The 57,671-nt window shown below is 46.0% G+C and carries 56 protein-coding genes, 1 rRNA gene and 4 pseudogenes (1 of these 61 cut by a window edge); 10 read left to right on the top strand and 51 right to left on the bottom strand.

Features of this window, described 5'->3' with window-relative positions; translation table 11 throughout:
• From GCU45_RS00605 to GCU45_RS00655, 12 genes and pseudogenes are all read right to left on the bottom strand, one after another.
• Positions 1-69: the start of a hypothetical protein gene (locus tag GCU45_RS00605; protein ID WP_152397650.1), read on the bottom strand. It extends 267 nt beyond the left edge of the window; 69 of the gene's 336 nt are visible here — the first part of the coding sequence; its start codon is at positions 67-69; the stop codon falls past the left edge of the window.
• Positions 70-199: 130 nt separating this feature from the next.
• The gene (locus GCU45_RS00610) at positions 200-826 is read right to left on the bottom strand and encodes a DUF5643 domain-containing protein (RefSeq protein ID WP_152397651.1); all 627 of its coding nucleotides are present in this window, start codon (positions 824-826) and stop codon (positions 200-202) included.
• 5 nt (positions 827-831) lie between these two features.
• The gene (locus GCU45_RS00615) at positions 832-1,854 is read right to left on the bottom strand and encodes a zinc-dependent alcohol dehydrogenase family protein (protein ID WP_208837091.1); all 1,023 of its coding nucleotides are present in this window, start codon (positions 1,852-1,854) and stop codon (positions 832-834) included.
• Positions 1,855-1,872: 18 nt separating this feature from the next.
• Complete coding sequence (locus GCU45_RS00620) at positions 1,873-2,256, bottom strand: nuclear transport factor 2 family protein (protein ID WP_152397652.1); 384 nt, start codon at positions 2,254-2,256, stop codon at positions 1,873-1,875.
• A 796-nt stretch (positions 2,257-3,052) separates the two neighbouring features.
• Positions 3,053-3,167 (bottom strand): 5S ribosomal RNA (gene rrf, locus GCU45_RS34505).
• Positions 3,168-3,454: 287 nt separating this feature from the next.
• Positions 3,455-3,790 carry an EthD domain-containing protein gene (locus GCU45_RS00625; protein ID WP_152397653.1) on the bottom strand — a complete coding sequence of 112 codons (336 nt, stop codon included), beginning with the start codon at positions 3,788-3,790 and terminating at the stop codon, positions 3,455-3,457.
• A 319-nt stretch (positions 3,791-4,109) separates the two neighbouring features.
• Positions 4,110-4,388: pseudogene (locus tag GCU45_RS00630) on the bottom strand (ArsR/SmtB family transcription factor).
• A gap of 375 nt (positions 4,389-4,763) precedes the next feature.
• Complete coding sequence (locus tag GCU45_RS00635) at positions 4,764-7,304, bottom strand: DUF4855 domain-containing protein (protein WP_244364363.1); 2,541 nt, start codon at positions 7,302-7,304, stop codon at positions 4,764-4,766.
• Between the two features lie 177 nt (positions 7,305-7,481).
• Positions 7,482-9,032: an extracellular solute-binding protein gene (locus tag GCU45_RS00640; RefSeq protein WP_152397654.1), complete on the bottom strand. Its 1,551-nt coding sequence runs from the start codon at positions 9,030-9,032 to the stop codon at positions 7,482-7,484.
• Between the two features lie 108 nt (positions 9,033-9,140).
• Positions 9,141-10,007 (bottom strand): carbohydrate ABC transporter permease, encoded by an 867-nt coding sequence (locus GCU45_RS00645; RefSeq protein WP_152397655.1) that lies wholly within the window; start codon positions 10,005-10,007, stop codon positions 9,141-9,143.
• 72 nt (positions 10,008-10,079) lie between these two features.
• On the bottom strand, positions 10,080-11,015 hold the full coding sequence (locus tag GCU45_RS00650; RefSeq protein WP_152397656.1) for an ABC transporter permease: 936 nt from the start codon (positions 11,013-11,015) through the stop codon (positions 10,080-10,082).
• A 173-nt stretch (positions 11,016-11,188) separates the two neighbouring features.
• Complete coding sequence (locus GCU45_RS00655) at positions 11,189-13,414, bottom strand: AraC family transcriptional regulator (RefSeq protein ID WP_152397657.1); 2,226 nt, start codon at positions 13,412-13,414, stop codon at positions 11,189-11,191.
• 868 nt (positions 13,415-14,282) lie between these two features.
• Here GCU45_RS00655 and GCU45_RS00665 point away from each other — a divergent pair.
• Positions 14,283-14,841, top strand: a pseudogene (locus tag GCU45_RS00665) (RBBP9/YdeN family alpha/beta hydrolase).
• Positions 14,842-15,012: 171 nt separating this feature from the next.
• Here the strand turns inward: GCU45_RS00665 and GCU45_RS00670 are convergent.
• The 7 genes from GCU45_RS00670 to GCU45_RS00700 form a co-directional block, all read right to left on the bottom strand.
• Positions 15,013-15,819, bottom strand: coding sequence for a nucleotidyltransferase domain-containing protein (locus GCU45_RS00670; protein WP_152397660.1), 807 nt, complete (start codon positions 15,817-15,819; stop codon positions 15,013-15,015).
• Between the two features lie 244 nt (positions 15,820-16,063).
• The gene (locus tag GCU45_RS00675; protein ID WP_152397661.1) at positions 16,064-16,570 is read right to left on the bottom strand and encodes a P-loop nucleotide/nucleoside kinase family protein; all 507 of its coding nucleotides are present in this window, start codon (positions 16,568-16,570) and stop codon (positions 16,064-16,066) included.
• Positions 16,571-16,976: 406 nt separating this feature from the next.
• Positions 16,977-17,747 carry an ABC transporter ATP-binding protein gene (locus GCU45_RS00680; protein WP_167527043.1) on the bottom strand — a complete coding sequence of 257 codons (771 nt, stop codon included), beginning with the start codon at positions 17,745-17,747 and terminating at the stop codon, positions 16,977-16,979.
• The gene (locus tag GCU45_RS00685; protein ID WP_152397663.1) at positions 17,740-18,543 is read right to left on the bottom strand and encodes an ABC transporter ATP-binding protein; all 804 of its coding nucleotides are present in this window, start codon (positions 18,541-18,543) and stop codon (positions 17,740-17,742) included. The genes GCU45_RS00680 and GCU45_RS00685 overlap by 8 nt, the downstream gene beginning before the upstream one ends.
• Entirely contained in the window at positions 18,544-19,347 is an 804-nt protein-coding gene (locus GCU45_RS00690) for an ABC transporter permease (protein ID WP_167527044.1), read from the bottom strand.
• A complete protein-coding gene (locus GCU45_RS00695; protein ID WP_152397665.1) occupies positions 19,344-20,321 on the bottom strand; it encodes an ABC transporter permease in 978 nt (325 codons plus the stop codon). Before GCU45_RS00695 ends, GCU45_RS00690 begins: the two co-directional genes overlap by 4 nt.
• Positions 20,291-21,886: an ABC transporter substrate-binding protein gene (locus tag GCU45_RS00700; protein WP_152397666.1), complete on the bottom strand. Its 1,596-nt coding sequence runs from the start codon at positions 21,884-21,886 to the stop codon at positions 20,291-20,293. Before GCU45_RS00700 ends, GCU45_RS00695 begins: the two co-directional genes overlap by 31 nt.
• A 150-nt stretch (positions 21,887-22,036) precedes the next feature.
• Between GCU45_RS00700 and GCU45_RS00705 the strand changes: the two genes are divergently transcribed.
• Positions 22,037-22,792, top strand: a complete 756-nt coding sequence (locus GCU45_RS00705; RefSeq protein WP_167527045.1) for a class I SAM-dependent methyltransferase — start codon at positions 22,037-22,039, stop codon at positions 22,790-22,792.
• A gap of 222 nt (positions 22,793-23,014) precedes the next feature.
• Here GCU45_RS00705 and GCU45_RS00710 read toward each other — a convergent pair whose 3' ends face one another.
• From GCU45_RS00710 to GCU45_RS00720, 3 genes are all read right to left on the bottom strand, one after another.
• Positions 23,015-23,716, bottom strand: a complete 702-nt coding sequence (locus GCU45_RS00710) for a hypothetical protein (RefSeq protein ID WP_244364364.1) — start codon at positions 23,714-23,716, stop codon at positions 23,015-23,017.
• A gap of 112 nt (positions 23,717-23,828) precedes the next feature.
• Entirely contained in the window at positions 23,829-25,181 is a 1,353-nt protein-coding gene (locus tag GCU45_RS00715) for a sensor histidine kinase (RefSeq protein ID WP_244364366.1), read from the bottom strand.
• Positions 25,182-25,252: 71 nt separating this feature from the next.
• Positions 25,253-25,960, bottom strand: a complete 708-nt coding sequence (locus GCU45_RS00720) for a response regulator transcription factor (RefSeq protein ID WP_152397669.1) — start codon at positions 25,958-25,960, stop codon at positions 25,253-25,255.
• Between the two features lie 340 nt (positions 25,961-26,300).
• Here GCU45_RS00720 and GCU45_RS33680 point away from each other — a divergent pair, with 340 nt between their 5' ends.
• Both GCU45_RS33680 and GCU45_RS00725 read left to right on the top strand, forming a co-directional pair.
• Positions 26,301-26,645, top strand: coding sequence for a hypothetical protein (locus GCU45_RS33680; RefSeq protein WP_167527046.1), 345 nt, complete (start codon positions 26,301-26,303; stop codon positions 26,643-26,645).
• Entirely contained in the window at positions 26,602-27,165 is a 564-nt protein-coding gene (locus tag GCU45_RS00725) for an RBBP9/YdeN family alpha/beta hydrolase (RefSeq protein WP_167527047.1), read from the top strand. The genes GCU45_RS33680 and GCU45_RS00725 overlap by 44 nt, the downstream gene beginning before the upstream one ends.
• A gap of 246 nt (positions 27,166-27,411) precedes the next feature.
• Here the strand turns inward: GCU45_RS00725 and GCU45_RS00730 are convergent, their stop codons facing one another.
• Both GCU45_RS00730 and GCU45_RS00735 read right to left on the bottom strand, forming a co-directional pair.
• A complete protein-coding gene (locus tag GCU45_RS00730) occupies positions 27,412-27,612 on the bottom strand; it encodes a hypothetical protein (protein WP_152397671.1) in 201 nt (66 codons plus the stop codon).
• 252 nt (positions 27,613-27,864) lie between these two features.
• Positions 27,865-28,719, bottom strand: a complete 855-nt coding sequence (locus GCU45_RS00735; RefSeq protein WP_152397672.1) for a LysR family transcriptional regulator — start codon at positions 28,717-28,719, stop codon at positions 27,865-27,867.
• A 312-nt stretch (positions 28,720-29,031) separates the two neighbouring features.
• Here GCU45_RS00735 and GCU45_RS00740 point away from each other — a divergent pair, with 312 nt between their 5' ends.
• The gene (locus GCU45_RS00740) at positions 29,032-29,517 is read left to right on the top strand and encodes a flavodoxin family protein (RefSeq protein ID WP_208837092.1); all 486 of its coding nucleotides are present in this window, start codon (positions 29,032-29,034) and stop codon (positions 29,515-29,517) included.
• A gap of 487 nt (positions 29,518-30,004) precedes the next feature.
• On the opposite strand, the gene GCU45_RS00745 is transcribed toward GCU45_RS00740, so the two are convergent.
• The 3 genes from GCU45_RS00745 to GCU45_RS00755 all read right to left on the bottom strand — a co-directional run bounded on the left by GCU45_RS00745 (position 30,005) and on the right by GCU45_RS00755 (position 32,283).
• A complete protein-coding gene (locus tag GCU45_RS00745; protein WP_152397673.1) occupies positions 30,005-30,445 on the bottom strand; it encodes an NUDIX hydrolase in 441 nt (146 codons plus the stop codon).
• 347 nt (positions 30,446-30,792) lie between these two features.
• The gene (locus GCU45_RS00750; RefSeq protein WP_152397674.1) at positions 30,793-31,560 is read right to left on the bottom strand and encodes an isocitrate lyase/PEP mutase family protein; all 768 of its coding nucleotides are present in this window, start codon (positions 31,558-31,560) and stop codon (positions 30,793-30,795) included.
• 198 nt (positions 31,561-31,758) lie between these two features.
• The gene (locus tag GCU45_RS00755; RefSeq protein WP_152402675.1) at positions 31,759-32,283 is read right to left on the bottom strand and encodes a DinB family protein; all 525 of its coding nucleotides are present in this window, start codon (positions 32,281-32,283) and stop codon (positions 31,759-31,761) included.
• A 204-nt stretch (positions 32,284-32,487) separates the two neighbouring features.
• Here GCU45_RS00755 and GCU45_RS00760 point away from each other — a divergent pair.
• Positions 32,488-32,745: pseudogene (locus GCU45_RS00760) on the top strand (NAD(P)/FAD-dependent oxidoreductase); the annotation flags it as partial.
• Positions 32,746-32,751: 6 nt separating this feature from the next.
• On the opposite strand, the gene GCU45_RS00765 reads toward GCU45_RS00760, so the two are convergent.
• From GCU45_RS00765 to GCU45_RS33980, 3 genes are all read right to left on the bottom strand, one after another.
• On the bottom strand, positions 32,752-33,501 hold the full coding sequence (locus tag GCU45_RS00765; protein ID WP_152397675.1) for a LysE family transporter: 750 nt from the start codon (positions 33,499-33,501) through the stop codon (positions 32,752-32,754).
• Positions 33,502-33,657: 156 nt separating this feature from the next.
• Entirely contained in the window at positions 33,658-33,954 is a 297-nt protein-coding gene (locus GCU45_RS34510) for an MFS transporter (protein WP_152397676.1), read from the bottom strand.
• A 415-nt stretch (positions 33,955-34,369) separates the two neighbouring features.
• Positions 34,370-34,597, bottom strand: coding sequence for a hypothetical protein (locus GCU45_RS33980; protein WP_208837093.1), 228 nt, complete (start codon positions 34,595-34,597; stop codon positions 34,370-34,372).
• Positions 34,598-35,167: 570 nt separating this feature from the next.
• Between GCU45_RS33980 and GCU45_RS00785 the strand changes: the two genes are divergently transcribed.
• The gene (locus GCU45_RS00785; RefSeq protein ID WP_152397677.1) at positions 35,168-36,181 is read left to right on the top strand and encodes a LacI family DNA-binding transcriptional regulator; all 1,014 of its coding nucleotides are present in this window, start codon (positions 35,168-35,170) and stop codon (positions 36,179-36,181) included.
• 283 nt (positions 36,182-36,464) lie between these two features.
• On the opposite strand, the gene GCU45_RS00790 is transcribed toward GCU45_RS00785, so the two are convergent.
• The 4 genes from GCU45_RS00790 to GCU45_RS00805 all read right to left on the bottom strand — a co-directional run bounded on the left by GCU45_RS00790 (position 36,465) and on the right by GCU45_RS00805 (position 39,405).
• Positions 36,465-37,181 (bottom strand): HAD family hydrolase, encoded by a 717-nt coding sequence (locus tag GCU45_RS00790; RefSeq protein ID WP_152397678.1) that lies wholly within the window; start codon positions 37,179-37,181, stop codon positions 36,465-36,467.
• Positions 37,174-38,112 carry an alpha/beta fold hydrolase gene (locus GCU45_RS00795; protein ID WP_152397679.1) on the bottom strand — a complete coding sequence of 313 codons (939 nt, stop codon included), beginning with the start codon at positions 38,110-38,112 and terminating at the stop codon, positions 37,174-37,176. The genes GCU45_RS00790 and GCU45_RS00795 overlap by 8 nt, the downstream gene beginning before the upstream one ends.
• 784 nt (positions 38,113-38,896) lie before the next feature.
• Positions 38,897-39,094 carry a hypothetical protein gene (locus GCU45_RS00800; RefSeq protein ID WP_152397680.1) on the bottom strand — a complete coding sequence of 66 codons (198 nt, stop codon included), beginning with the start codon at positions 39,092-39,094 and terminating at the stop codon, positions 38,897-38,899.
• A 59-nt stretch (positions 39,095-39,153) separates the two neighbouring features.
• Positions 39,154-39,405, bottom strand: coding sequence for a YolD-like family protein (locus GCU45_RS00805; RefSeq protein WP_076165200.1), 252 nt, complete (start codon positions 39,403-39,405; stop codon positions 39,154-39,156).
• 252 nt (positions 39,406-39,657) lie between these two features.
• Between GCU45_RS00805 and GCU45_RS00810 the strand changes: the two are divergent.
• Positions 39,658-39,870 (top strand): annotated as a pseudogene (locus GCU45_RS00810) (LysR substrate-binding domain-containing protein); the annotation flags it as partial.
• Positions 39,871-40,053: 183 nt separating this feature from the next.
• On the opposite strand, the gene GCU45_RS34515 reads toward GCU45_RS00810, so the two are convergent.
• The 8 genes from GCU45_RS34515 to GCU45_RS00850 form a co-directional block, all read right to left on the bottom strand.
• On the bottom strand, positions 40,054-40,227 hold the full coding sequence (locus GCU45_RS34515) for a glycosyl hydrolase 115 family protein (protein WP_152397682.1): 174 nt from the start codon (positions 40,225-40,227) through the stop codon (positions 40,054-40,056).
• A gap of 46 nt (positions 40,228-40,273) precedes the next feature.
• On the bottom strand, positions 40,274-40,468 hold the full coding sequence (locus tag GCU45_RS00820; RefSeq protein WP_152397683.1) for a hypothetical protein: 195 nt from the start codon (positions 40,466-40,468) through the stop codon (positions 40,274-40,276).
• Positions 40,469-40,689: 221 nt separating this feature from the next.
• The gene (locus GCU45_RS00825; protein WP_152397684.1) at positions 40,690-41,448 is read right to left on the bottom strand and encodes a YheC/YheD family protein; all 759 of its coding nucleotides are present in this window, start codon (positions 41,446-41,448) and stop codon (positions 40,690-40,692) included.
• A complete protein-coding gene (locus GCU45_RS00830; protein ID WP_152397685.1) occupies positions 41,426-42,574 on the bottom strand; it encodes a 2-aminoethylphosphonate aminotransferase in 1,149 nt (382 codons plus the stop codon). Before GCU45_RS00830 ends, GCU45_RS00825 begins: the two co-directional genes overlap by 23 nt.
• Positions 42,571-43,731 carry a phosphonopyruvate decarboxylase gene (aepY, locus tag GCU45_RS00835; RefSeq protein ID WP_152397686.1) on the bottom strand — a complete coding sequence of 387 codons (1,161 nt, stop codon included), beginning with the start codon at positions 43,729-43,731 and terminating at the stop codon, positions 42,571-42,573. The genes GCU45_RS00830 and aepY overlap by 4 nt, the downstream gene beginning before the upstream one ends.
• Positions 43,731-44,630 carry a phosphoenolpyruvate mutase gene (gene aepX / locus GCU45_RS00840; protein WP_145133283.1) on the bottom strand — a complete coding sequence of 300 codons (900 nt, stop codon included), beginning with the start codon at positions 44,628-44,630 and terminating at the stop codon, positions 43,731-43,733. Before aepX ends, aepY begins: the two co-directional genes overlap by 1 nt.
• Before the next feature lie 34 nt (positions 44,631-44,664).
• Positions 44,665-45,393, bottom strand: coding sequence for a YheC/YheD family protein (locus GCU45_RS00845; protein ID WP_152397687.1), 729 nt, complete (start codon positions 45,391-45,393; stop codon positions 44,665-44,667).
• Positions 45,394-45,845: 452 nt separating this feature from the next.
• Positions 45,846-46,403, bottom strand: a complete 558-nt coding sequence (locus GCU45_RS00850; protein ID WP_152397688.1) for a C40 family peptidase — start codon at positions 46,401-46,403, stop codon at positions 45,846-45,848.
• Positions 46,404-46,791: 388 nt separating this feature from the next.
• Here GCU45_RS00850 and GCU45_RS34355 point away from each other — a divergent pair, with 388 nt between their 5' ends.
• Positions 46,792-46,917 (top strand): dihydrofolate reductase family protein, encoded by a 126-nt coding sequence (locus GCU45_RS34355; protein ID WP_280117484.1) that lies wholly within the window; start codon positions 46,792-46,794, stop codon positions 46,915-46,917.
• Between the two features lie 235 nt (positions 46,918-47,152).
• Here the strand turns inward: GCU45_RS34355 and GCU45_RS00860 are convergent, their stop codons facing one another.
• From GCU45_RS00860 to GCU45_RS00870, 3 genes are all read right to left on the bottom strand, one after another.
• Entirely contained in the window at positions 47,153-48,172 is a 1,020-nt protein-coding gene (locus GCU45_RS00860; protein ID WP_152397689.1) for a phosphotransferase, read from the bottom strand.
• 1 nt (position 48,173) lies between these two features.
• Positions 48,174-49,307: a glycosyltransferase family 4 protein gene (locus GCU45_RS00865; protein WP_152397690.1), complete on the bottom strand. Its 1,134-nt coding sequence runs from the start codon at positions 49,305-49,307 to the stop codon at positions 48,174-48,176.
• 303 nt (positions 49,308-49,610) lie between these two features.
• Positions 49,611-50,294, bottom strand: a complete 684-nt coding sequence (locus GCU45_RS00870; RefSeq protein ID WP_152397691.1) for a M14 family metallopeptidase — start codon at positions 50,292-50,294, stop codon at positions 49,611-49,613.
• 458 nt (positions 50,295-50,752) lie between these two features.
• On the opposite strand from GCU45_RS00870, the gene GCU45_RS00875 reads away from it, so the two are divergent.
• Complete coding sequence (locus GCU45_RS00875) at positions 50,753-51,856, top strand: glycosyltransferase (RefSeq protein WP_152397692.1); 1,104 nt, start codon at positions 50,753-50,755, stop codon at positions 51,854-51,856.
• Positions 51,857-52,249: 393 nt separating this feature from the next.
• Here the strand turns inward: GCU45_RS00875 and GCU45_RS34360 are convergent, their stop codons facing one another.
• The 6 genes from GCU45_RS34360 to GCU45_RS00900 all read right to left on the bottom strand — a co-directional run bounded on the left by GCU45_RS34360 (position 52,250) and on the right by GCU45_RS00900 (position 57,535).
• Entirely contained in the window at positions 52,250-52,378 is a 129-nt protein-coding gene (locus GCU45_RS34360; RefSeq protein ID WP_280117486.1) for a hypothetical protein, read from the bottom strand.
• 49 nt (positions 52,379-52,427) lie between these two features.
• Positions 52,428-53,171: an ATP-binding cassette domain-containing protein gene (locus GCU45_RS00880; RefSeq protein WP_145163973.1), complete on the bottom strand. Its 744-nt coding sequence runs from the start codon at positions 53,169-53,171 to the stop codon at positions 52,428-52,430.
• Positions 53,172-53,211: 40 nt separating this feature from the next.
• On the bottom strand, positions 53,212-54,006 hold the full coding sequence (locus tag GCU45_RS00885; RefSeq protein ID WP_145163915.1) for an ABC transporter permease subunit: 795 nt from the start codon (positions 54,004-54,006) through the stop codon (positions 53,212-53,214).
• A gap of 81 nt (positions 54,007-54,087) precedes the next feature.
• Positions 54,088-55,116, bottom strand: coding sequence for an ABC transporter substrate-binding protein (locus GCU45_RS00890; RefSeq protein WP_244364367.1), 1,029 nt, complete (start codon positions 55,114-55,116; stop codon positions 54,088-54,090).
• A gap of 24 nt (positions 55,117-55,140) precedes the next feature.
• On the bottom strand, positions 55,141-56,247 hold the full coding sequence (locus tag GCU45_RS00895; protein WP_167527051.1) for an iron-containing alcohol dehydrogenase family protein: 1,107 nt from the start codon (positions 56,245-56,247) through the stop codon (positions 55,141-55,143).
• Between the two features lie 94 nt (positions 56,248-56,341).
• Positions 56,342-57,535: an aminotransferase-like domain-containing protein gene (locus tag GCU45_RS00900; protein WP_167527052.1), complete on the bottom strand. Its 1,194-nt coding sequence runs from the start codon at positions 57,533-57,535 to the stop codon at positions 56,342-56,344.
• Between the last annotated feature and the right edge of the window lie 136 nt (positions 57,536-57,671).

Here is a 57,671-nt window from a genome sequence, read left to right on the forward strand (position 1 = left end):
ATTTTCTCCATATTCAATCTCTTTGATAATGGCGAGCTTCTCATTTGGGGTATATGGAATGCCTGACATGAAAAATGCTCCCCTCACAGTAGCAGGTTTTATTATTTCACCTGTCTACTATTTGGGGAGCATATCAAGAGGATGGCCTTAATGCTTGTCGCAAGATTATCTATTTATACAAGTTCGCCGGTCCAACGAATTATGAAGCGGGTGAAAGCTCGATCCTCGTTTCCAGTCCTTTCAGGAACTGCTCTTCCTCCACTTCCTCCGCAAAGTCATCCCGAATCAGGAAGGGCTTCACCGTCAAAAATGTACTCGTCCCCGAAGTCGAGGCGTATCGGCGATCGAAGACGAGGCGGTTCCCGTCAATCTTGCCTTCCCCGTTGAGTGCAGGCAGTCTGCGTCCTTGATCGTCGTACACAGCAATCCCGATTCGGGTTAACCGCTTCTCCTCATCCCACGTTAGCGTCTCCGCACCCGCCAGGGTGACCGCGGTCTTCAATCGGGCCGTGATCGGCGTGACCGATACGTCAGAAACCTCGAAGGTAAGGTCTCCCGCACTCGCGCTAGTATCGGGCTTCGCCTCGATTGCTTGGACGGCGGCCTTCCGGAATGGAATCTCCACGACGAATTCGTGGTCGATGCCGTCCATTTTGATCGTAACCGCTCCATTGAAAGAATCCGGAGCCTCGCCCGGTTTCATCACATGCTCAAAGACGAGCGTATTCGGGGATGCCTCGCCGGCACTCCCGAAATTCAAACCTTCGTCCTGTGCCTCGCCATCCACTGTAAAGAACACATTCTCGATTGCGCTGGAAAGCTTCATCGCACTCAGCCAACGCGGACTACGACTTTGCCGAATGGCGATTTTTCGCGATAATATGTCAGGGCTTCCTTGGCTTTGTCGAAAGGGAAGACTCGGTCGAGAACCGGCTTGATCCGGTGCTTTGAGATTACGGTGTTCATCGCTTCGAACTGCGTTCGGTTGCCAACGGCTATCGAACGCAATCCGTATACATTGGAGACTAGCGCGTTGAAGTCGATCGTCTGCGTCCGATCACTCAAGCCTCCAATCAAACTGATATGCCCTTCAAAGGCCGTCGACATGATGGATTGTATAAGCGTGCCCGCGCCCCCGACCTCTATGACGCGGTCAACGCCCCGTCCGTCGGTCAATTCGCGTACCGCCTTATGCCAGTCCGGCGTTACCCGGTAATTAATTACTTCGTCTGCACCAAGCGCCTTGAGTCGCTGTGCTTTGGCTTCGGATGACGTAGTAGCGATGACCCGCGCGCCGAGCGAATGAGCTAATTGCAACGCAAACAGGGAGACGCTTCCCGAGCCGAGCGTAAGGATGGTATCCCCGGCAACCATATTCGGGCCGCAAGTGAGCGCATGCCAGGCAGTAACGCCTGCGCAGGGCAACGCCGCGGCTTCCTCGAAGGAAAGATGCTCCGGGATTGGGACTAACGCCTCTTCACGCAGGACAACATACTCCGACAGCATGCCGTTTAGCGAACCTCCGAGCTGCGCGGCATTGGCCAGACTGAACGGGCCATGCGTCCAATCTGGGAAAATGGAGGCTACGACTGGATCGCCTGGCTTCACGCGAGTAGTCCCTTCTCCGACCTCCACGACTTCACCGGCTCCGTCAGATAGCGGAATGACGTCAGACCGAACCGGCAGTGGATAAACCCCCTGGAAAATAATCATGATTTCCCGATAATTCAGCGAACATGCCTTTACCCGAACAAGCGCTTCTCCCGGTCCTGGGACGGGAATGGCGTGCTCCCTAAAGGAGATTCCATTCAGCCCTTTTCCCATTTCCACATGATAACTTCTCATCTTTTGCATCTGTAAGTTCTCCCTCGTCTATACCTCATCGGTAAACTGATAGTCCCTTGCGATCCTGCCGTCTTCCCCTAACAAAATAAATACCGTGCCCGCACCTAGCGTCTTGCCGCCCCCAGACGGCACCATGACCCAACCGAGCCTGATGGCGCCGTGATGATGACTGACGTTGTTCAAAGGCTTAAATGTATAAGAGCCTTGATCGACGAATTTGTCGAACGCCTCGACGATTCTGGCTTCGATGGCATCGTGTCCCTTTTCTTCGCGCGTGTCCGTGCAATGAATCGCTCCTTCCGTCCACAGCTCCTCGATGGCCTTCCTCCGCAAGCCTGCATCCGGTTCGTTCCAGACGGCGTTGTACGCCGCCGCTAGCGCAGCTATTTCCTCGCTCACTACATGCATCATATCCGTTCATCTCTCCTTTTTTTGAATGATTTCTCTTACTCAATGTATCACTTAAACAAGACAATTCCCGTCTTGTTTAGAAAGTCGATTTTTGATGGGGGATTGAGATCCGGATGAGCAATTACTTTGAATCGAGAGACTAGAATCAACTGTTTTATGGAAAAGATCATTCAATATATGAAAGTACAGTCAGTGCGGAGATCCCATCCATAAATGACAAGGTGAGGTTATTATTAAAAGCAGCGGCAGTCTAGTCTAGGTCTCATATGCTCCCCTTTCGAGTTCCTAGTACGTCACTGCTTTTTTACGAGTCAGTCTAATTCTGTTTGTCGGGTGATCATGTCGTTTGAGCTTAGAGTAAGGAGAAACGCCAAGTCGGACGCACTTCAGGGCTTAGCGTATATTTTCGTTAAAAAGTTGGCGGTACCCAAGAAAGGATAATTGAAAGCATAAAAGCACAGGCTCCCTTTTGTACTTGCTTATGCTTATTTATTGGTATATTTCGAATTCATTTTTCAATCGTTTAGACATCAATCTAATCGGCAATCGGAATATGTTCTTGTCCATTCCGGCAATCGGTACAAGTTCTTGTCCTTGGCTCGGGACAAGAACTTGTACCGATAAAACAAAAAAGCCGCTAAAATAGCGACTTTCAATGGGACTATGTTCTTGTCCTTCCACAGGTAGCAATCACAATCCCAATCCATGCGCTGCGGCTCCTCCAGACAATCATGTTCTTGTCCCTCGACAACAAAAAAGCCGCTATAATAGCGACTCTCAATGGGACTATTTCGTTGCTTGGCTGCGTCCTACTCTACCAGGACCTTTCGGTCCAAGTACGATCGCGCTAGAGGCTTAACTGTCGTGTTCGGGATGGGTATGCCCGGGACACCTCTAACATCACCACCTAGCAAACGTTATTCAAAAAAAAGTTTACCGCGAGAAATTCACTGCACTTTCTCATCGTTTCAAGTACTACCCTTGAAAAACTGGATACGAAACAAATCTGTATTTTAGCCCCTGCTTTATTCTTCCAGGTGAATTTGGATAACCCCTGGACCGATTAGTACCTGTCAGTTTTATGCATAACATCTACCTCTGGCCTATCATCCTTGACTCCCTGCTATGCTCCCGAAGTCAAACAGTTGATTCATTCTCTTCATGCCGTTACCGGTGATGCTATGAAGGGTTTACAAAGTTAGATCACTGTTTTTTCTTCTGTGACCATGATGCCGACAGAGCTGTAGTCAATGAACTTCTTTTCGTCGGGTTGAACTTTTTGCAGGTAGTTGTCCGATGTGAAGAATGCATCATGGTCGGCCCAACTGTCGAACCAGATTTCAGTAAGCCCATCATACGCTGGTTGCGGATAGCCCTCGGCGGCAACCGGGTGAGACACCACATATTTTCGGACATACTTCTTGGCCTCTGGGATCGAGGTAAATAACGGAGCGTGGTTATGTCGATGGTATTCTACGAACTTATCGACACTCATCCCCCCGATCCGATTGATCATATATACAAACTTTATCATGTCGTTTTCCACCTTTCTGTAATAGAGGCTCATTCGTTGTGGCGGTTTACTAAAACGTAAATTTCGTTTCGTTATCCAGTTTTCAAGGATCAAAGCAGTTCATTCGATACTGCAACTCAGACAGCTTAAATATGAGAGTTGAACTCTCAAAACTGAGCAGCGAGTGAATAACAGATCTCAACCTGATTCGTTGATTTTACTCTGTAAAGTCTCATTCTCATTACTCATTTTTCAAAGATCAACTTCGTTATTCATTACAGCCTTCTGATCAAATAAATTTCTATATTCCTAAGATTATTGAATTAATTATCAAAAAAAATTATGTCAACAAGAAGGGCGAATATTTTTCCACCACTCTGCGGTTCAGGCTGTAATAAATAAATGTTCCTTCTTTCCTCGATTGAAGTAATCCGCACTCCGACAACTGCTTCAGATGATGCGATAATGTCGAGTTGGCGACGTTTTTTAACTTCTCTCCCAGCGAGACGCAGCATTGGTCCGGTTCGCTTGCAAGGAGTAGGACGATACTGATCCGCGTCGGCTCTCCAAGAGCTTAGTATACTTTTATGGCATCGCGCATCTCCGACTTGCTTTCCATGTACTGTCTCCTCGTTTTTCATCTATATTTCCTTATTTCTAAAAGTATAAAAATATAGTATGATATTTTTTCTTATTTGTAAATCCCCATCAAAAAAATTTTTAAGCGTGATTTAAAGGGGACCTTGTTCTTGTCCCTCGACATAAATTCTACGCATAGTTTTCTCATAAAAAAAAGCATCCCATCAAAATGCGGGTGCTTTTTTTTTGGGAGTCAGCTTCAATACGTTCGCTTTATCGCGAATGCCATGTGCTCCCTCTTTACTAGCGACGATGAACCGGAGCTTGCCCTTGGACGTTGTTGCAGTTACTAGTTTCGCTTATGCTGCTTCGGAGACTTGCCCCGGCGCTGAACACCGTCATGCAGCTTCTTCGCTTAATCGATATCCTCTCCCAGCGTGCTCTTATCAACGTCAATCCCGAGAACTTCGATTTCATCGAGGAAGACCCAGACGTTGACAGGGAATTCGACTTTGACGTAGCGGGCGTACACTTTATCAGCTCCCGCTTCCCCAGGCACGCCGTCAATTATCCCGCTCCAGCTCACGAACTCGGCCGAGGCTCCATCTTGTGCCGGTGGTGTAGTAACGGTTGCAAGCCGGCTCCAGGATTGGCCGTCAGATGAGACGGAGAAAGTGACGTTTTGAGGGAAATAGATGCCGGGTCCTTTATCCTGAAGAAAATGGGCTCTAACTAGCCCGATCCATTTGCTGCTGCCCAAATCGAATGTGATTGTGCGGCTCCGTTCGTCAGGGTAGTCGCTTCCCGCATAGCCCTGCCACTGCTTGTTGCCGTAATCTGCCCCGCCGAATTGGCCGTTCGTAAGTTCGTTCCCGGAATCGGGATAGTTGCTGTTAGGCGGCTTCGAAACCGAATAATTTTTGCCAAGAACCAGATTGCTGAGCCCCGAGCCGTCAGACCAGGTATGAATGAGAACTTGGGCATAGGTATCAAGCAGTGTTGCTGCCGGAGCGGATATCAGCCCTTGCGCTTGCACGGCTGGATCGTGAATGTGCGCGAGAAAATCCTGCATATACGTTACGGCATCCTTCGGCTTGTTTTGTTCCAGAAGAAGCTTGATGATCTGCAACCGATACGACAACTCACTGCCAAAAACCGAATCGATTTCTTTCGATGCGACATAACTCCGTACAAGCTCAGCCATCGTCTCCGGCGCCGGGCTGCTGTCAATGGCGTACGTTCCGTTCAAATATTGATACAGCCAGTCATACATTAAACGCAAACCGGGATCCTTACTTACCCCTAAGTTGTATACTGCATTATTGCCTTGATAGTAAGCTCTGAAACCATTTTGCATCAGGCCGGACCTGACGCCGCTGTCCAAGTATTCGATATAACGCTTGCGGAGTACGGGATCTGTCAGCATCCCGTCATCAAATTCAATTTCGTTCCCCATTCCGTAACGCTTTGCATTATTCGCAGCATCTTCCAAACGGTCGGAGTCCATTCCGCCAAAGAAGTAATTCGGCTGGTAAGCCGCGGCGTCCATCCCGACGTCTTTCCACATAAACATTTTGTAAGCTAAAGAGTGAGGAATCCAGAAAGCCTTCATCTGCATGGCATGCACTTTTTCTGTCACCGCGCGAACCATGTCCGGTCCCGATTCGGATATCTCGATTTGTTCCGGCATCCAATACATGCCGACAAGATCAAGATTAGAGTAGCTTTCCGCCTGCCATCTTTGCTGGGTCTGATCCAGCCACCACTGCACCGCTTTTTTCCTGTTTTCAAACGCTTTTTCTTTGCCTGCGACGGAGTCGTTAAAGTTTAAGGAACCGCTGCCGTCAATATCGCCAAAATCTGTTAAAGATTCCCCGGGATTCGGAATCATTAACACAACCTTAACTTGATGATCGGGCTGTTTCAGTTTAGCCCCAATTTCCTTGGCTGCCTCATTCAACTGCTGCATATCACCTGAGGGTGCAAATGTTTTATCCAAATACCATTTCCAATCGTCCAGGTTCGTTTGTCCGAGACCGAAATCGCGGCCGGCAGGCGAAGCAATCCCGAGATATAGAACGCCGTCAAAAAGCCAATCGACTGGCTCACCGTCTTTATTTACATAACTGATGTTAGGGATAATCCGTTTCTTGTTCCAATTGCCCATACCATTCGCGTATTGTCCGTTATACAGCAGATTCAGATTCCGGATACCAGCCGTATCTTCCCCCGGCTCCAGAAAATGAGGCTGCTCGGCAGGAACCTTTACCGCCCCGTCAACCTTGCCGTCCGCACCCATAATTTCGACTTCGTCAATATATTCCCATAGCGAATGATGCATCGTAAAAGCTATCTTCACATAACGGGCCAAAGCCACTTTGCCATCCGTATTCCCGCCTTTGATTCCATCCCGGTTGCCATCCCATTCAAAAGTCTCGTGTCTGGGCGGTCCTTCTCCCCAAAGCAACTGAGTAGCGTTATGGGAAAGCAGCCCCCAATTTTCCTTATCATCAGAGACATACATCGATACCGACAGCGGGACGAGGATCGAGTTCGCTGGATAATCTTGAAAGAAATTAGCCGTAATCTTTCCAATCGACTTTTCCTCTCCTAGATCGAATACGATTTCGCGCGTTTGTCCGCGTACATGTCCTACCCATGCCGGGTCGTTCATATTTAATGTGCCGTATTTTCCGTCCGTAAGCTTGTGTCCATCATCGGGATGCGAAGCTTCCGGCGCTTCTGACCATTCGTACGGTAGGCCAACCGCGAGATTGCGGAATTTCGTCTGCTCTTGTGGATTACCAGTATCATTTTCTGCTTCCGTCTGGTCAGCATCTGCCGCCTGCTGGATCGTCACAGCCGGCACAGTTGATTTCGCCTGCACCGCAGAGACCGGAGCCATTAACAATTGGGCCGCTATGAATGCGGATAGCCATTTTTTATTCAAATTCATCAAGGCCAGCTCCTTTTCTTTATTCTCAAGTATAAAAATATCGAAAAACAACTTTAAATCTTTATTTCTACTCCGGGTTCCCGCTTTTGCGAAATTAGGTATAAGTCATCCGCATATCGGGATATCTGTTACATGGATAGGCATCCTAAATTTACCAGATTTTCATGTGATTCAGGTTCAATGCGCCTTTCCCGCCAGGAACTCATCGATTTGCCTTTGAAGCTCCTGCTGGATCTTTTTGAGAGCGGGACCAGCCTCCGCTTCGAATTTCTTCAATGTTTCGTCCGGATCTATAACCCCGTTAAACAGCGCCGTGGAATATTGTCCATCGACAGTATTGTACTGACTGATTTCGTTTTGCACCGGGGTTCCGTCGAATTCGAAGCCGGCCAAAATATCGGTAGTGAACATGTCGGCATCGCGAAGCACGGCGTCCATTTTCTCATTCTCCGGGTCGCCATGTTCTTCACTGCGCTCATCGACTGGATTCCATACCCAGACATAGCCGAAAGCAGAGTAGCCGGAAGTATCCAGAAATTTCATTTTGTCCTCTCCTACCGGTTCCCAGTGCTTTCCTGCGATTCCGTAAGAGAGCAGATCGTAGTTTTCCTTCTCATTCGCCCAGTTCAGGAACATCATCGCCCGCTCCTTGTTCTTGCTCACCTTCGGAACAGCGAGAAAGTTCCACTGTTTGAAATTGGTGATGTTTGCACCCTTCGTCGGATCGAAGAATGTGACTGTTTCCAGCTCGCCGCCTGGCACGTTATTCTTGAACGTGTTCTTGAATTGGTCGCCAATGCCGAACGCGCCGTTCGGCACGATTGCCACTTTGCCTGCCGAGACTGGCTGCTGGAAATCTTTCGTCGTCAAAATGTCCTTGAAGATCAGTCCGTCGACAAACCATTTGTGCGTGTTCGCCAGCCACGTCCCAATCGGCTCCCGCTCTTCCAACAGATTGTATACTTTGCCGTCATTGTTTTTATAGTAGAGCATCAGGCTATTGCCAAGTGCGTGAGTCGGCCTGACATGTGACTCGTAATCGTTAAGCGCATGGTGGCCGACGAATGAATAAGTGGAAGAGCCTGCGGTCATCGGGACGATGCCTTTCTCTTGCTCCTTCACCTTGTACGCGAGTGCGATCAATTCGTCATACGTCTTGATCGGCGGTACGCCCAGCTTCTCTCGAATGTCCTTCCGCACAATGTACGAATTGCCGGACATGTAGCTGACACCGAGCGGAACGGCCATAATTTTGCCGCCGTACTTGTTGTAGTCCCACATTTGCTTCGGCCGTTTCTTGAGCACGGTTTGGCCGTATTGGGCCAACAGATCGTCCAGTGGCTCGTAGAATCCACTTGCGATCATCTGATTGATATGCAGCCATGGCGCATCGAAGATAAGATCGATGTTTTCGCCGGAAGCGAGCGTTACCTGTGTCTTTTGCGCCAGATCAGACCAGGGTACGAACACGATATCGAGCTTGACATTGATCGTATTCTTCATGCGCTTTTCTGCTTCGGCGATAACCAAATCCATATCCGGCGGTCGATCGCCAGGAATCATGATTTTCAGGGTCACCTCTTCAAGCTTGGCACCACCGCTGGCGATGTCCCCGGTCTGTCCTGATGGTCCGGGCGTCTTCCCTCCTCCTTCGTTCTTGCCCGAACAACCCACAATCGTAACGAGTGTGATCAATAACACCAACGCGATGGGCAATAGCTTTTTCATTGTTCATCCCCCCTGATTAAACTATTGAGAAAATAGGTGAATGGGCCAGTTCGAAAACATCAGCACGCTAAAGCTCGAACCGGCCAGACACGCTTCCCGCTTGCCGTACTATCCTTTTACCGAACCAAGCGTCAAACCTTTAATAAAGTATCGCTGAATGAACGGATAAACGAACACGATCGGGCCGATGGTAATGCAGACAATAGCCAGCTGCATGCCATAAGTCGGCAAGACGACGTTGTACTGCGTCTGGCTTACGCCCACATAAGCCATAACATTCAAATTGGACATAAGCTGGCGTATCATCATTTGCAGCGGCAGCATCTTGTAATTGTCGATGAACAGCAATGACAAGTACCAGTCGTTCCAATATTGCAGTGCATAGAACAGGCTCACCGTCGCGATAACAGGCAGCGAAATCGGCCAGATGATTCGAAAGAAAATATAGATATCATTGGCGCCGTCCACAGTCGCAGCTTCATTCAATTCATATGGCAACGTCCGGTAGTAGGAGACAAGAATGAAAGCATAGAACGGATTGAGCAGATAAGGTAAAATGAGCGCCCAAACCGAGTCCTTCAAATGCAGCCAGTTGGCAATTAATATGTAGAAGCCGACCAGCCCTGTACCAAACAGCATCGTCAGGAAGGTCAAAAACGATAAAATGTGGCGGTACTTCACTTTCCGGTGGCTCAGCGTGTACGCATAGGCTGCTGTCACGAGAACGCCCAGCGCCGTGCCGGCGATCGTCACGAAAATCGTAATGCCGTAGCTTAGAAACACCTGCTTGCCGGATAGCAAGAATTTGTACGCATGGAGGCTGAATTTGCTCGGCAGCAGCTGGTACCCCGCCGTCTGCAGAAGCGATTCATCGGCGAACGAGTTGATGAACACAATCCAGAACGGAATGAAGCAAAACAGCGCAAACGCACCCAGCACCGCGTACATCAAAACAAGAAATAACCGTTCTCTCATGTCGATCACACCTTTAATTGTCCGGCGAAAAGGACGCATAGTATCGAGCTTTGCCCATTTCGCCGAACATCTTTAGAATAGTCTTGAATCTGCGTCCACTTTGCGTGCGATCGCATTGAAGATCAGAATCGTGACAAGCCCCATGCAAGATTGGTACACGATGACAGCAGAAGACATGCTGAAATTACCCAGCTGCCTTAGCGAACGATACGCATACGTATCGATGACATCTGTCGTCGGAAAGAGTACACCGTTATCTCCGATGATCGCGTAAATCATACCGAAATCGCCGTAGAAAATTCGGCCAATGCCTAGCAGCGTCAATATCATTACGGTCGGCCGCATCAACGGCAGCGTTATGTAGAGCATCTGTTGCATCCGGCTCGCACCTTCAATTCGGGCACTCTCGTAATATTCCGATGAGATACCCGCAATGACGGCCAATAAAATAATGGAATTATAGCCGGCAATCTTCCAGGCGCTAATCACGGTTAAGATATACGGCCATACACTAGGCGTCAAATACCAGTCCACTCCTTCGTGGCCAAGGAAGGTAAGCGCGCGGTTAATCAGCCCCTCGGATGTGCTGAATAGCGTCGACGCCATCATGCTGACGACAAGCCACGAAATAAAATACGGTAAAAAAACTAACGATTGCGTGATTCGCTTGAACAGCCTGTTTCGGACTTCGTTCAGAAAGATGGCCAGCACGACCGCACTGCCGAGGCCGGATACGAGAAACAGCGCATTCAGGAAAACAGTATTCACAGTCACTCGGAGCCAGTCTTTCCCATTGAAGAAAAACTCGAAGTTTTTAAATCCGACCCATTCGCTCCCCCATATACCATCCGATAGCCGGTAATTCTGGAAGGCGAGCAGATGTCCCAGCATGGGTATATACGCGAATATGATCAGAAACGCAATACCGGGCAGTGCCAGCAAGTATAAATACCGATTCCGCGACAACTCTCTCACAAACGGCAAGTCGAACCTTCTCTGTCGCTCCAAAAAGCATTCCTCCTTTCTTGTACGGCTTGCAGGATTCGAACGGAGCCATCGTAGCATTCACGCAGCACTCTGCCTAGTTCTCATTGGCCGGATTTGGTTCTCGCACGGACGAATCGCGAGCATTCGACCAATTGTTATTGGCCTGGTAAGTTCTCAATCGTCCGCTGCGCCCGCTAATTCGCAGAGTTTCCGGCCACTGGCCGCGTCCGATCCTTCTGTTCGCCCGCCTTGCTGTCGCGGTATTGGTTCGGCGTCATGCCGGTCGCTTTTTTAAATGCTGTAAAAAAGTGGCTTTTCGACTGAAAACCGGACTGCTCTGCAATTTCGGAAACCTGCATGTTCGTTTGTTCCAGCAGCTCTTTGACCTTTCCGAGCCGCTCATTCAAGATGAAATTCGATAGAGGCATACCATAGTGGTCGTGAAACAACTGCCGAACGTATTTGGGCGACAAAGCGATATGATCTGCGATTTCGTCTACCGACAGCATCGGGTCATGGGTGTGATAGCGGACGTACCCCATAATTTCTCCAATCAGCTTTTCCTTGCGGTTGAAGCCCTTTTGGTCGTTAAGCAGCCGAATAATCCGCCCGGTCTCTTCCTTCAACCATTTGCGGACCTCGGTAAGTGTGGCGAACTGCCTCAAGTGACGCTCAATCCCTCCAACACTCTGAATAGACGTCATTTTGCTGAACGATTTGACGATCGCGAATAGAAGCAGCTTCAGCTGGAATTGACACTCGGTATAGTTCATCGTCTGCAGTCGTGCGAACAACTCGTCAAGCAATGCCAGCACCTTTTCTTCGTTGCCGCTGCGAATCGTCTGGATTAAGCTATCATGCACGGCAGAGTCGATCGGCGCCTGCAAATCAGCGTACTGTTCAAAATCTTGTTCAACGTAGATTTTGTCATTACCACTGACAAACTTGAATAACGTCAGTTCGATCATATCATCGTATACTTTGCGTAAATCGTCATGTACGCGCCGGGCTGAGCTTTCTGCGATCGTTACGTCCAGCTTGACGTACCTGGTGATTTGACGACTCAGCTCCTTTAGCTCTTTGGTCAGCTCGGGATCAGGGGAGGAGATGGCCGCGCCTACCAGCACAACTAGATGGTCGGTACCAAAATCCACCACCTCAATCGGCCGTTCCGGCAGGCCCAACAGCTCCTCTGCGATATTGCCGATTGCATACTTGAGCAACTTGCGGGAGACGAAATCGTACTGTTCAGACATTTCGTAATAGGAATCGATCTTAATAACAGCCAATCGAAGCCACTCATAGTCAAGTAAGCACGATTCGCGGACAATCGCCGCTCTGGCGCCTTCGGTTAGCCTACCCTGCAGCAGCCATTGCCGCAAATATTCAGTCTTGATTAGCGGATAATGATCGCGAAGCATAACGAAGCCCTGCTCAATGACGCCGTAATCGTTCTCTCCCCTCACGCCCAGTTTCCGCTGCAATTGATCCGCCAGTCGGCGGAATGGTCCGACGAAACGGCGCGAATTCCAATAGGCGACCAGAAGCAACGCGACGAGCAGCAGGAAAGAGCAGACGATGATGACTGTTTGGAACGCCCCGGCCTGTTCGCGGAATTGCTTCATTTCAGTGACAGATATAATGGTCCACCCCAGCGATTCCAGCCGCGTATAGTTGACGAATGCTTTTTCACCCGTATTGTTCAGCTCGAATGAACCCTGCATCAGCCCGGTCTGCATGTAATCGATGGTCTCGTCGAGCCGCTTATCCCAATCGCCCAGAATCAATCTTCCTCGATTATCAACGATCGACAGCAGTGTATCCGCCCTTCCGTCGCCTGAGATCAAATGCTTCTGAAGCTCCTTCTTGTCGAACAGGACGACAAGATACCCGTCACGGTTTTTCTGCACCGGAGTCGAAGGAAGCTGGAGTGCCAAATACGAATTGTTTCCTATCTGATGATCAAAATAGCGGAGGTAGGTACCGGGAGTGCGTTCGATCCGTTGCAACATCGTCTGATCGGCAAATTCCTCGAACGTAAGCAATCCAACTTCGGAGTCGATCACCTCACGTTTGCGGATGCTAAACAAGTATGCGCTTTCAATATAAGGCTCATGAGATAAATATTTAGATAATACACCCATCGTGTTGGCATTCTGCAGCAGATTTTCAGATGAAGCATACATCCAGTTTTGTACAGAATGGTCTTCATACATGGTCAGGCTGTACCATTTCAGCTTGTCCAGAATGTACTCGACCCGCTCCGCCATTTCGTCAATGCGGTCCTGGTTGAACGTCCCCATCTGGGAGTATGCGAAATGAGAAAACCGGTTAGCCAGAAACAACGAGAACGGTATGATTGTAATTGCAAAAAAGATGCCACTAATCACGAATATGCGCCAGGATGTTGATCTAAACATTAATTCCCTGTCCCCCTTCGTCTTTTGCAGTTCTTTTATGACCGATTCGTCCTATCATAATGTACTCTTTTTCCATTTGACTAGTTCTTATTTGTCCGTCAAGTTCTATTTCTCCGGATTCGTGCTGCAATACCTATCTTCCTGCTCTAGGGATTAGTGGATCCGATGTCCCCCAAGCCCACGATACCCGATGAAATTTGGAATGATACGGCCTCATAAGCCGTGAGCAAAACAATGGAGCAATAACGCCAGTCTGGGGTATCCGACCGTAGGATTATAGCGCTGAGCGACTTGCTGACCTCACCTTGTAGCCCCTGTTTTTTACCATATGTATTAAAATGATTTATAAGCTCCTCAGCTTCTTACCTGCCACTTAAAGCCAGTTTCATTGATCTTTTAGGTTTTGAATATCATGTTTATCCATCATTATTTTTTCAGTTGACCTGTTACTCATATCGCTCGTTTCTGATTCAAACAAACCAAACGAACTTGTTCAGGATCTCGAATCGTTGATTTTTCATCAAGCCGACTTTTGCGCACATGTCAGGGATGATTGTTCAACATTCGGGTGGATTTTGGAGGGAATGCTAAAAAAACATAGGATTTCATCTGGCAAGTGTAGAATACAGTGGGGAACCCTCGGTAAGAATCTGCTCAGCGGGTCGCCGGGCAATCCCCGGAATGCTGTCCAGTCGATCCAGGTCATGCTGAAAAGGGGCATGCCGTATGGCTACCTACAAATGTGTGAGCATGGTTTTTGAATCATACGTTGGGTGGGAACTCATACAAGCCACTTTGAACGAGAAAATTAAAGTGATAGGAATCGTGTGCAATGATCACAACGACCATATTGGAGGTGTCTCTCATCATGAGCAGAAGTTTTCTGCTATTGTATGGGGTCGGCGGCAGTGACCCCGATCATTGGCAAACTTGGTTACATCAAGAGCTAGTAAAACGAGGTGAAACAGTCCGATTTCCTGACAGACAAAAATCAACCTGACAGGGATGTTTGGCTCGATCATTTATCTTCTGTCTTTGAAGAAATTCCAAACGATGAAGAAGTCATCGTCGTGGCTCATAGTCTAGCGTGCATCATGTGGTTCCACTACGCGGCTTCAACTCCGAAACGAAAAATTCAGCGTGCCATTCTTATAGCCCCACCCTCGCCATTTTTGGAATACGAACCAGTGATGACTTTTTTCCCTGTACCGGAAAACATGCATGAGATCGGAATGGTTGCGGAAAAAACGTTGTTGGTTTTATCGTCAACTGATCCTTATTGCTCGGTGGAAGATGCTTCACAGTACTTTGATCTAGGAGTTCCTTGCGTGATGTTGCCCAAAATGGGACATATCAACGTTGAAGCGGGCTACGGTCCATGGCCATGGATTCTTGATGTATGCTTGAACGAGCAAGTTACATTATGATTCGATTACGGTAAATAAAAAAGCCGCTATAATAGCGACTCTCAATGGGACTCTGATAACCTTTTGTATTGACGACGTCCTGGCCCCTTAGAGTCGCTCATATAGTTGTGAGGCTTGCCGAACACCTAATGCATGACGTCCCGATGGGCTTAGGGTGCTGGATGTGGTCACTCACTTCTCAGAGTGACCAGGAGCGTCAATATCATGATAGTCGAAGGATTTTCTGGAAGCAGCCATTGCATTTAACTCGTTCTCAAAATAGCAATATACTTCATCTGCAATTCCCAGAAACTCTTCAACAAGTACATTATTACTATCCAAGTAACAAGCATACAGATAATCAACTAAAGCGGAGTCAATGTCACAATAGTTTAATATGGCATTCTTCATCTTAATAATGTCATCTTGCCATACACCTGTATCTTCTAAAACTAAAGAGTATAATGCACGAATTAATCTCTTAGAGTAACCTTTAATATATCTATTCTTCATTGTGTTATCACTAGCATTAGAAAGTGAACGATGTACACGATCTACTTCCTTCTTGGTCTCTGTATTTAAATCTAAAATGAACTTTGGAGAAATCATAATCGGGGGTACTTTTTCACCAACGTCATCACCATATATGCAAACACAAATGATCTTTACCCAAAAACCCCACTCATTTGGTTTACTTAATACATCGTCAATCGAGCAAATTGTCGTATCAATCTTAGATACTACTGGATATTCTTCCAAAATCCGGTCATTAATATTTGACAATCTTTCGTAATCAATATCTTTGGGATTTACACATACAATAGTAAAGTCTGCATCTGACTTAAAAGGTTTAGCCGTTCCTTTTGGAATCGAGCCACACATATAAATGCTATGAATCTTACCTTTAAATTCGGTAAGTATATTATCTTTATACTTATCAACAAAATCCTTATATTCACTTTGTATTTCAATTCTATTTATAACTTTTTCTAATATCATATAGACTCCTCCTAAACTAAAAACTTCTTTCGGCTAACGTTCAGGCGTTCACGAACCTTCACCGACTTAAGTGACCGAAGGGAACGGCCGCGATGCGGTTACGGTGCAGGGTTGTCCGCCTGATCCAGCTTCCTCAAAAACCCTCCGCGGACCAAGGTGCTTCAGCCCCGATGCGTGAATACGGTGTTACAAGATGTAATCGCCTTCTTAGAAATACCTACACTGATTATTTCCTTCATTTAGTTCAAGAAAGTCTTCTATCCTCCAATTGTTTAAATAATGTATTTAAGCTTTCTTCTACAGTTTGATGAGCTGTATCTATGACTATGTGGTCCCGATCCCAAACATCATACTCTCTATTTCTGACCTGCTCCCACGTCGGAAGTATAAAACCCCGAATATCAGCTGTACGCATTTCGATTCGATTCCTGTGCTCGATATAATCAGAGCAAAGTACTTCAATTTCCACATAAGGTATTCCAAGAGAATCGGCCACGTTGCGCCATGCCTGGCGCGTAATTTGGATAGGGTTAACTGTATCTGCAATCACATCTAGGCCCAGTAGAAGATTCTGTGATGCAATTGCATAACACACAATGTAACCCTCAGGCCCTTCGATGGTCTTTCCAGCATCTCGCATAGCCTGCTCCACGACATCAACCCGAAGATATGTAGCCTTTAGTTCTCTTGCTAAAGCCGATGATAATGTGGTTTTTCCGGTACCCGGCAGTCCACTAAATATATAAAGCATTAAACTCATCTCCTTCGGGAAAAGCAACATGGTTTTCGTCTTTGCGCTGATTTCTTATAACCTCTAATCTACGAACTTCGTAAATAACTTCATATGTAGAGTATTCGCGAAATCAATAAACTCCCCTGCGTGTTAGCTTAATAAATTTAATAAATAGTTCAATGCTTATCTAATCGGTAATCGGCTTATGTTCTTGTCCTTTTCGGTAATCGGTACAAGTTCTTGTCCTTGGCCCTGTACAAGAACTTGTACCGGTGAAACAAAAAAGCCGCTAAAATAGCGACTTCAAATGGGACTATGCTCTTGTCCCCCGACAGGTATTTTCGGTGACCTTTATTCAAAAGTTTCGTTGCTGCTTTATAAATTTCCAAAATTGGTAAATTACTTAATTTATTCCCGCTGAATTTTATGTCCATTGGTTCCATGCTGTTTCAAACATCTTACTTGAGTTTAATAACGTGACGGTATATGGATCCCTCTCTGCTTCGTCATAGAGCGCAGAAGTACTGAAAAGCTCAACCTGTTTTCCCTCTTTCAAAACCATAATATTCGAACATAGTCCTGGTAACAGCGTGAGGTCATGAGTAATGAACAGAAGAGCTAAGCCTTGTTCCTTCTGAATGGATATGAGCAGCTCAATCATCTGCTGTTGTAATAAGACGTCGAGGTTGGAGACCATTTCGTCACAGATTAACAGTTTGGGACGAGTTAACAAAGCTTTGGCGAGACAAGCTCTTTGATACTGCCCACCACTCAGTTTTCCGGGGCGATTTCGAAGAAGGTTCTCATTCAGGCCAACTTTTCCCCAATATTCAAGGACTTTATGCTTGCGCTCGGCTCTATTATAACGGGTAAAATTAATTAAAGGTTCTTCCAGACACTGAAACAAGCTCATTGCGGGATTTAATGTGGAGCCAGTATTCTGAAAAACAATCTGTATATCGCGATACCATTCTCTATACGATAATATTCCTTTGCTGGGCAAGGGCCGCCCGTCAAAGAAAATATGGCCTGAGGTTGGTTGTTTTAAAGCCATGATAAGCTGGGCAAGCGTGGATTTGCCACTACCACTCTCCCCCACAATAGCCAGAGATTCTCCATCTTCTATTCCAAAATGAATATCTTGCAGAATGGGTCTTCCGTGAATTTCCTTATACAGTCGCTGGATTTCAAGCATAAGGTATCTCTCCTTTTCCAAGAAATCTTTGAGAGCAATGCCTGCATAACTCTTGGGTGTATTCATGTTCAGGTGCGCTTAAAATGTTCTCCTTACTGCCCTGCTCTATTATTTTCCCTTCCCGCATAACACCAATCGTGTCCGCAAGATAGCCGGATATAAGTAAGTCGTGGGTAATAAACAACATGCTCATATCCGTGTCCAGAATGAGCTCTTTCAGAAGGAATATGATCTCAGCCTGTGTTTTGACATCAAGTGCACTCGTTGGCTCGTCGGCTATCAGGATTTTCGGCTTTAACAGAAGCGCCATCGCAATCATGACACGTTGATTCATTCCACCGCTTAACTCATGAGCATAACTGCTCATCACATGGGACGTGTCCTTTAAGAGAACTTGGGACAACATTTTTTTTGCTTGCTTCTCAGCCTCATATCTTGAAACAGGCAAGTGACTGCGCATCAGATCAACGAATTGCCTACCAATCGGAATCGACGGATGCAAGGCCTGTTCCGGATGCTGGAAGATGGCACCGATCTGGCCCCCTCTTATGCTGCGCCAGCGCTTCCTTGATAATTGCTGCAGATGTTCACCCTGTAACACGATGTCACCTGACATCTGCAGATGAGCAGGCAGCATATCCAAGATAGCCTTACTTGTCAGCGTTTTACCGCTGCCGCTTTCTCCAATCAATGCATATGTTTTCCCAGTCTCCAGAGAAAAGCTGCTATTATGCACAAGCGATTGACCTTCCTTATTTCTGATATTTAGATTTTTGACTTCGAGCAAGGTCGTCATTTAGCGTTCCCTCCTCAGTCGCTCGCCTATAATTTGGAACGAAGCAGCAGTCAGAAATATCATAAAGCCTGGAAAGAAGCCCATCCATGGGGCGACCTGCAAATAATTTTTTCCGTCCAGTAGCATGACACCCCATTCTGGAGAAGGAGGCTGTGCACCAATACCCAAAAAGGATAACCCGGATAAAGTCAGGATCACCTTACTCACGTCCAGAATGAGCATCGTTCCAATCTGAGGCATGATATTCGGAATCATATGTCTGGTTATTATTCTAAGTCCAAATGCCCCGCTTACCCTGCTGGCGGTAATATAAGGTTCCTTTTTCACATCATGAATTAGCCCTCTTATGATTCGTACGTACTTGGCCCACCAGGAGAGGATCACCGCAAAATATACATTTTCCATGCCAAAGCCAAGGAAACCAACGACCACAATGGTAAGTAGCATACTCGGTAATGCTGTGAAAATGTCGGTTAAGCTCATCATAAGCATGTCCAGCTTGTTCCCCAAAAAAGCACTCCATGTCCCCACCAGAAGACCAATCAACATTACAACACTAAGTACAATAAAAACAGGAAATACCGATTCACTAGTCCCGTGTATGACCCGGCTTAACAGGTCTCTTCCCAAATAATCCGTTCCAAATGGATGAGCAATACTGGGAGGAAGAAGTTTCTGTTGATGATTCGTATGGAACGGATCATAAGGTGAAATCCACGGGGCCGCAAGTCCTGTAATAATAAGTAGGATGATATATAACAACGCTGCCGTTGGCAGTTTATTCGCTCGGATGATACTGATCAAACTTCCCACCTCTGTTTGTCAAGATGAACACGCGGGTCCGCAAGGAAGTACAACAGGTCGGTCATATAATTAAAAACAAAAATAAATGCTGCCACGAAGAGTGCGCTCCCTTGGATGACTGGAAAATCACGGCGAAAAATAGCTTCAAGCATGTATTTACTGAATCCCGGAAAACTGAAAATCGTCTCGGTGATAATCGAAGCCCCAAAAAAGCTGGGTAGACTCGTCGTGATTAATGTCAGAATTGGGATGAACATGGAGCGCAGTAAATAAGACGGATAAAAGATGCTCGGCCGCAACCCCCTGGTTTTTGCAGCCTCAATGTACGAGAACTTGCTGTACTGGATCGTATAGGATCGAACCATCCGAATAAAGTAAACACTTTGCACCAGCGTCATGGCTGTTACCGGCAAAATATAATGCCGTATGGTCGAACTGCCTACAACAGGCAGGACGGGCCATATCACGCCTAAGGTATACATAAGAAGAATAGCAAGCCAATATAAAGGGATCGACAACCCCAAAATGGTCATTGAATAAACCACTCGATCTGCCATTGTGCCTTCATTCAATCCCATCCAGATTCCAATCGGTATGGATATGAAGAGGGTTAATACAAAAGAGCTTGCAATGAGTTTCGACGTTGGGCCTAAACGTTCAATCATTTCACTTAATACGGGTTCTCCGGAAGAAAAGGAATGCCCTAACTCTCCTTGAAATACGTGATGTGCCCATGCTAAATATTGCTGAATGAACGATTGATCCAGTCCCCATTGTTTCTGTAAATCAGCTACGATGGATTGCTCCGGTACGGCTCCGATTTCCAGCAGCAGCATCGACGCCGGATCACCCGGCGCCAAACGCATTAATGTAAAAACAAACAAGGAAAATAAAACAAACGTGACTATCAACATGAACAGACGATGAATCATAGAGCGGAGCATTACTTCGCTTCTTTCTTCAGGTAATGCCACTTCAACGGGTTGTCCTCAATAGCATTGAACCTAAAATCAACCACATGGCTTGTATGAACAAAGGTTTGCTTGGCGTAGTATATCGGAACAGACATGGCTTCCTCATTCATACGGAGGAACACCTGATTGAAGAGCTTTTGCTGCTGCTGAGTGGAAACCGTAGCCGCAATTTGATCCAGCAAATCGGATAAAAGCTTGTCCTGATACGCAACTCCCGGTGAGGATGGCGAATCATAGAATAAGGAGGACAGGAATCGATAAGGTAATTGAGCATCAGTGTATGTCCGATACATAAGCAGATCATATTCCTTCGTGCTCCACAGGGTATCGTAGTAAGCTGCCCGTTCCTGATTCACAATATGGATTTGAATGCCGATCTGTTTCATGTTGTCTTGAAAAATTTCAGCCATCTCTTTCCATTCCGGATATTCCTCTGATTGAATGACCAGACGAAGTTGCAGTACTTGTCCATCTTTTTCATAGAGCTGCTTGTTCTTATTCCATTGGTAGCCCGACGCTTCAATCAGCTGTTTGGCTTTTTCGGGATTATACGGATACGAAGGCTGATTACTGTCGGATATAAATGCAACCTTCTCTTGGAACAATCCTCTAACAGGGTCCCCGCTACCACCTGCATACTTGCTCGTATCATTGCCATAATTGATAGCTTGGCGGATATTCTTATCAGCTAGAGAAGTATTGTGTTGGTTGATAACCATAAAGTAGGACATTGTACTGTTTCCGGTTTCGATTACGTAGTTGTCGTTGTTCTGAAATACAGGGAGACTTTCCATGGGGATATTACCAAGTTCACCGCCCGCAAGATCCACCTCTCCAGATTGCAATGCCATTACCCTCGCCTGAGGATCTGTAATGACTTTGAAAACAAGTGAATAGTCGGATGGTTGTTCTAACCAATAATGATCATTCGGGATTAGAACAGTCTGAATCCCTGGTTGATACTCTCCTATTTTCCAGGCACCCGTTCCGATCGCTTTTTGAAAAGTACCATTCACATCTCCCTTAGGGGTTACCGAGTTCGGACTCATAATTCGATATGGTCTTGCCTGACTAAGCTCGTACAACACTTGCGTTGCTGTATCCTTAAAGGAAAGTACGACTGTTTGATCATCAGGTGCTTCAACTTTTTGCAATAAACGGGATATTTCAAGCGAAGCATTCTCTTCCCTGCTTACCGCTCTTTCCAAAGAAAACTTCACGGCTGCTGAATTCAGTGGACTGCCATCCGAGAACATGACCTGATTTTGCAGATGTAAAATGTAAGTCCTGCCATCATCGGATATCTCCCATGACTCCGCCAGGCTGGGCGCAAATTCACCTTTTCCTTTATAGTCTACAAGGGCATCATATATAGCCGCATGCGTATGTCTGGAACCATAGTAAGTCGAGGCGTCAAGCTTGTCTGCTTCAGTATCCTGCGTGACTGCGACCACAATGTTCTTGTCCTCCTCTGCTGCAGAGGGTGAGCTCACATGTTGTGAACACCCCATAATGAACAACAATAAGACAACAGCAATTACTCCAAATCCAGATCTTCCAAACATCCCTACTCCTCCTATTCCTCTTTTAAGCTGTATACGATTGCATAGCTGTTATTCTCATGAATACTTGCTAGATGAACAATCTTTGTATATTATTAATCGTAATCATTACGATTTGCAAGGGATTTTTTATATAACAAGGAGTCGATGTTAGTGAGTAAGCATAAACTTGTACAACAATATCGGGATTATTGGGACAAAGGAGCAGCTGTCTACGATGAAATTGTGGATGCCGAATTTGCGTCCAACCGATATGATCAATGGAAGGGAATTCTGAGTCATTTTTTGTCTGAGAAAAGTAATTTAAAAGTGCTCGATGTAGGTACGGGGCCTGGTTTCTTCGCGGTTCTGCTCAGCCAGATGGGGCATCAGGTTACTGCTATTGATTCTTCTCCGGAGATGGTGGCTAGGGCTAATCAAAACGCCCATAAATATAATTGCAGTATCCAGGTTATTGAGACAGATATTATAGAATATAAGACAGAAGAAAAATATGATATCATCATTTCACGAAATGTGACCTGGTTCCTGTACAATCCAGTAGCTGCATATCAAAATTGGCATGGAATGCTTAATGATGGAGGCCAGGTTATTATTTTTGATGCGAATTGGAATTTATTTTTATCTGATCCGAAGGAGGAAGAGCTTTTTCAAAAAGACAAGGAGGAGGCTGCCGCAAAAGGGTACGTGCCGTACCGCCCAGAGAAGGATGTCGAAGAAGGAGACCAACTGGCACTTACTTTGCCATTGAGCTATGTAAGGAGACCTGAATGGGACAGCGAAATGCTTCATTCAATTGGCTTTGCCCAAATCCAAATTCATCAAGGATTCGATGGTGAACTGTATCATATAGGTGAACAAATTCTGAATCGACACAGACCGATGTTTGCGATCGTTGCCAATAAATAACTCAACATTTGCAGCCTCGGACACTTTATAACTCCGTTTATGCGGGCATCAGCTTTACGCACTTGGTTCTTCTTTCGACCCTGCTCAGCCACGTATTATAAAATGTTAAAAACTACATTTGTAATGAGATTAATTATCAACACGAGAAAAAACCTGCCCCTCTCCCGGGCAGGTATTAAAGGTGAATCGTATGAATGGCTTACCAACATCGATTACTAAATATTAGTCCAGAAGGCTGTAGATTTGAATGCTCTCCACCTTGGCATTCTTGATATGAAACGACATCACATCCACATAATTGGATGGCTCGTAACGGAATTCATCCTCCTCATTAGAGGCTCCATCACCAAGCAGTTTCCCCTCAGGGTAGGCGTTTTTAAGTGTATCAAGGCTATCTCCTGCTTTAATGTTTCGCACTGTCGCGTACTTAGGATCTGTCATTTCGATATGAAAGATGGAGTCTTGTTTCCCCTCCGGTATACTGATTGTTTTAATCTCCAGACCAGGATACGTATAAACCTTTTCTGTAAAACCGATTAACGTATCCATGTTTGTTCCGTCGCCGGCACTGTACGTATGAGATTTCAGGTTATCTGGTTTGCCCAGCATCTGTTCCATCTGGTCTTCATTCGCTATATCCGAAATCGCAATGGTGTGCTCATTATAGACAAAAGCAAGCTCCTTCAGCACCACATTGCCTTCCTTCTCCATCGAACCTTCCTTAATCACTTCAGCACTCTGTCCTTCCGAATTTTCTGAAGCAGGCGCAGTAGAATTTGATGCTCCTTCGCCTTTGGCCTGTTCGTTCTGCGTCGCCTCTGGCGACTTGGCACCACTAGACTGACAGCCCGTCAATGCTAATGCAACCGTTAGTAAAATACTCAGCAGGATACCAGATGCAGCTTTATTTATCAATTTCATCATGATCCCTCCATAAATGTGTGATTTCTTCTTATGAAGTGATTGTAAAAAAAGCATTTGTTAGTCTCATAACAGAATTGTATCAATCTTGTAACGTAACTATTTACGCGCGTTTTTACGCACGGGGTAACACAATCGTAACGGTCGTTCCTTCCCCGATTTGACTTTCCATGTCGATATATCCATTAAACCGCTCTACAATCTCTTTGCAAATCGAAAGTCCAAGACCTGAACCGTTCGCTGTGCTTGCATTTTTCGCCCGGTAAAAGCGTTCCTGCACTCTCTCCAGCTCATCGCCCGCGATACCGATACCTTGATCACGTATCCGTATAACTACCTCGCTTGGCGTATATTCCAACTTCAATTCGATGAGCGATGGACTGCCTGAATATTTGATGGCATTGTCCACAAGGTTGGCGATCGCATGGGACATCAGCATTGGATTCACGTAGGCGTGGACTCTCGTCAGAAGTTTATCCTCCGGTTCCGCTTCCGCCTCCCTGAACATAATCTCGATTCCTTTATCTTTGGCCTTGGCACTCATACTCATTGCGACTTGCTGAATCAGTTCGTTCATTTCCGTCTTCCGGGCTTCCAGTTCGTTAGAACCAGCCTTGTCGAATCGCGATAGCAACAACAGTTCATTAATCAAGCGCGTCAGCCGATCCGATTCCTGAAGCAGATGAGCATAGATTTTTTGCAGCTCCTTGTTCTCGTTCTCCCCTTCAACCAAGTATTGAGAGAAACCACGAATGGCTGCCAATGGTATTTTTAACTCGTGAGATACGTTGGAGACAAACTGTTTCTGGTACTGAATGTAATCATGAAGCTGCCGCCCCATGGAATCCAGCCCCTCTGCCAGCATGCCCAGCTCATCCTTCCGATTTAGATGAACTCTCCGAAACTCCTGTCTAGAGAAACTTTGCGCAGCGCCAAGCAACAGCTTAATCGGCTTGGTTGTGTTACGGGCAATCCACAGACTGGATAGCGTAATCAGTACAATAAATCCGCCTGCACCCGCAAACAGGATATAACGGATTTGATCCATAATCGCATAAAAGTAGGAAATGTCCTCCACGAACTCATACACATAAGCGTTTTGGTAGTATTGATCCTGAATGGGAGTGGCAAAATAAAGCAGATGATTTTCCGTTACGGTGTAGGCGTAACTGCCGCTCAGCGCTTTCTCAATATTCTTTTCAAAAATAAGAGGTTTGCCATCATGAATGATGATGCCATCCACAGCCAAGCCCAGCAACTGCTTGGAGCTATCATAGATACGTACTTCCTTGCCTGAAGCTTTCAGCTTCTCCAGAGCAAGTCTGACGATTTCTTTTGTCTGCGGCTCCCCTGTCGATGATCTATGCTGTGCCAACACCTCACGAAAGGACAACTCGGACAGATCCGCCTTCTCCATCATCTGTTTTTCAATGGTAATGAAGCTGTAGTAATCGATGGCTTTATTCACCGCAAAAATGATGATGCCAAAGGACAGCACGGAGAAAAATAAATAATTCAGCAGTAACCGGGTTGCATACTTCAGGCTTCGCCACCTCCAAGTTGATAGCCAAATCCATAGATCGTCCTGACATACTTCGGTTCGTCAGCGTTATCCTCCAGCTTCTTCCGTAATCGCATGATGGTCATATCCACACTGCGACTGTCTCCCATAAAGTCATATCCCCATCCGATCTGCAGCAGCTCATCCCGGGTAAAGATTTTGTCTGGCCTTTTGAGTAACGTTTCCAGAATTTTAAACTCTTTGGCCGTTAAAGACACGGGTACATCGTTTTTCAGCACCCTTCGGCTTTCCAGATCAAATGTCAGCTCTTCATGAATGATGCGTGTAGATTTCACTTCTGTTCCTTCACTTGATTCTTCCTTGCTCTCGTTTCTTCTCAGGATCACCTTGATCCGAGCGAGCAATTCACGATTGTCAAAGGGTTTGGTCATGTAATCTTCCGCCCCTAGCTCTAGTCCCAATACCTTGTCGATTACCTCATTTTTGGCAGAGAGCATGATCACAGGAACGGCACGTTTCCCGGTGATTTCCTTGCACAGGTCATATCCAGAGCAGTCAGGCAGCATCAAGTCAAGCACCACCAGGTCCGGCCCAAAAGCATCCAGCAGCTGCAGGGCTACTTTACCGTTTTCAGCCGTTTGAACGACGTAGTTTTCTCTTCTCAATACGAGCTCAATTAAATCTCTGATTGCGACTTCATCGTCAATGACAAGTATTTTCTTCAATGTGCACCCCTTCTAGCCTTGTTCCCCAGCTTGAATCATAATTTACCCTCATTTTACCCTCATCTTAGCACAGACACTTTAGATTCCTCCACCAACTGGATGATGAGGTATATTCCACTGAGCCCAACATAACTAGTAATAAATCCGAAGAAAGGAGAACAATCCATGGATCTTCACGCAATTCCTTGTCAATGGACATACACGTCTCCTCACGGCCTTTCGAAACGTTTTCGGAGTTGTTTCATTGCCAGATGATGCCTGGATTTACTATGCCAACGGTGATCTGCAGCATGTCTGCGATTTCAGAGCATAGTCGTGAAAATAGCGCAGGATGACGACCATGCTGACTCCGGTTAAAAACGATGAGACATCGATTAATTCTTGGATCGAGATGATGACCCGAAGCGGTTCTTCTTTTCATCAAGCCGACTTTTGCGCACATGTCAGGGATGAATATTCAACATTCGAGTGGATTTTGGAGGGAATGCTAAAAAACACAGGATTTCATCTGGCAAGTGTAGAATACTGTGGGGACACCCTCGGCAAGAATCTGCTCAGCAGTTCGTCGGTGAACAGGAAGATTAAAGTGATAGGAATCGTGTACAATGATCACAACGAACATTTTGGAGGTGTCTCTCATCATGAGCAGAAGTTTTCTGCTATTGTATGGGGTCGGCGGCAGTGACCCCGATCATTGGCAAACTTGGTTACATCAAGAGCTAGTAAAACGAGGTATAACAGTCCGATTTCCTGACTTTCCAGACAAAGATCACCCTGACAGGGATGTTTGGCTCGATCATTTATCTTCTGTCCTTGAAGAAATTCCAAACGATGAAGAAGTCATCGTCGTGGCTCATAGTCTAGCGTGTATCATGTGGTTCCACTACGCGGCTTCAACTCCGAAACGAAAAATTCAGCGAGCCATTCTTATAGCCCCGCCCTCGCCATTTTTGGAATATGAACCAGTGATGACTTTTTTTCCTGTACCGGAAAACATGCATGAGATCGGAATGGTTGCGGAAAAAACGTTGTTGGTTTTATCGTCGACAGATCCTTATTGCTCGGTGGAAGATGCTTCACAGTACTTTGATCTAGGGGTTCCTTGCGTTATGTTGCCTAAAATGGGACATATCAACGTTGAAGCGGGCTACGGTCCGTGGCCGTGGATTCTCGATGTATGCTTGAACGAGCAAGTTACATTATGATTCGATTACGGTAATCGGAACAAGTGCTTATCCTCGACCCGGTACAAGAACTTGTTCCGATAAAACAAAAAAGCCGCTATAATAGCGACTCTCAATGGGACTATGTTCTTGTCCCTCGACATTACCCAAAAGATTTGAACCCCTGTATACCAGGCACCATAATGATTGCACGAGGCAATGTTCCGTTTGTTGATGATATTGTCCTGGATGCTTGTTGGTTACTTTATGTATAAAACGACTTTATTGTCAGTACACAACAACGTGATATCCTTCTACTATTTCTCGATCGTAACTCACGTCCGTTTTGCGTCCATCCGGGAATTCTCTGATCACTTCTCCGTCCTTGCCGTAGGATATAAACGTCCCCGCCTCTTTTGCACTCTTTCTGGCTACCTCGGCAGCTTCACGACCTGCCCTTTCAAGGTCTTTAAACGAAAAATCCTTCATTTCCTTCCGCCTCACCCCAAATTTATCTTGTTATGTATTCCTCAAGTTTTCTGCTAGAAATGTTATAAGCTGAAACAATGTAACTATACCACAATAGGGGTTAAACCCTTATTTATAAGTATATTTTGAAGATCATCTCGATCTGTTCAAGGGCAATAAACTTTTCAATAAAAATGACTCTACATTAGGAGAGTTCTCGTAATATTTATTTTCGGATGATATGTCTTCCGGTGGTTTTCCACAAATGTTCATCTACAACCCTTTTAAGCGTACCATTTCGGCAAAAGCCGCAAACGCTTTGCTGCTGAATCTGTCGTTTCGGCGAACGAGACTCGTGCTCGTAAAGCGAAGCCGCTCCGGTATTTGGTAAGCCCCTAACGACCGGTACTCCCCTTTAAGGACGGATGCCGGCAGCAGTGTGAAGGCAAGCCCCGACTTGACACAGCTCATCAGCGTTTCCAGCGAACCAATTTCAATGAAGGTCTTTGGTAAAATCCCCGCACTGTCAAGCCACTCCTCCAGCACCATTCGGAAAGGGCAACCTTTTGGAGACACCGCCCATCTGGCGCTCGATAAATCTGGGTACGCGCCAGCCATCCCGCCGGTCAAAAGCATAATTTCATCTTTTACCGTATATTCGAAAACCAACTGCGATGCCGGTATATCGCCCGTCACGAATGCTCCGTCAAGCCTGCGGTCCATCACCATTGACAGCAGCTCAGATGAGGTTCCAGTTACCAATGACAACGACACTTCAGGATAGCAGGATTGAAAATCCGACAACACATTCATGAAATTGCCGCAGGTCACGGTTTCCACCACCCCTATAACAAGAGGTCCGCTGGGATGCGACTTTTCCTGCACCACTCTAATTGCTTCGTCGGCAAGGCTCAAGATCGCGAGTGCATAATCGCGAAACTGGGCACCTTTTTCCGTCAGTCGGACCCCTTTGGGATATCTATGGAATAAATCGGCTCCGATTTCCGACTCCAGCTTCTGAATCCGGGCTGTCACGTTAGACTGGACATAATCCAGTTTTTTCGCCGCGCGGGAAATCCCGCCTTCCTCTGCCACGCTTATGAACACTTTAAGGTCCGTCATTTCCATATCTATATTCCTCCGAAAGCCCATCAATAATAAAGATGGATATATCATTACCAATCATTATACGGTATGGATTAATTAGATTACAATTTGCTTATGGAAAATGAGTTTACACCCTGAGGTGGAAAGGAGTAAAAAAATGACTTCAACGACAGAGAATCAAAAGTTGCTTGTTCTTATAGGAAGTCCCCGGCGGAACGGCAACTCTTCCGAGCTGGCTGATGCGGTCCGTTGGGGTGCGGAGAAAGCCGGAGCTACGGTGGCACTGAGGTTTATAGACGATTACATTTCGAGTTTTCTACGCGACTGCAGGATATGCCGGAGAAGCCTGACGGAGAATGTTCAATCGCTGACGACTTTCGTTCATTGTTTATCGACGACTATTTGTCCGCTGACGGAGTCGTGTTCTGCTCCCCGGTTTATTGGTACGGTTTGTCCGCCCAAACGAAATCATTCTTTGACCGCACGTTTTGTTACTATGCGGCTTCCCATCCCGATTCGGCGCAGGTCATCCGGCGCATGTCCGGCAAACGCATCGGACTTGTGTTATCTTCCGAGGAGACGTACCCGGGAGCTACGCTCGGAATCATTCATCAGCTTCAGGAATTTTCCCGATACACTCACTCCGAGTTCATCGGCGTCGTCCGCGGGGTCGGAAATAGCCGTGGAGAAGTGATCCACGATCCGGGTTTACCCATGCAGGCTGCTGAGCAACTTGGGCGCGACTTATTCGTGCGCAAATATACCGACTACCGTCTCGATATGGAAAGAAGTGGGAGGGTATGGCCTGCCACGGATTGAACGACACGGCTACTGATGCGCCTAGTGGGTAACTATGTAATTGACCGTTATTGCCTCTGGATTTTCCTTCAGAGGCTTTAACCTGAAATCACGATATATTTCAGCATCTATTGAATCCAAAATACAAATCTCCTTTTTTCACCTCGACATACTACCATTTTTAAATCATATCCAAAATATATAAAATAAAAAGCAGCAGCTAAGCGGCATTAAAGAATGTATGTACTTGTCGTCATACAGGATGGTCACCCGTTATCTGATGCGTTCCCATCTGTTCTTAAAATAAATGCCTTCCTTCCGAATTTCGAATATTCTTGAATACTAACTGAAACTGTTCTGCCGTATTCCCTTTTTTCTATGTGGATTACGTTAGTAGGTAAATCGTAAGGTTCATCCAGTTGGATATTTAACGTACCTGGGTGCTGATCGGCAGCTTCTTCCTGTTCGTTTATTCAACTATCGTTTCCCGTTACTTCAACAAACTGTATTATGAATTGTGATTAATAGTTCCTCTGAGTACATATGGTGCTGATGATTTACCAATTATAAGTCCCTTTAACTCACTTGGTATATGTATGTATTCCTCTGCTCTTTGTGGTTCCATCCAAGTAACTTCCTCAATTTCTTCTGGAAATGAGATATTTATTTCTCCACCAATTACATTCCCTCTAAAGGTAAAGAAAATTGTATGATGTTCCCTATCTACAAAAAACGCTTCGCTTACACTGAAAATACCATTTATTTCAACCTCTAAGCCCGTTTCTTCTTTTACCTCACGAATAGCAGCTTCTTCAAGTGTTTCTCCACGTTCTACTGTTCCACCAGGAAGTGTATAGTAGGAAGATTTCATACCTTTGTTTTTGACCATCAATACATTTTTTTCTTGTTCATCAAAGAGAAGCACGTAGGCAACATCTACTCTATTCATTTAATAAATCCCCTTCTCGAAGAAATGTGAATTATCAACAATTCGTTACTTTATATGAACTATCCTGCCCTTTAGCCTAATGCTGAGGCCATTTTAGCTTTGTAACTCCATTTATGCGGGTATCAGCTTATCGCACTCGGTTTATAAAATGCTAAAAACTACATCTGTAATGAGGAATCATCTATAGAGTGAAAAGAAAAGGCACCTAATTAAGTGCCTTTCACGATCCCTCTATTTTAGCTTCCCACGTCGACGTATGGAACGCCCACACGACGCGCGCGCCGTTCGCGAACCGCCGCACACATTCAGTAAATCGTTGTGGAACTTTTACGTTATCCTTTCTTCATTTAATCGAATAGCAAAGACGTATCCTGAGATTCATAAATTTGAGCCGCGCACGTATCCAGTAATGATTGAAGCTTCCGATATAAGGCGCCGCCGAGACTTAGCCGCTTGACGCCAAGTTCTTGGAGCTTTTTACAACTTGTAAGCCCTGGCACAGACATAAGGTTTAGAGGCGCGGCAATTTGTTCTGCAGCCGCTTTAATTTCGTTATCGTCCTTCAATCCAGGAACAAAAATTCCACTTGCGCCGCTTTCCACATAGGCTTGTGCCCGGACTGTCGTTTCGTTGCACGGATCCATACTCAGCAAATAGGTATCTGTTCTTGCATTAATATAAAAATCTTTATAGCCACTATTCTCTAGTGCCCCTCTGATTTTCGATAAAAGCCTGCATTGTTCGTTCAATGGTTTGAGTCCTGCTTGATTCTTGCGAGAATCCTCTATATTGATCCCCACAACGCCTATATCAGCAAGTTTCATTACATTCTCGACGATCGTTTTCTCGTCTTTTCCATAACCCGACTCTATGTCGGCAGAAACAGGGATGTTCACATGATCCAATATCGTTTTTATGCGATTTAGTATTGTGTCAAATTCGATTCTTTCACCATCCGGATGACCCAAGCTTTTCGCTATTCCCCAGCTGGTTGTACCGATAGCTTTGAATCCGGCTTTCTCCAGAGACAACGCAGAAAACAAATCCCAAGCAACTCCTAACAATAAAAGCTCGTTTGATTGATGTAGTAGTTTAAACTCCTGAATTTTGTGCATACCTTTATTCCCTCCTGCATCTTTGTAGTAAAGCTAATCCTCCAACTGCTTTCGTCCGGTATCAGGCAATTCGACCCTGACGAACCCATCTAACAATGAATTTCCTGACACCTGATTCTTTTATAATTGCTTGAGCTTGTTGTCATTTTAGGGTTAAAAGCTAAAGCGATCTAGGCAGCTCTTCGAAAGCAGAAGAAATCAGTTCCTTTTTAAAATGCCTAAATATGCACTCCACGGTCCAACGTCAGCCCGGTATCTCTCCGCTAACACCCGAACCATTTGCGCAATATGCGTAAAATCATGAACAACCCATGTAGAGAGGAGCTCCCTTAACTTCACGACGCCGAATTCCGGATGCAGTCGGGTCTTTTCTAGATCGAGGGGATTGACGACCGACCTCAGTTTGGATATGTTCGCCAGTCTGATGGTATGGAACTCTGATAATGCCTCTTCAACGGTTCTCTCGGACGTGTCCTTCAAGTGGGAATAGCGATCAAATAGTGGAAACAGATTGTTTTCCCCTTCCGCAAGAATGGATTCTATCCGCGGGATCCAGTTATGCTTCTCCGCTTCAACGAGGTGCTCAACGACTTCAACCAGGTTCCAGGTTCCTTCCCCTTCATTGCTATGCAGCCATCCCTCGGATAGACCGGATAAGAAGCACTCCAAAGTTTCCGGTGTGCGCTCCAAAATCCCAATGGCTTCACTCATATGGAAGTTCATATCAACACTCCTTTTCGCTATTTTTAAACTCATCTTCAAACTAGCTCTAGACCTCCTGGGCGGTGCAAAAATTTCTGACCACAGCGGTTCGATTGCCGATACCGTTTCGCATGACCAATGAACTGTGAAGCCTTCTCTATCCCCCCCGACAGCGCCGCATTGGAATCGCCAAGCATGGATGATATACGTCCAACCACCCCGGCCGGCGTCTTCGTGGCAATCGGCCATTCGCCGAACCCCAAGACCCTCGACGGCAAGATTACGACGGACGAAATCGGCTACATCCAGGTGAAGCCGGGAACGACCGAAACGAACATTCCGGGCGTATTCGCCTGCGGAGACGTGCAGGACGTGCGCTTCCGTCAAGCGATTTCCGCTGCCGGTAATGGATGCATGGCCGCCATGGACTGCGAGAAGTTCCTGGAAGACAGCATGGTACATGACTGGAGCGAAACACTGTAAAGCGGATCAATACGAACATAGAGAAGGAGCCGGGGACACCTCCTTTTTATATAAGAATGGAGAGTGGGCCGTTAACTGATCTTGCTGAGGAAAGTGGCGCTGGTGCTTTATGCGTGCTAGTCTCTGTGTTGCTAGTTTCTGTGGATGGCATGTAGGAAGGGCGCTGTGCGTTAATTCGATTAAGATGGAAAACGCGCTGTATGCGAGAAGCAGGCCCATCGTGATGTTAAACGGGGTTTGGTACACCGACAGCAATCGCTGAAATATAAAGCCGAACATGCTCCAACAGAAGGTGCTTATCACGCTCAAGAGTGCCAGAAACAAAGAGAAGCTGATCAAGGCCAGATGGGAAGAATAATATGGGAGAATAAAGGTCGATACGGACGTTATAGCGTACAATATTCCTTTGGGATTGATAAACTGCAGAAGCACCGCCGTCAGAAAGCGATTGTTTTTGTCCTCTCTGCTGCTCGCGGCTTTCTTGCGTTGGAACACGATTTTAACGGCGAGATACAGCATATAGGCCGCTCCCAGAATCGTCATCCACCACCGGATACCGGGAATGAGATGTTTAAGCAGCAGATTGCAGTAACTGCACAGCAGCGCCACGACAAAAAAACCGGCGCCAACGCCCAGACAGAATCGGATCGTTCGTCGAAAACCGTACTGGTGGGCAAACAGCATCGCCATAAAGTTGTTGGGGCCCGGGGTAAAGGTGCTCACTAAAATATAGACTAGAAACGAATATACAGGCATCTTCGGTCTCCTCCGCTAGATGTTATAATGTCCAAAAAATACGCTATAACGCATTTATGGCGGCAATACATGTGAGAACAGCAGCCGGATGGCCACTGCGGCGAGCAGCGTCACCCCGCAGACGATCCAGAACGTCGTGCGATGTCGAACATCAGGTCAACCCACGTCCCGAATAGGACGCCCAGGATCTGCGAGACGGTCTTCCCAGCAATGACGATCGACAACCGCGCACCCCCACTTTGCGGGCGCGGCCAGAGTGGAGGCGGTGGCGACGGCCACCTGTGAGAACAGGCCCGTCCCCAACGTGGCTACGATCCGTCCGGTCAGCATCAGGCTGTACGAGGAAGCGAATCCGCAGACCACGTTTCCAACGGCAAGCAGTAGCAGCAAACCGAACAACAATCTCCTGTGTTCTATCCTCCCGGTCAGTGTCGTCAGCAACGGCGACGACACTGCTAAACTGGCGAGAACGCCGTCACCAGCTGTCCGGCAATCGCCGTCGACACGTGCAACGCCGCCGCAAGCGTCGACAGCCGCCGCCGATCATGAACCCTTCCAAGCCGATCGCGAACGAACCGAGCGCCAACCAAAAAATCCGTTTGTCCATTGTAATCTCACCTTATCCAATTTCGACTTTTCTCAATGTAATTAAATTAGTTACAATGAAAACTATAACCAGGTTCATTCGCGGCTTGAATCAGAGGTCTTCTCAACGTCAACATAACCAAATCAGTTGCATTGAACACCGAGATGCGCCCCTCCGTCGGCCTATAAAACAAGTACAGCGGCTTGGGGATCCCATTGTCACTTACTCTCAATGATACTGAATCAGTTGCATTGATCGCCGCAGAAAATAACGCCAATCGGATTATTCAAACGGCAGACCGGCTTCCTCGGACGGCTCCTGCGACCGATTCCCTTTTCCGATGACTCGGATCCTTCGGTCGTTCGGCATCTCCGAGCCAGAAGCTGTTCCCGGCTTGCGCTTCTCCGACCCCCTCTGGTGAGCGGCTCTCCTCGGTTCGTCCTTCTCCACCCAAAAAGCCAGCCAAGTCAAAATATGAAGCGCGATCGTATAACGGCTGACGATGATCATGCGAGCACCCTCCTTCAATAAAACCATTATAGTTACATTGAATCCCCTCCGTCAACGGCCCCCCGGCATGTTTTCCAACAATATCAAGGATGCAAGCAAAATGTTTACGTGCATAATGATGGTGCGGCAGAAACTCATCCAACACCGAATAATCAGTAATGCGATGGCGTTGACGTTTATAACGAATCCAACAAGTACACCAAATTTGTTGCATTTCTTTTAAAATATTGAAGCCCGCCCATTGCTTCTTTGGTGTAGTCGTAATTTCTCCATAGAGCGGGCTTGCTCTATCAAGCTCAAACGGACCGAAAGTACCAATACCGAGAGCATCGATTGGTTGGTTTACTGCGGAAGTACTCGATCACTTTCTTCATGGTTAGATCCGGGGTTTCTGTTGGGAAAACAGCACTATCCCATATGACTCCATGCTTATTACCGATACCGCATACAAACTTTGTACCTCCAGCTTCAATCGCTGAACAATAATGAAAACGTTATACGTATAATTGTTGCAATCTAAGTGCTTTTTGATATCCTAAAGAAGTAGAATACACGGGAAGGTTGAGATTAATGGTTAATGTTACGATTGCCGATGTGGCGGCCAAAGCCGGCGTTTCGCTTGCGACTGTATCACGAGTGCTAAACAACCGCGATGGAAGTATAAAGATCAGTGAAAAGACAAAGCAAAAAGTGCTGCAATCGGCCCAAGAACTCGGTTATCAGATCAACCCCTTCGCCGCTGCTCTCCGATCAAAGCGCTCAGGAGTCATCGGTGCGATCATTCGCGACATTCATGACCCCTTCCTATCGCTTCTCGTACGTGAAGTGCAAAAAGCCGCGCACGATAAAGGAATGGAAATGCTTATGGGACACGCCGATTACGATGCACATACTGCAGAGCGTCAGCTGCATTTCATGATAAACCATTGGTTCGATGGTCTCGTTCTAATTGGAAATCTGTCCACCCATTCTCTTCTGGAACGCAGCAAACAAAGCGGTACCCCCATTGTATCGATTACCGGGGACCGTTCACTACCAATTCCGCAGGTAAGAACAGATGACGCAAAAGGCGTTCATTTAGCTCTCGATCATTTAATCGAGCTGGGTCACCACACTATAGGTTTCCTTGGGAATCTAGAGCACGCTGGAGTAAGGACACGATTGAGAGCCTTTAAAGATTACTTGCAGCACCGTGGTTTTGAGCCAGACGAAAGCCATATTCTAGACGCTCGCGACCGGTTTACCGCTTTCGAACGTTCCAAAGCGTTCTTTGAATGTCGCAAAGCTCCCTCGGCCCTGTTCTGCACGTCGGATCAGTACGCCTTGAGCGCAATTCGTGCGGCTTGGTATCTAAACAAGCGAATACCAGACGACCTGTCCATTATTGGATTTGACGATATTGAAGAAGCGGCTGATTCCTTTCCGCCGCTAACAACCGTGAAGCAGCCGGCGCGAGAACTTGCCATTACGGCAATCAACCTGCTCACCGGCTTAATCGATGGAACGCGTGATACGATTGAGCAAAGCGAATCCGTTGTCGAGCCGCAACTAATCATCCGGGAAACTACTGCTACCCGAGTCTAGCTGAGAAGTATGGTCCGTCCGCTTGCGGATGACTCATAAGATGCTTCCATGATACGCAACATTTCGATCGCATATTTGTAACACTTCACCAAAACGCTCCATCGGAACTGAGCACCTTAAAAACAATTTGGTTGCCTCGCACAATTTTCCGATAGACGGTGGAACCACGAGAATCAAGGCCGGAGGGTTGTCATAAGCTCCAAACGGGGTGGCCTTTATGATGTCCGCCAACTCACCGGCTTCCTTATTTGAATTGCCATAACACAGTATGGTAGTCATCCAGTCATTCCTTTCGGGAACCCAGTGTACGGTTATAAGAGGTCCGAATTGGCACGCTGACTTCCCCAATATGAATATGGCTCTTACCTGACCCGCCATTCTTGCTCACCAGCTTGACGGATTTGAAGTCATCGACGACAACCGCCGCTCCCTTGCCCTTCAATAATCGATCCAGACCAACACCTGCAACATACATTCCTGCCGCCACCGCTGAACGAACACCGCTACTGGCATCTTCGAACACAATGCAACTGCCGGGGTCGACGTTCAACCGTTCGGCAGCCAGAAGATAGCAGTCCGGAGCAGGTTTTCCTTGAGCGATGTGCTCGGCTGTAACGATTACATCAAAGTAAGTCTGCCATTTCAGCTGGTAAATGACCTCGTTCACCTTTGACGCAGAAGCACTCGTTACGAGCGCGGTCTTTACACCCGCCTCGCGTACTGATGCCAGAAATGTTGATACACCGATGATTTCCTGATAGGTCATCGTTGCTTCATACGATTCAAGTTTGGAAAGAACCACAGCACGTTCGATAGAAGTCAGCCTAGGGAATAGACGGTCCAGTGTATAGGAAGCTTGACACCCATAGATAAATTGATTAAAATCCGAAGGTTCCAAACGGATGCCACATCCAGTGGCGACCTGATTCCAGAATTCCTTGACTGAAGATTGTGTGTCGATAAGAACTCCATCCATATCAAATGCAATTGCTTTAAACATGCGGATACCTCCGAGATTTTACAAGTGAGGGATGATGAAGATGCAGCGATTCTAACGCTTCCGCAACCGCATCAGGGCGCTGTCGCGGCAGAAAATGTCCTGCTCCGCGGACCACTCTTCTTTCCGTGCCTTCGATAAATTTGGACATCAGTTCCTCCGATCGGAAGAGAGGGTGGACCGTATCTTCATCTCCGTGCAGCACCATTGCCGGAACTTCAATTTGCGGTAATGTCGATAGATACTTTTCAGTCTCGATGAATGCAGGATCACCGTTATCATTTTGATGAACATGCCTGTACTCCTGAATCACCACTTGTACAAAATCCGGATTCTCGAATGAATGGGCCGTTCGCTCGAAGGTAAGATCGTCAAAATGCCAGCTAGGCGACCAGCGTTCCCACAACTTTCGACAGATCTCTCTTCGATAAGCTTCCAGTCCCGCTTTTCCACGCTCCGTATTAAAGTACCATTGATACCAGCATTCTGCTTCCAGGGCCGGAGGAGCCGGCTTAGGAGGAGACATCACATCGTGGACATCATAACCGCCGATTGCTACCAGAGCTCGAATTCGTTTCGGGTTCAGGATCGCGGCGACGCAACAGGCTCGACATCCCCAATCATACCCGGCTATAGACGCCCGTTCGAGCCGCAAGGCATCCATGAATTGCAATAAATCCAGCCCCAATGCAGCCTGCTGCCCGACCCTTGGCGTATCCGGATCGATAAATCGAGTCGGACCATAACCCCTCAAGTATGGCATCAATACCCGGTAGCCTGCCGAAGACAATATTGACGCCGTCCCATCCCAAACACGAACGTCATCGGGGAAACCATGCATCAGGATAACAGGGAAGCCGTCTGGCGCCCCCTCCTCTTCGTAAGCAATTTCCAACTGCGGCGTTCGAACCGTTTTCACTTTCACTTCACTCATTTGGGATCACCTCAAAGTATTGGTCTGTCAAGTCGTTGCAAACATTAGACCGCTTTCCTTTTTGTCGCAAAGTCAACCCATATGCGAAAATCGAGTCGAAAGTGTCAGGCTTTACCGGTGAGACCTCCAACAGATCGTAGCCTGCCCGTGAAGCGCGCTGGATCGCGAGCAGTCCGGACTCGTTTGACCATTCCGCCAATCCAGGAGAGTGCAAGAATTCCATATTGAATCGCCATTCACTTCAATCTCTCCATGCTTAACTCGGTATTTCTTATTGTAGTTTTGGCTTGCACCAATAAACCCACACACTTTCAGCAATCGGATAAGTAAGATCCCCCCCTTAATGCAATCGATATACGTTAAACGTTTTCATTACAATCATATTGGAACCTGAAATAATTTGTCAATAGCCATTTTCAGCGAATCGCTTCAAAGGAAGCCTTAGTCCATTGTGCTACTGTACAAGCATCGTGCGCTCCCGAAGCTTCCCGATTTTTCGCTCAGCATGTAAATAAAGGCACCCTGTAGAGGTGCCTTTATCGTATGCTTTATTCATAGAGACCGACAATTTTGTCGGCGATTGCGCTGATCTACGAGATGTAAAACGTCTTCAGCTTCGATTTTGCCGGCGAGCTGTCGACGAAGCCGGAAGAAGCGCTTGGCACGATTGAACCAGTGGGCAATATGATTGATACGTTGTCAAGAATGTGGAGGTAGGCGTGACATTCCTTCCCATTTTGAACATTCTCAATATAGCGAAATAAAGGAGCTCATTGAGAGCTCCTCAGATTGTCGAGAAACCCACGTCTTTGAGACGTTGGGTTTTTCGTTTTTCATTTGCAGTTGCTAAAAAGCCAAAAAGAGGGGTTATCCCCTCTTTTCCAGGCGATCTAGGTGGACCGCCATCTTCTTCATATTCTGCACGGCGGCCGTTATCAAACATACGATAAAAGGAATTCGTTTCCCGCCCTACTTCGGTCATTTGATCCCTCCAAGATCCACATGAGATTACTCATCTACAAATCTTCCCTTTCACTAAATCTAATCTCTAGGATAGTTAATTTCCATGATATCCATAAAAGGGACCTTGGTAATAACTCCATCCTTTTTGATGTGTACTTTTCCAGTCCGAGAGTCCATTTGATCTATTTGACCCCTTACTGGCTCATCCCAACCCCACACAGTAAGTAGAATTTCTGACCCTTCTTGATAAGCCTCTGTAAGCTGATTGCCTATCTCCTCTAGTACAAATTCATCCCTTGTCGGTCTCTTGGGAGCTTTTGATTTGATCATCGGTCTCTCCTCCTCGTTGTAAAATGCGCAGTCCGCATAGGAGCGCTCCAATACATTAATAACTAGTATAATTTTACATTACAAAGTTACTTAAGAACAGCGTTACGCAAATCTACAATATTACTGATATAACAAAGCCCAATAATAAAAAAGGATTTGCGCCATTTACCCGCCCATGAATCCCCCAAAAAGCGATTATTTGGGTAAGCGATAACTAAAATAATGTCGATATAAAAACCATACAGTGAAAGTTGTCAGATTCGAGCCGTGAATGAAGATTGGCTGCTGAGCGAGGGCGTGACACTCTTGAATAAGATTGAAGTCAACACGATCCATACGATGCTGAACTGCGTGCGTGACGGAATCGGTTACGCACTGGTTACCAATTCCGTCGTTGCTCCAGATGACGACCGGATTCGGGTTCATCCCGTCCCGGAACTGTACAGGTTTGTGATGACACGTTGATCGCACGTAAAGAGCCGTTCCAGAACAAAGCGTTCGCCGCTTTTGCAGTATACGTCAGAGCAGCGGGGTACGAAGTATGAATTTGCCCTTGAACATGTAATTCGACTTTTTCCTAGAAAGTTGATCCTCTTCCTTTACTACATGCTAAACTTCCTCGTGTATATTCTTGTCGTCTTACATTTTTTATCCTCCTTTTATAAATGATGTCGTCATCTCGGCTTCCTGTGGCTTGATATCCCCCACATTCAGTATCCAGGACTTCCGGATATGATGATTCCAGGACTTGCTGAGCTCCTCCCCCATCAAGGCAAGAGGTATTGACTGAGTCACAAATAGCTTTGGTCGACCGGAGCCCATTAGGAAACGTGATAGTATAACCCAATGAGATCATTCTGTTCTGTATCTACTGACCGTGGGAGTGAGGTGTGATACATTCCTTCGTACTGTTTTCTTCCGGGTTTGCTGTTCCTGATGATTGCGTAGTCAGTGTATTGGTTTCTTTTAGTCCTTCTTTTAGGATTACTTGTTGTCTGGCGAAGTCATAAATCAGAAAGCACGTTCCGATGATAAGCAAAAGAACGGCAATAATTCTACGCATGTTTTCTCCTCCCGCGTTGCTACGGTATTCTAATCGAACGTAAGATTGAAGTGGTTAAAACAAATAGAGGCTGCCTCGTAATAAATCGTGCAGCCCCTATAATATTTCGTCGTTGCGTTAATGGTAAATTAAATAATCTGGTTGAGTAATATGTGGAGTTTGGTTCGAGACGTCTGGATACGTCGAAAAAATAAAGGTTATTCATATTATGATTCGATTACTTAACGGTAGTAGTAATATTTACTTCTTTTATAAGAGAGGATTCGGCGATACATTGCCCCATCCTTCAGTTTAAGGAAATGAGACATTGCCGGATAAAGATTGGCTTCAATAATGGAAACACGCCCATACGGATCGGTAGCAATATCCAGGCCATAAATTCGGTGTCCGGGGAACAATGCGTTTAATCTTTTTGCGGAACGAAGCGAAACCTTATCGATTTGGTATTCTAATGCGGATATAGGTAAGTGTCCGATGGAAGACTGTTGGATGCCCGGCTTAAACCTAAGCAGTTGTCCATGACTCCGCGTATTGTTGGACACAACGTACCCTTTGCCTGCCACCTTGATTACCTTTCCTGTAACTACCCATTTTGAAGAATGTTTTTTGCGTTGAACGATGACTCTCATATCAAAGGGGCGATTATTTATGGTCGGCCGAGTAATTCTCTGTTGAACCATATAGGCGGCAGACCTGATTATTCTTTTAATATACCGATAGGTATTCTCTCTTCCCTGTTTCACCGTTTCCATACGCTCGTAATGGATGGCATAATTGTCATTCCCCAAATCTGAGACTTGAATGACGCCCCGTCCGCGGCTTCCCCAAACGGGTTTAACAATGACATGCCGGTATTTTCCCAAAAGTGTCCAGAGGGAATGTGGACTCATCTTCCGCGTTTCAGGTAAATAAGGGGCAAGGGGGGGATACCTTTTCAAAAACAAATATTTTATCCATTTATTTTTTGTTACTGATCCCATTGGACTCCACCTTTCTCTTGTTCATTTCAATGCGATCCAGAAAATCTTCAAGCAATTCCAAAAAATACTCGATATCCTTGGACGTAATGTCCCCGATATTGGCAATTCGAAACGTTCTTAATCCCTCCAATTTGCCGGGATAAATCATAATGCCTTTGCTATAGAAAAAATCATGCATGGCTTGGAAGTCAAAATCTGTATAAGGTTCATGAATGGATGTAATCAGCTTGGAGTGATGCGCTTCGGGGACCAAATAGGTTAAATCCAGCCTTTTTAGACCGGTGATTAAAGTTTTCCAGGATGCCATGTATCTTTCATAACGTTTTGCCACACCCTCCTGCTTTAATTCCTCGATGGCCTGCCTAAGCGCATACAATGCCTGTACCGGCGGTGTAAACCGCATTTGCGCATGCTCCGCAAAATATTGATATTGGGCGTACAAATTCAAATAATAACTTCTGGGTTTCCTGTCCTTCAAACTCTCCAACTTACTTTTCTCAGCGATTACGAACGAAACCCCGGGCAATCCCTGCAGGTTCTTGTTCGAACTGGATGCCAAAAAGGAAATGTTCATTTCCTTCAGGTCAATCGGAACGGCAGCAAATGAACTCATGGCATCTACCATCATGTCGATATGATACTTTTTGCATAATACTCCAAGTTCCTTCACATTGTTCAGAAGGCCGGTCGTCGTCTCGTGATGCACGACGGCAAGATGGGATATCTTTCGTCCGGAAGATTGAATGCAACGCTCTAAGTCAGCCAAATGAATCGCATCGTCGAAGGAACTTTTAAATTCCAAATAATCGATTCCATAAACCGCGGCGATTTCGCACATCCGTTTTCCATAAGCGCCATTATTTACAATAACTACAGCTTCATTTCCAGGGACGGAACTGATCATCGATTCAACGGCTGCAGTGCCCGACCCACCAAATAATATGGTCTGATAATGGTTCGGGTCCGCAACCAAACAGGTAAGCTCTGTGGAAATATGCTCCATGATTTCGCCAAACTCGGCTTCACGGGGACATATATCCGGCACCACCTGTGACCATTTCACGCTATCTGTAGTCGTTGCCGGACCTGGAGTAAGCAAAATGTTTCTCTTTACGGTCGAACTCATGAACCATCCACTTCCTTGATCATTAAGGGGTCGTTTTTGATAAATCGCTCCAGACGTTCTTTTACTTCATGAGGCTTTATGCTTGGGCGAGCAAGTTGATCTTTGGACTGCATGGATATTTTCATATAAAGGAAAGTAAGAACTTTAGTCTTTTTCCATTCTTGTAAACAAGTTTTCAGCTCTTCAAGGTTGTGGACATGGATTGCCCTCGTATAACCGCAGGAAGCGGCAATGTTCACGAAATCAATATTATGGGATACCGTGCTTTGCCCTCCTGTTGATTCGTGAGCGTTATTATCGAGAAGAATATGAATCATGTTATTGGGGCTGTAATACCCATTTGTCGCAAGACTTCCCATGCGCATCAATAAAGAGCCGTCTCCGTCAATCACGACAATATTTTTGCCAGGCTGACTTAGGGCGAGCCCAAGTCCAAAAGAACTGACACACCCCATAGAGCCGACCATGTACAGATTGTTGCTTGCATCTTCTATTTCATACAATTCCCGTCCTGTTTTGCCTGTGGTTGCAAGCTGAATCGTATCCCCGTCTTTCACCGAATTGATTACACTTAATGCCTCATGCCGCGCAGGCATCTGATTGTCTTTATGGGCACACCGTAGAATCCGGTTTGAACGAATGGAGTTTTGCTGCTTTTTCAAAGGCTCTGCGTCAAAAGTCCCTTTCTTGACTACAAAGAAAAATGGCCGATTCCGGGAAATTTGCTCATTGGCCTGAATCAGCTGTTTCTTGGCCTCTTCCAAATCTCCGGATAGATATTGCCATTCCACGTCCATCAATTCCAGCAGATTCGTCGTGATCTTGCCCATAAGCTCATGTTGGGGCTCATCAGGAACCCCTGGCTCTCCGCGAAGGCTGACAAATCCCAGCAGCGGAATTCGAAAGGGGTAGATTAAGGATGTTAACGGCGAAACAGCGTTGGTTAGCCCTGAATTTTGCATGAGTACAACGGATTTTTGCCCCCCTATATAAGCCGCAGATGCGATGGCCACCGCATCACCTTCGTTGGCTGCTGCAACATAATCGAATTCGTTGATGGAGTAATTGATTAAATTTTTCAGGTAGGAGCAAGGTACACCGCTGAAAAAAGTAAATCCTAATTTTCGGAGTTCTTCCCCAAATATCCTAGTGTCCATTATATCCCCTCATTCGAGTCGGGCTGTGTTGCCGGTAAATATCGTTGTTCCGCAGCTTCCAGCTCTTCAGCCCCTTGAAGCCTAAAAACTTCTTCCAGCGTTGCAACTTCCTTTTCGATATGAACAAGACTTTCATCCTGATAAATTCTGCGGGATACCTGTTCCATCGCTTGAATGGATGATCGCAAATTATGGTTCGCCCATATAACAAGGCTAATCCCCAGCTCCCGAAGCTTGTCGGTTGGCGTCAAATAATACTTTGTAGGTACGATAACTACGGGCAATCTTCCCGCCCATTCCTTCATGAATGCCTCAATTTCCGTGATGTCCTGCCTCTTGCTGTGTATGAGAACCGCGTCGGCGCCTGCCTTCCGGTACGCTTCCGCCCGCCGCAGCGCTTCGCCAAGTCCCCTCCCTGTAATAAAGGCTTCCACTCTGGCTACAACGATAAAATCGTCGTCGGTTTGCGTGTCTTTCATGGCCTTGATTTTACCGCAAAATTCATCGATATCGGCCATCGGCTGCAATTGTCCATTTAAGAATGAGTTCGTTTTGGGAAATTGCTTATCTTCGATACAAACCCCTGCAATATCCCGCTGCTCCAGCTTTTTGACCAGGCGTCTTGCATTATTGAAGTTGCCATACCCCGTATCCCCGTCCAGCAGGATCGGGATGGACGTCGCATCACTCATGAATTCAAGAACATCCAACACCTGGGTCCAGGAGGCTTCGTTATTGTCTCTTACTCCCATCGCTGCAGAGATGGATAATCCGCTCGCCCAAATCCCCCTAAATCCCGCCTCCTCAACAATTTTGGCAGACAAACCATTATGAGCTTCCATAATAAATTCCAGTTTTTTGGAGTTGATCAGGTTTCTAAGCTCCTTTGTTTTTTTCATTGAAACTTTGCTCCTTCCCTTTAAAATAATCAGCCTAGATTCCCATGGATCGTTTGTTTTCCATAATGGTTCTGATCATTGTGTGATCGGAGAGTTGAGTAAACAACATATGGCCCGGATGTGAATTCGCTTCAATAATCCAAATGTGGCCGTTCTTGTCTAGGGCAAGATCCACCCCTAATTCATGAATCGAGTGCCATTTATTAACCGTTTCGGCAATGGTAATGGACAATTGTTCTATTTTACGAAAACAGGCGTCCACTTTGGAGTGGTCATTCTGAAAAAGACTCATGAGGACCCTTCGCAAAGGTTCCGCATGCCCTCCTTTATGATAATTGGTCACAAATTTATGAGGGGCGGCAACACGGGCGGCCATACCCGAAATGATCCATCTGCTCTTTGGCTTCTGCAGGTATACACGGATATCAAAAATTTTCCCATGATACTTCTCTAATTGCAGGTCTTTCTGCACTAGATACCGATGCCTTGGTTTCCGGAACGAACGAATCGCTTTTAAGACAGAGGAACGTCCCGCAATCTTCAGACTTGAGCCGCAACGAACCTCAAATCCCCTCCCCAATCTCTTGACACGGATAATTCCGCTACCACCGCTCCCGTGATTGGGTTTTATAAAGACAGATGGATAGGTTTGGAGCATCCGTAAAATCCTTGAATCCGTCATCCAGACAGTTTTAGGCAAATGTGGACGTAAGACAGGGACCTGTAACATTTCCCTATACTTCTTCATTTTTCCAATGGTCATTAACATCCCCTTCTCATGTTGGGATCCAGATACAAAGAGCATATTCATTAAAAAGCCCTGCTGTGTAGACTAACTTCCCATAAAGAAAAATAATACAATCACTCTCACCGAAATTATTGATTACGTTTCAGAAAACAAAAAAGGCACCGAACACGGTGCAATTCATGATGTATATAGGATTAGATGAGTTCAGATCTAGAAAACAACATGCTTATGTATTTGTATCTATTGAAGAGCTAGCCTCACAATATCATCTAAAGACTTGAATTGATAAAAACCCTGTTCCTTTAAAAAAGGACAGGGTTTCTAACCATCTGTGAGCTACATTCGAGGCTCTGTTTCTGTATATTATTCTCCCTTGCTCTCTGAATCCGATCTATCGGAAGCTCCCCCATGCCAGGAAACATGTTATTGTATTTTCGCATGAGAAACTTGAGTAGTTTGAGGTTGTATTAGTTAGGCAGAGATGCTGCAGAAGCTTGTCCATTGTTAGGAATGACGCGGCGTGCACTCACAAAGGTACGATCCCAAGCGCTTCCTGCAAAATTGGAAATCGTAACGCCTATGCCGACCCGGTACGTATGCAGCAATTGTCCGTTACCCATATAAATACTTACGTGATTAATAACCCCATCCCGATTTGTATCTGAAAAAACTAAATCTCCCGGCTGCAGCTGATCTTTGGAAACTGGCGTACCTACTTTGGACTGCTGTCTCGAGGATCGGGGAAGATCGATGCCATTTTGCTTGAAAATATATTGAGTGAAAGAAGAACAATCGAACTCATTCGTTCGCCCAGTTGGGGCACCGAACTGATAACGAACGCCTAGGAATTGTTTGCCTGTTTTTATTACACTATCTGCAATGGAACTTGCGGACGCAGTAGCAGCATGCGCAGGCTGTGCAGGAAGCAGCATGCTTCCGGATAAAACAATGGAAAGACTTAGACCGACCCCAGTTAAAACTTTGACGATTCGGCTTTTCTTGATGTTGTTCGTGTTGTTATTCATAAAAGTCCTCCCTAAATGTGAGAAAAGATTTTGTTGTGGCCCAAGGAGCCAAGTGACACGTAACCCTACTCAATCAGTTATAAACTACAGAAATATAAAATTCAATAGAATTATTAAAAAAATGTAACCTGTTAAAATTATACAATTACTTATTGTGATATTCTTGTATCCACTTTTCGGCGTTTTTTTCAAAATCCACCCAATCAAAAAGCGTTGCCATAACGGCATCGTTTACATTCTCCGTGCGCAGGTTTTTTATTAGTCATTGGAAACGGAAAATAATGTGGAGGACGTATCCCAAGCGAAGGCGCGGGAGCCACCTTTATTTATTGAGCTAACGGACAGAATACTTCCAATATGTAATAATATCTACGTTGGTAACGTATCTATGGACGGTTACATTGAGGACGAGCATGGCAATATCGATTGGACCATCTGCGATGACGAGGTGTTTGCGTTCTGGACGGACTTCGAGCGGCCAATTGGCACCTACTTATGCGGAAATCGAATGTAGGAGTCGATGGTGTGCTGGGAGACAGCGAGCATTGCCGGAGAACCTCCGCATGCGGCTCGAGCTGCTTGGTGAGCGCCGCTTCCGAAGCGGCGCTGTTCATCTTCACTACCGTATGATCGTCTGACCGCTACGCTGCTGCGCCAATATTAGTAATTCATCGTCAAGCAAGCACATTTTCATGTTTGAGTTTCATTGATTTTTGTCATCACGAAAAATTTCTAGGCCCGCTGCGTCTTTAATGTCCTCGTGTAGAGCAATGTCTCGTTTCGTATTCTTCTAATTTTTTTAGAAATGAGGTGATTCTCCGCTCATTTTCAAGTGCCCACTGTAACCGGCTTTCTGTAAACGGAATTCTCTTGAAGGGGGAAATCACTAAATAAGTCGTAAACGGAAATCGTAACCAAACACGAATAAGTTCATAATCCATTTTTTTTAGGTTCGCTACCTTGCGGTAACCATCCAAAATTGCTTTTGCGATCGAAAAATCCCAACGGTAATCTTTGCTGGAATTATAAATAACCCGATATAAGTCATAAGCGCGAAGATCGACATGCAAGGTTTCGAAATCAATAAGGTACGTCCCTTTATCATTCATAATAAAATTACTCGGCCCACCATCCCCATGACACAAGACTCCGTATCGTCGGGGACTTTGTCGGTAAACCTCATATCTGCTGCTTCGCAGCAATGCTTTTGCTTGATTTGCATAACGCAGAATCTCTGGTCCATGGCGTTGGATAAATCGACTAATAGGCACACTAAAGCTATTTGTTTTTGCTTTTGAAATCTTATTTTGAATATATCGTTGCCGTTTATCCAGTTTGGAATACCATGTCCCGATCTCGCTTTGGGAAATGTCTCCCTTAAGCGCGGTTTGCCCTGCTTTATGAAATCTGGCTAATGCAATACCACATGACCGCATATCCGCAAGTGAACGCGGAGAAGGTTCTCTCCCGGAAATCCAAGGCGTCAGTACGAAGAGCTCCCCCTTCTGCGAAATTGCATGAGGTTTTCGCCCTTCCGGGGTTTGGGGATTACGCCAAGCAAGGAGTGGACCGTTACGCTGGACGTGCATTAACATTCGATCAATCCATCGTAACCGCGCAATCTGTTTAGGCATACGCTTCAAGCTGTATTTTCGCCCGTCCGGAGTTACAATTTGATATATTCCTCCACGGATACGTTTTTGTGCACTTGCCTTGATTCCAAACTGTTTCACTAACTTGTTAACATGGGTTGTAGAGTATTCACTCATGCTATGGCTTCCCCCGCTTCAAGTCCGAAAATAATGAAAGGTATTTCCTGGTTATTACAGGCCATTTGTACTGGGCTGCAGTAGTACGGGCATGGATTGTTCGCTTTCTTGATTGTTCTGGGTTATTCCAAAATTCCTTGATGGCTCGGGCAATATGGGCGGTATCAACTGAATGAATGATTTTGGCGTTGTGGGGGGTTACAAATTCCTTCATGCCCCCAGATGTTGTAGAAATAAGCGGAACGCCGTTTGCCATAGCTTCCAGTGCGACCAAGCAGAACGATTCCTTTTTGCTAGGATTAATTACGGCTCCATAAGAACCGTACATCCGTTGAACTGTTTTGTGTGGGGTTTTTTCGGCCCAACGAATTCGCTTCTCGACCCCAACTTGTTTTGCCAAGGAGCGCAGCTTGTTCCTATAACTCGCTGTGCCACTTCCAACAATAGTTAAATGGATTTTGCTATTTTCCTGGGCTAAAAGGCCGACAGCTTTAATTAAGGGCTCAACTCCTTTTGATGGAATCAATCTTCCTACATAAAGCAATTTATGCGATAAGCCTTTTGTTGAACCCTTCGTGACAGGAACAACGCCGTGGGGGATAACGATCATCTTATTTCCGCCAATTCGAGGATAAAGCCTCCTTGTTACTTTGGCCTGCCAGCGGCTCGGTACAATAATTCGATTTGCAGTGCGTATCAGTGTGGTTTGATGTTTACCAGGAAGCGAAGAGATGCCTTGTGATGCCAATGAATGACAGGTGTAGACGATAGGGAGATCAAATCGCTTTCCTGCTACCTTGGCAGTATACGCAAATTCTGTACTATGCACATGAATAATATCAGGCTTGCCTCCCCCCTTAGCGAATGCGCTATTTATGATGGCTTCGGCTATAAATGAATGCTTGGCTCGATTAAAATACTTCGAGTTTTTGGGAAATCTGAGAATGCGCATATTGCCATAAGTATTTGATGTCGTTAATCGATCCGAATTCCCGGGGCACAGAACCGTTACTTTTGCGCCAAGTTTGCTCAACATTCTCGTGAGCTGGGTAGCGACGATCCCGAGTCCTCCTACAATTTTAGGTTCAAACTCATTTGTCATGACCCATATTTTTAGTTTACTCTCGTCCCCCATTTTCCCCCTCCTAAGCGATGAGTTCTAAATACATATTATGTTGCCCGATCATTTTGGTTAGTTAATAAATGTGTATGCATGGGCCTAAGACGGATCTGGATTCCTTCATTTTCAGATCATAATTTGCAATATAAAACCGTGATCTTCTTTGGAGTCGCTTCAATATATCCTTAAATCCAATAAAAAAAGCCACAATATTAGCGGCTTAAACATCCTCGGGAGCCATAACGCGGTAGTTATGGATTCCCCGATAGACTTCATTGTATTTAGGAATCGTGACCCTATTTGCACCCTCATTCATGATCAAGATTTCATCAGACCAGCTTCACGTAAGAAGTGCTGTACCACTTGCATCTGATATTCAATCCTTGTATTCATTTTAAGGCTCCAGCATGTTTCGACTGTTACCGCATTGGCATAAATTCGCTCTGCCGCAGCGGTACGAGAAGAGCCTTTAAGTTTGTGCAGCCGAATATGAAACCGGTGGGAAGGACGATTAACAATTCCGTTCATCTGTTTGATAATCTTCCGGACAATGGGAATAGAACCGTTTCCTGGGTTCGTGATTAACGTCTGACCTAGTACATCTTTGCTTTTTGACGATAAACCATTTGCTTCATGAAGATCCAGATACCAGGCTGGTTTATATTTTTGCATAATACTATACAAAGAACGGGACATCTCCTGTGTTGCTTTTCGGTTCTGCCCGCGTGGAAATGTACGATTCAGGTCCGGCGTGCCCCTGACTCTTTTCTTGAAAGCAGGTTGGTTTGCAACAGGGACTACAATCAGACTCCCACGAATGATTGTCAACTCCTGATTTCTCAGCTGCTTGACCAATTTCTGTGCTGCGCGAATACTACCCACTTCCTTGCCGTGGATGCCAGCCACGATCATAACTGTCGGACCAGGGAGTTCCCCATGGAACAAATGAAGCCATGTTTCAAATGGTGTGCCTTTGGCGAGCTTTTGTCTTTCTGTCAGCATAAGATTCACCACCCCTTTTGCAATATCCCATTTTTATTGGAGAAGTATAGGCTGGATCAGGTTTCAGCAAATATTTCGGTCCTCTGCAAGCTTCTCAATACGCATAAAGCTCCCAGTTAAACAACAAAAACATGTCATTAAAAGGCTGCAACTTGAAATTCCAATGGTCGTTAATGGGGTACACAGTGGATTGGCAGCTTTTTAATAGAGATCTAAAAATAATATTGAAAGGTGATATTACTATATATAAATTCAAACTGCTTTGATTGTGCCTTTCACTAGTTTCATAATATTTTGGGGAGTTAAATCTATCCCTACCCTGACTTATTTCAGTACCTTCTCTCCTTAGGTTCATGAAAAGGGCAATAGTCCGAAGCCATCATCACTCAAGTGACATATTCTAATTATGTTTATTAACTCGGGAAAACGATAAGATTCGGTAGTTAGGGGGAGTGAGAATGAATATTTTAATGTTGGTATCACGGCTGAATATTGGAGGAACAGAAAAACATATTCTTTCTTTATCCCGATATTTACTGACTCGTGGGATCCGGGTTGCTGTTGCAGCTAAAGGAGGACCTCTTACTGACTCATTTAAAAAAGCGGGGATTTCGCTTCATATACTGCCAACTGGGAAGAAATCCGAAAAGGTATCCATTTTGTCTTCGATCATTGTTAAAGGAAGATACAATCTAATCCACGCTCATGACTCCAACTCATTTAAACTCGCAGCAGCCTTATCCAAAAAACATAACATTCCTTTGATCGTTACCGTACATGGCACTTATCATCGCCAGGAAGCCCTATTAGCTGCGGCAACAATGTCAAGACGTGTGATTGCGGTTTCACCCAAGCTCTCCAAATGGTTGGCAAGTCATAAAATTCCTAAATACAAGATCAGGATGATCCCTAATGGGATTGAAACAGCAACATTTCGTCCTATATTGAATAAAAATTACTCGAGAAAGGCTCTTCATTTACCAGCAACTGCCCAAGTTCTTGTGTACGCTGGAAGATTCTCATCTGATAAATATCCCATAGCTAGAAAAGTGATCCAAGCAGCAGAACGAATTGCTAAAAATAATAGTCAGTTTATAGCTGTTTTAGTTGGACCCGGATCCCGCACTGATTTGAATCAGCTTGCAGCAAAAGCCAATCATCGTCTTGGTCGAACAGCTATCATCATTCGTCCCCCAATGTCTAGTATCCAACTTGCTTACTTTGCCGCAGATGTCGTAATAGGAACGGGGCGTGTTGCACTTGAAGCTTTGGCTTGTGCAAAACCCGTTATTTCTGCAGGTGTTGCAGGATACTGTGGTATTGTTCAGCAAAAAAACATGAATAAGTTGATTCAATGTCACTTCGGCGATCATGGTGCAGTTGCACCTATCTTAACCAAAAAGCTCTCATCTGATATAAACAGTCTGTTAAGTCATCCAAACAGAGCCAGGGAATTTGGGGAAGTCGGCATGAAAACAGTAAAGCGGCAATTTTCCATTAATAAAGTTGGTGCTCGATTACTTCAACTATATAAAGAGGTAGACAGAAGAAACCATAGGTAGTTCCTTTTTATCGGTTTGCCTGTACTCTTGCTTTGAGGTGAAAGTGGGTTCCGATAGCGGTTGCTGGCGCAAGTAAAGGACATAGGGTCGTCAACAGAAGAGTTGTGTTATCATTCTCAAGCTCAATCCTTCATTATTTCAACATAATCTGGATGCAATGTATAGTTGAAAAACCATTAGGTTACGCGGCTTTAAGTGTGTATGTTCTTGTCATCTTACAGTAAATTTGCACCCGACTATGCATTTTGACAAAAGATGGCGTTCAAACTTTGCAGTCTGAACGAAAGACCTTATAATAACAAAATAAGCGAGCTCCCAAGAAAAAGGGGGCTCGCTTTTGTAAATTATTCGGTTTGATTTTAATAAGTTGCAATTGATTGCAGTTATGTCTACTTACGCAAATACTCCTGCATGAGAAGATTGCGTTCTTTTACGTTCTTTCTCGTTATGAGGAGGGACTGCAGGAACACCATAACCCCTATCAGCCATTTTCTCAAAAGCATCCACAATCTCTTTGTTCATTTGGCCTCAGCCTTTCCAAAATAACGAGAAGTTTATTTGAATAACGCCGTTATATCGTATAACCGGCCGTTCGCTGGAACAGCGGCTCCTCCCTTCCAAGTACCTTGTTGAGTATCAAATTTTCATAATAAGCAAAACCACTATCTCTTTCACGTGGCCGGTCCAGCGCAATTCGCTTATCCAATGAAATGACTCCATCTTCAATCAGAATTACCCTGTCAGCCAAGGCAACCGCTTCGCTGACGTCATGCGTGACGAGAATAACGGTAAAGCCCTGCTCAAGCCAAAGCCTTTCGATCAACTGCTGCATTTCAATCCGAGTCAATGCGTCCAAGGCGCCTAGCGGTTCATCCAGCAGCAAAAGGGTAGGTTTACTTGCCAGTGCCCGTGCCAGTGCAACGCGCTGCTTCTGTCCGCCCGAAAGAAAATGCGGCCAATCATCCTCTCGTTCTGATAGACCGACTAGGTTTAGCGCTTCCGCAGCCTTAGCTTTATCTTTTCCCGGAGTACCGATCCTCACATTTTGCAATACAGTTTTCCATGGAAGGAGTCTTGCCTCCTGAAACAATACCCTTGTATGCCCGCTCCCAGAAGTAGCAGGATCATTCTCGTTGATGGAAATGAGTCCTTCCGACGGCTGCTCCAACCCGGCAATCAGCCGGAGCAGTGTACTTTTGCCACAGCCGCTCCTCCCGACGACGGCGATAAACTCTCCGCGTTCAATCGTCAGATCAACCTGCTGCAGAATCCGCTTTTCACCAAAATATTTGCGGACATGGTTTAGGCACAGCATTGCTCCCTTTCCGATTTCAGACACCGCATTACACCCCCTTTTACTTTTTGGCCACACTATAATTCGGGTTCCACTGGAGTAGCCATCGTTCCAACCCCTTGGCGATGCTATCTGAAAGCTTGCCCAACAGCGCATAAATGATAATGCTAAGAACGGTAATATCGAGCTGCATAAACTCTCTGGCGTTCATGGCCATGTAACCAATGCCCGAGTCTGCAGCCACCGTCTCGGCCACAATGAGCGTCAGCCACATAATACCGAGTGAATAACGTATTCCCACCAGAATGGAAGGCAGTGCACCCGGGAGAATGACTTCCTTGTACAGATCGAGGCCCTTCAGTCCATAGACCTTGGCCATTTCGATCAGCCCCCGGTCTATTGACCTTATACCGTGGAAGGTATTGAGATAGATAGGAAAAAACACGCCGAGGGACACGAGCAGCAGTTTAACTTCCTCACCGATCCCAAACCACATGATCACCAAAGGAATTAGTGCCAAGTGCGGCACATTCCGGATCATCTGCACCGAGGAATCCATTAGAATCTCTGCTTTAGAGGAGAAGCCGTTGATTAACCCGAGAACAAAGCCAATTCCGCCCCCAATCAAAAACCCAAGCAAGGCCCGCCTTGCACTGATCGCAATATTATCAAGCAGCACGCCGCTTTTAACAGAAACAATAAGCTCTTTAACGACTTGCAGCGGCTGCGGAAGTTTATTCGCCGGGATGATCCCAGTAACGGTCAGAACATGCCAGGCCAAAAGAAGAACGACAGGCAGCAGCCAAGGGGTAATGGGCGAGACCCAAAAGTTGTATTTGATTTTTGGTTTACTCATAGTTTGGCGGCTCCTTTCAAATGGAACGGCTGGCTAATAACAATTACCAGCCCTATTCCGCTTTTTTTTCAGAATTACTTTTTATTTAATCATTTGAGTAAAGGCATCGCTCCAGAGCGACTTCACGTCCACCTTTTTCGTCAGCAGCCCTACAGATTGAAGTGTATCTGCGACATCCTGCTGCGAGGCGATAGCCTCATCTGAAATGGCAGTTACCTTTGTTGGCCGCTGCTCCTGGCTGTTTTTCAACGTTTCAAGCGCCTGTTCAAGCGGTTGCTTTGTATTTTCAGCTACGATTTCTGCCCATTTTTTCTGATTATTGTGGATCCATTCATTATATTGATTTAAACGGTTCAGAAAATCGGCAATCGCTGCGTGTTTGGCTGGATCAGCAATATCCGCCTTAGTCGTAATCACCGGGAAATTGCCTGACAATATGTCCTTAGCGCTGGCCAGCGTCGTCGCCCCGTTCTGGTGAGCCGAAATAATGGCATTGCCATAGCTTGCCAGTGCATCCACACTACCGCCGATCAGAGCGCTAAGTCCATCTGATGTTGAGAGCGCGACTGGCTCAATATCGCTCCAGCTTAGTCCTGCTTCTTCCAGCATCTTTACGAGAAAATAATGGGCTGTCGTACTTTTAACATAGGCGACCTTCTTACCTTTCAGATCCGATACCTGTTTTACAGTTGAACCCTTTGGAATCACGAGTTCTTGTTCCAGCGTATCGGATTTCTGGATGGCGATGATTTGGAGGTTACCTCCATCCGCGGCTTGACTGGCAAAGATCGGCGGAATTTCACTGGTAAGCGCGATATCTAAATGGTCTCCCGCCATCGCTTCCAACTGCAGATTCCCACCCTGAAAAACGCTAAACTCCACTTTGTACGGTGTGTCGTCCAAACCCGCCTCTTTAAATCCAGCCTCCAGATTTCCCCACCCCGTCTGTCCGACCTTTAAGGTGACTTTGCTCACATCTGGCGAACCTGCCGCAGCAGCAGCTTCCGCTTCATTTCCGGATCTATTTTTCTCATTTCCGCAAGCGGCCAGGATGACGGCTATGACGAAAGGTAATACGACAGATAGAATTGACAGCTTTCTCTTGTTCACAATAGGTTCTCCTCTCTATGTCTATTAAGATACAGGTGATGCCAGTCCTATAACCCGTTTGCCCGTAAGGTCAGCCTGAACAATCGCCAATGCAATCTTTTCCCGATCCACAGTGAACGGCAACTTTATCGCCTGCACCTTCTCCAACGGAAACACCTTGGCTATGGCCTCCGCATGTTGCTCCGCATTTCCCCAAAATCCCAACTGCTCTAAAGTAACCGGCAGGTGGAGCTTGTGCAGTTTGCCAGCCAGTTGCAGGATTTCTTCATGCGGAAGTCCCTGTAGTATCGAATGGACGATTAAGGAAAAGGCGATTTTTTCGCCGTGCAGCGTGTCTTTCGTCTCGGGATACTGGGTAAGGCAGTCGTGAAGGGCATGGGCCAGCGCGATGCGTGGCTGTCCTCCAGTGACACTACCTACCTGTCCTGCAAGCCAGATAATGGCCTGACTAGTTTCGTGAAATGCCCAAGTAACCTCATCTTCATATGCTGCTTCGTAAGCCTCCTGCGCATATCGGTCAAGCACTTCAACAGCTAATAGGGATGTATGTACGCTAAGCCGTATATCTAGATCTGAATGAAGATTTTTCATATTAACTGCAGTCTCGTTCCATTTCACATACGTATCCGCAATACCGGATGCCAAATATCGTCTTGGGGCCGCTGCCAACACACGGGTATCCGCTAGAACCAGCTGTGGGGACTGATTGAGGGGCAGATAACCTGCAGAACGTCCCTCATTATCATAAAGAACCGTCAGCGCCGACCAGGCAGCGCATGTTCCGGCCACCGTAGGCACCGTAATACTCGGCAACTCCAAGCGTTCGGCTACTGCCTTTACCACATCCAGTGCTTTGCCTCCACCAATGCCCACAACGGCTTCGTATCCCTTGCCGGATGCTGCTGATACATACCGGGCAATCTGCTCCAACGTTGGATACCCGGCAAACGTATGGATTTCATACTCCGCCTTTACTTCATCAAGACTAGCTAGAAGGGGAGCCGCTGCCGTCAATGCTGTTTTGCCGCCAATAATAAGAAGTTTTCTGCCGATCAATGTAATCCTCTCTCCGCCGCTGGCGAGGATATTAGGCTCGTTAATATAGATTGCAGGGGCTTTGACGTTGACCATGTAGTTGACCTCCTTAAGTAAAATGGATTTTATGCATAAAACTCGATAAGGTATTGGTGTCCGGTTTTTAAACGGATGTGAAAGGTCAAAGATCCTATCCCGAATAGATAGAATAATAAGCCTCAGCCAGGCTTCGTATACCTTTTCTGATTTGCTCCTCACTGCAATGACTGAAGCAAAGTCGCAAGTACCGGGCCCCTTTTCCATCGTTGAAAAATGCATTTCCGGAAACAAAGCTTACACCTCTTCTGTGTGCCAAAGGAGCTACGGCATTTACATCCACATGTTCGCCAAATGTAACCCAGATGAAGAATCCCCCGTCTGGTACGGATACCTGGATCTCACTACCCAGTTCTTCATGCAGAGCCCGGATCATCGTATCCCGCCGACTGCGGTAACGATCGCTCAGACGCTCTACCTGCCTATCAAAATCATAGTATTCAAGAAGTTCACCTACGATCTCCTGCGTAAATGGGTTAAGCTGGCTCCCCAGCGATAAAGTGGCCATGTACTGGATGATTTCTTCCGGGGCGATAACCCAACCCAGCCGGAGCCCCGGACCCAGCGTTTTCGAAAAGGTACTCACGTAGATTACCCGTTCCGGAACAAACGAGTACACAGCAGGGAGGGTGGTCCCGTTGAAACTCAGCTCAGCGTATGCATCATCCTCTAAGATATACACATCATAATCTTTGGCTAGTTGCGCCAGCTGCCGTCTGCGCCCAATAGGTAGCGTTGAACCTGTAGGATTTTGAAAGGTTGGCATGACGTAGATAAATTTAGGTAATTTGCGGCCTTCTTCCGATGCCTTCTGTAGAGCCTCTTCAACCCGATTCACCTGCAGACCTTCTTCGTCTACAGGAAAGGAGCGAATATGTGCGCCGGCAGCTCGAAAGGATTGCAGGGCATTGAAGAAGGTCGGCGCTTCCACCCACACCTCATCCCCGGGATTTATCAGAATCCGTGCAGTCAGATCAATCCCCTGAATCGCCCCAAACACCGGAAGAAAGTTGCCTCCTTCCGCATGCAAGCCAAATTTGCGAACTCGATTTAGCACCCAAGACTTGACTCTAACAGGCCCTTGAGCACCCGAATAATGCAGCAGATCAACCCGGGGCACTTGAAGGGCGGCATTAGCCGCCTCGTTTAATTCCCTGATAGGCAAGAGATCCGACGCCGGAAAACCATACGATAGATGGACATGCTCTGGTTCTGCCGATTTCGTGCCACCTAACGACGGTGGCGGTAAATGGTTGGAAAAGCGGGACGAATAAGCTAGGTTCCCCATAAATAATAACCCCCTCCTTCTAATCATCATTGAAATGTAGAGTGATAAAACCAATAATTCCGATATGTTTTATGATAATCGAACAAAACCATGCTTCATAATAGAACAATCAAATATAAGGATTGATTTTTTATCA

Source organism: Paenibacillus cellulositrophicus (assembly GCF_009363095.1).
Lineage (GTDB): Bacteria > Bacillota > Bacilli > Paenibacillales > Paenibacillaceae > Paenibacillus_AQ > Paenibacillus_AQ favisporus.

What these genes read in the sequence shown, in the direction of transcription:
- GCU45_RS00610 (WP_152397651.1), bottom strand. Translation starts at nt 826, where the DNA reads ATGAAGCTTTCCAGCGCAATCGAGAATGTGTTCTTTACAGTGGATGGC.
- GCU45_RS00615 (WP_208837091.1), bottom strand. Translation starts at nt 1,854, where the DNA reads ATGCAAAAGATGAGAAGTTATCATGTGGAAATGGGAAAAGGGCTGAAT.
- GCU45_RS00620 (WP_152397652.1), bottom strand. Translation starts at nt 2,256, where the DNA reads ATGATGCATGTAGTGAGCGAGGAAATAGCTGCGCTAGCGGCGGCGTAC.
- GCU45_RS00625 (WP_152397653.1), bottom strand. Translation starts at nt 3,790, where the DNA reads ATGATAAAGTTTGTATATATGATCAATCGGATCGGGGGGATGAGTGTC.
- GCU45_RS00635 (WP_244364363.1), bottom strand. Translation starts at nt 7,304, where the DNA reads ATGAATTTGAATAAAAAATGGCTATCCGCATTCATAGCGGCCCAATTG.
- GCU45_RS00640 (WP_152397654.1), bottom strand. Translation starts at nt 9,032, where the DNA reads ATGAAAAAGCTATTGCCCATCGCGTTGGTGTTATTGATCACACTCGTT.
- GCU45_RS00645 (WP_152397655.1), bottom strand. Translation starts at nt 10,007, where the DNA reads ATGAGAGAACGGTTATTTCTTGTTTTGATGTACGCGGTGCTGGGTGCG.
- GCU45_RS00655 (WP_152397657.1), bottom strand. Translation starts at nt 13,414, where the DNA reads ATGTTTAGATCAACATCCTGGCGCATATTCGTGATTAGTGGCATCTTT.
- GCU45_RS00670 (WP_152397660.1), bottom strand. Translation starts at nt 15,819, where the DNA reads ATGATATTAGAAAAAGTTATAAATAGAATTGAAATACAAAGTGAATAT.
- GCU45_RS00675 (WP_152397661.1), bottom strand. Translation starts at nt 16,570, where the DNA reads ATGCTTTATATATTTAGTGGACTGCCGGGTACCGGAAAAACCACATTA.
- GCU45_RS00680 (WP_167527043.1), bottom strand. Translation starts at nt 17,747, where the DNA reads ATGCTTGAAATCCAGCGACTGTATAAGGAAATTCACGGAAGACCCATT.
- GCU45_RS00685 (WP_152397663.1), bottom strand. Translation starts at nt 18,543, where the DNA reads ATGACGACCTTGCTCGAAGTCAAAAATCTAAATATCAGAAATAAGGAA.
- GCU45_RS00700 (WP_152397666.1), bottom strand. Translation starts at nt 21,886, where the DNA reads ATGTTTGGAAGATCTGGATTTGGAGTAATTGCTGTTGTCTTATTGTTG.
- GCU45_RS00710 (WP_244364364.1), bottom strand. Translation starts at nt 23,716, where the DNA reads ATGATGAAATTGATAAATAAAGCTGCATCTGGTATCCTGCTGAGTATT.
- GCU45_RS33680 (WP_167527046.1), top strand. Translation starts at nt 26,301, where the DNA reads ATGCTGACTCCGGTTAAAAACGATGAGACATCGATTAATTCTTGGATC.
- GCU45_RS00725 (WP_167527047.1), top strand. Translation starts at nt 26,602, where the DNA reads ATGAGCAGAAGTTTTCTGCTATTGTATGGGGTCGGCGGCAGTGACCCC.
- GCU45_RS00730 (WP_152397671.1), bottom strand. Translation starts at nt 27,612, where the DNA reads ATGAAGGATTTTTCGTTTAAAGACCTTGAAAGGGCAGGTCGTGAAGCT.
- GCU45_RS00735 (WP_152397672.1), bottom strand. Translation starts at nt 28,719, where the DNA reads ATGGAAATGACGGACCTTAAAGTGTTCATAAGCGTGGCAGAGGAAGGC.
- GCU45_RS00740 (WP_208837092.1), top strand. Translation starts at nt 29,032, where the DNA reads ATGCCGGAGAAGCCTGACGGAGAATGTTCAATCGCTGACGACTTTCGT.
- GCU45_RS00745 (WP_152397673.1), bottom strand. Translation starts at nt 30,445, where the DNA reads ATGAATAGAGTAGATGTTGCCTACGTGCTTCTCTTTGATGAACAAGAA.
- GCU45_RS00750 (WP_152397674.1), bottom strand. Translation starts at nt 31,560, where the DNA reads ATGCACAAAATTCAGGAGTTTAAACTACTACATCAATCAAACGAGCTT.
- GCU45_RS00755 (WP_152402675.1), bottom strand. Translation starts at nt 32,283, where the DNA reads ATGAACTTCCATATGAGTGAAGCCATTGGGATTTTGGAGCGCACACCG.
- GCU45_RS00765 (WP_152397675.1), bottom strand. Translation starts at nt 33,501, where the DNA reads ATGCCTGTATATTCGTTTCTAGTCTATATTTTAGTGAGCACCTTTACC.
- GCU45_RS33980 (WP_208837093.1), bottom strand. Translation starts at nt 34,597, where the DNA reads ATGATCATCGTCAGCCGTTATACGATCGCGCTTCATATTTTGACTTGG.
- GCU45_RS00785 (WP_152397677.1), top strand. Translation starts at nt 35,168, where the DNA reads ATGGTTAATGTTACGATTGCCGATGTGGCGGCCAAAGCCGGCGTTTCG.
- GCU45_RS00790 (WP_152397678.1), bottom strand. Translation starts at nt 37,181, where the DNA reads ATGTTTAAAGCAATTGCATTTGATATGGATGGAGTTCTTATCGACACA.
- GCU45_RS00795 (WP_152397679.1), bottom strand. Translation starts at nt 38,112, where the DNA reads ATGAGTGAAGTGAAAGTGAAAACGGTTCGAACGCCGCAGTTGGAAATT.
- GCU45_RS00800 (WP_152397680.1), bottom strand. Translation starts at nt 39,094, where the DNA reads ATGACCGAAGTAGGGCGGGAAACGAATTCCTTTTATCGTATGTTTGAT.
- GCU45_RS00805 (WP_076165200.1), bottom strand. Translation starts at nt 39,405, where the DNA reads ATGATCAAATCAAAAGCTCCCAAGAGACCGACAAGGGATGAATTTGTA.
- GCU45_RS34515 (WP_152397682.1), bottom strand. Translation starts at nt 40,227, where the DNA reads ATGGGCTCCGGTCGACCAAAGCTATTTGTGACTCAGTCAATACCTCTT.
- GCU45_RS00820 (WP_152397683.1), bottom strand. Translation starts at nt 40,468, where the DNA reads ATGCGTAGAATTATTGCCGTTCTTTTGCTTATCATCGGAACGTGCTTT.
- GCU45_RS00825 (WP_152397684.1), bottom strand. Translation starts at nt 41,448, where the DNA reads ATGGGATCAGTAACAAAAAATAAATGGATAAAATATTTGTTTTTGAAA.
- GCU45_RS00830 (WP_152397685.1), bottom strand. Translation starts at nt 42,574, where the DNA reads ATGAGTTCGACCGTAAAGAGAAACATTTTGCTTACTCCAGGTCCGGCA.
- aepY (WP_152397686.1), bottom strand. Translation starts at nt 43,731, where the DNA reads ATGGACACTAGGATATTTGGGGAAGAACTCCGAAAATTAGGATTTACT.
- aepX (WP_145133283.1), bottom strand. Translation starts at nt 44,630, where the DNA reads ATGAAAAAAACAAAGGAGCTTAGAAACCTGATCAACTCCAAAAAACTG.
- GCU45_RS00845 (WP_152397687.1), bottom strand. Translation starts at nt 45,393, where the DNA reads ATGACCATTGGAAAAATGAAGAAGTATAGGGAAATGTTACAGGTCCCT.
- GCU45_RS00850 (WP_152397688.1), bottom strand. Translation starts at nt 46,403, where the DNA reads ATGAATAACAACACGAACAACATCAAGAAAAGCCGAATCGTCAAAGTT.
- GCU45_RS34355 (WP_280117484.1), top strand. Translation starts at nt 46,792, where the DNA reads ATGGACGGTTACATTGAGGACGAGCATGGCAATATCGATTGGACCATC.
- GCU45_RS00860 (WP_152397689.1), bottom strand. Translation starts at nt 48,172, where the DNA reads ATGAGTGAATACTCTACAACCCATGTTAACAAGTTAGTGAAACAGTTT.
- GCU45_RS00865 (WP_152397690.1), bottom strand. Translation starts at nt 49,307, where the DNA reads ATGGGGGACGAGAGTAAACTAAAAATATGGGTCATGACAAATGAGTTT.
- GCU45_RS00870 (WP_152397691.1), bottom strand. Translation starts at nt 50,294, where the DNA reads ATGCTGACAGAAAGACAAAAGCTCGCCAAAGGCACACCATTTGAAACA.
- GCU45_RS00875 (WP_152397692.1), top strand. Translation starts at nt 50,753, where the DNA reads ATGAATATTTTAATGTTGGTATCACGGCTGAATATTGGAGGAACAGAA.
- GCU45_RS34360 (WP_280117486.1), bottom strand. Translation starts at nt 52,378, where the DNA reads ATGAACAAAGAGATTGTGGATGCTTTTGAGAAAATGGCTGATAGGGGT.
- GCU45_RS00880 (WP_145163973.1), bottom strand. Translation starts at nt 53,171, where the DNA reads ATGCTGTGCCTAAACCATGTCCGCAAATATTTTGGTGAAAAGCGGATT.
- GCU45_RS00885 (WP_145163915.1), bottom strand. Translation starts at nt 54,006, where the DNA reads ATGAGTAAACCAAAAATCAAATACAACTTTTGGGTCTCGCCCATTACC.
- GCU45_RS00895 (WP_167527051.1), bottom strand. Translation starts at nt 56,247, where the DNA reads ATGGTCAACGTCAAAGCCCCTGCAATCTATATTAACGAGCCTAATATC.
- GCU45_RS00900 (WP_167527052.1), bottom strand. Translation starts at nt 57,535, where the DNA reads ATGGGGAACCTAGCTTATTCGTCCCGCTTTTCCAACCATTTACCGCCA.